The sequence below is a fragment of the Gordonia desulfuricans NBRC 100010 genome (genome assembly GCF_001485495.1).
Classification (GTDB): Bacteria; Actinomycetota; Actinomycetes; order Mycobacteriales; family Mycobacteriaceae; genus Gordonia; species Gordonia desulfuricans.
Genome location: NZ_BCNF01000071.1, coordinates 1 through 49,370, shown reverse-complemented (window position 1 = coordinate 49,370; position 49,370 = coordinate 1). Strand labels below are relative to the sequence as shown.

General features: G+C 69.1%; 29 protein-coding genes. 14 read left to right on the top strand and 15 right to left on the bottom strand.

Annotated features, from left to right (window positions below; genetic code table 11):
- Nucleotides 1–257: 257 nt before the first annotated feature.
- Together GD1_RS12655 and GD1_RS12650 are read right to left on the bottom strand one after the other, a co-directional pair.
- Complete coding sequence (locus tag GD1_RS12655) at nucleotides 258–1,232, bottom strand: hypothetical protein (RefSeq protein ID WP_238403504.1); 975 nt, start codon at nucleotides 1,230–1,232, stop codon at nucleotides 258–260.
- Nucleotides 1,233–1,295: 63 nt separating this feature from the next.
- Nucleotides 1,296–19,739, bottom strand: a complete 18,444-nt coding sequence (locus GD1_RS12650) for a non-ribosomal peptide synthetase (protein WP_307190342.1) — start codon at nucleotides 19,737–19,739, stop codon at nucleotides 1,296–1,298.
- A 702-nt stretch (nucleotides 19,740–20,441) separates the two neighbouring features.
- Here GD1_RS12650 and GD1_RS12645 point away from each other — a divergent pair.
- Nucleotides 20,442–20,945, top strand: a complete 504-nt coding sequence (locus tag GD1_RS12645) for a MarR family transcriptional regulator (RefSeq protein ID WP_059037313.1) — start codon at nucleotides 20,442–20,444, stop codon at nucleotides 20,943–20,945.
- Nucleotides 20,946–21,060: 115 nt separating this feature from the next.
- On the opposite strand, the gene mmsB is transcribed toward GD1_RS12645, so the two are convergent.
- From mmsB to GD1_RS12630, 3 genes are read right to left on the bottom strand one after another with little or no spacing between them, the layout of a single operon-like run.
- Complete coding sequence (gene mmsB / locus GD1_RS12640; protein WP_059037311.1) at nucleotides 21,061–21,930, bottom strand: 3-hydroxyisobutyrate dehydrogenase; 870 nt, start codon at nucleotides 21,928–21,930, stop codon at nucleotides 21,061–21,063.
- Between the two features lie 37 nt (nucleotides 21,931–21,967).
- A complete protein-coding gene (locus GD1_RS12635) occupies nucleotides 21,968–23,146 on the bottom strand; it encodes an acyl-CoA dehydrogenase family protein (protein ID WP_020792016.1) in 1,179 nt (392 codons plus the stop codon).
- 12 nt (nucleotides 23,147–23,158) lie between these two features.
- The gene (locus tag GD1_RS12630; protein WP_059037309.1) at nucleotides 23,159–24,694 is read right to left on the bottom strand and encodes a CoA-acylating methylmalonate-semialdehyde dehydrogenase; all 1,536 of its coding nucleotides are present in this window, start codon (nucleotides 24,692–24,694) and stop codon (nucleotides 23,159–23,161) included.
- 156 nt (nucleotides 24,695–24,850) lie between these two features.
- Here GD1_RS12630 and GD1_RS12625 point away from each other — a divergent pair, with 156 nt between their 5' ends.
- Nucleotides 24,851–25,309, top strand: a complete 459-nt coding sequence (locus tag GD1_RS12625; protein ID WP_020792020.1) for a flavodoxin domain-containing protein — start codon at nucleotides 24,851–24,853, stop codon at nucleotides 25,307–25,309.
- A gap of 15 nt (nucleotides 25,310–25,324) precedes the next feature.
- Here the strand turns inward: GD1_RS12625 and GD1_RS12620 are convergent, their stop codons facing one another.
- Nucleotides 25,325–26,209 (bottom strand): DMT family transporter, encoded by an 885-nt coding sequence (locus tag GD1_RS12620; RefSeq protein WP_020792019.1) that lies wholly within the window; start codon nucleotides 26,207–26,209, stop codon nucleotides 25,325–25,327.
- Between the two features lie 92 nt (nucleotides 26,210–26,301).
- Here GD1_RS12620 and GD1_RS12615 point away from each other — a divergent pair, with 92 nt between their 5' ends.
- From GD1_RS12615 to GD1_RS12600, 4 genes are all read left to right on the top strand, one after another.
- Nucleotides 26,302–26,787 (top strand): SixA phosphatase family protein, encoded by a 486-nt coding sequence (locus GD1_RS12615; protein ID WP_059037307.1) that lies wholly within the window; start codon nucleotides 26,302–26,304, stop codon nucleotides 26,785–26,787.
- A 230-nt stretch (nucleotides 26,788–27,017) separates the two neighbouring features.
- Entirely contained in the window at nucleotides 27,018–27,392 is a 375-nt protein-coding gene (locus GD1_RS12610; RefSeq protein ID WP_059037305.1) for an ArsR/SmtB family transcription factor, read from the top strand.
- Nucleotides 27,393–27,412: 20 nt separating this feature from the next.
- A complete protein-coding gene (locus GD1_RS12605; protein ID WP_059037303.1) occupies nucleotides 27,413–29,074 on the top strand; it encodes a SulP family inorganic anion transporter in 1,662 nt (553 codons plus the stop codon).
- 92 nt (nucleotides 29,075–29,166) lie between these two features.
- A complete protein-coding gene (locus tag GD1_RS12600) occupies nucleotides 29,167–29,781 on the top strand; it encodes a TetR/AcrR family transcriptional regulator (protein ID WP_059037301.1) in 615 nt (204 codons plus the stop codon).
- A gap of 194 nt (nucleotides 29,782–29,975) precedes the next feature.
- Here the strand turns inward: GD1_RS12600 and GD1_RS12595 are convergent, their stop codons facing one another.
- From GD1_RS12595 to GD1_RS12580, 4 genes are all read right to left on the bottom strand, one after another.
- Nucleotides 29,976–30,920 carry an esterase/lipase family protein gene (locus tag GD1_RS12595; protein ID WP_059037298.1) on the bottom strand — a complete coding sequence of 315 codons (945 nt, stop codon included), beginning with the start codon at nucleotides 30,918–30,920 and terminating at the stop codon, nucleotides 29,976–29,978.
- On the bottom strand, nucleotides 30,917–32,113 hold the full coding sequence (locus GD1_RS12590) for a DNA polymerase IV (RefSeq protein WP_059037296.1): 1,197 nt from the start codon (nucleotides 32,111–32,113) through the stop codon (nucleotides 30,917–30,919). The genes GD1_RS12595 and GD1_RS12590 overlap by 4 nt, the downstream gene beginning before the upstream one ends.
- A gap of 393 nt (nucleotides 32,114–32,506) precedes the next feature.
- Nucleotides 32,507–33,358, bottom strand: coding sequence for a carbon-nitrogen hydrolase family protein (locus tag GD1_RS12585; RefSeq protein ID WP_059037295.1), 852 nt, complete (start codon nucleotides 33,356–33,358; stop codon nucleotides 32,507–32,509).
- Between the two features lie 13 nt (nucleotides 33,359–33,371).
- Nucleotides 33,372–35,033 carry a flavin monoamine oxidase family protein gene (locus GD1_RS12580; RefSeq protein WP_059037293.1) on the bottom strand — a complete coding sequence of 554 codons (1,662 nt, stop codon included), beginning with the start codon at nucleotides 35,031–35,033 and terminating at the stop codon, nucleotides 33,372–33,374.
- A 128-nt stretch (nucleotides 35,034–35,161) separates the two neighbouring features.
- On the opposite strand from GD1_RS12580, the gene GD1_RS12575 reads away from it, so the two are divergent.
- Both GD1_RS12575 and GD1_RS12570 read left to right on the top strand, forming a co-directional pair.
- Nucleotides 35,162–36,634 (top strand): PepSY-associated TM helix domain-containing protein, encoded by a 1,473-nt coding sequence (locus GD1_RS12575; protein WP_083534140.1) that lies wholly within the window; start codon nucleotides 35,162–35,164, stop codon nucleotides 36,632–36,634.
- Complete coding sequence (locus GD1_RS12570; protein ID WP_020789429.1) at nucleotides 36,631–37,344, top strand: DUF5134 domain-containing protein; 714 nt, start codon at nucleotides 36,631–36,633, stop codon at nucleotides 37,342–37,344. Before GD1_RS12575 ends, GD1_RS12570 begins: the two co-directional genes overlap by 4 nt.
- A 34-nt stretch (nucleotides 37,345–37,378) precedes the next feature.
- Here the strand turns inward: GD1_RS12570 and GD1_RS12565 are convergent, their stop codons facing one another.
- Complete coding sequence (locus GD1_RS12565) at nucleotides 37,379–38,932, bottom strand: HNH endonuclease signature motif containing protein (RefSeq protein WP_059037289.1); 1,554 nt, start codon at nucleotides 38,930–38,932, stop codon at nucleotides 37,379–37,381.
- A gap of 139 nt (nucleotides 38,933–39,071) precedes the next feature.
- On the opposite strand from GD1_RS12565, the gene GD1_RS12560 reads away from it, so the two are divergent.
- Nucleotides 39,072–39,992 (top strand): RNA-binding domain-containing protein, encoded by a 921-nt coding sequence (locus tag GD1_RS12560; protein ID WP_053778222.1) that lies wholly within the window; start codon nucleotides 39,072–39,074, stop codon nucleotides 39,990–39,992.
- A 16-nt stretch (nucleotides 39,993–40,008) separates the two neighbouring features.
- Here GD1_RS12560 and GD1_RS12555 read toward each other — a convergent pair whose 3' ends face one another.
- Nucleotides 40,009–41,496, bottom strand: coding sequence for an SDR family oxidoreductase (locus GD1_RS12555; protein WP_020793359.1), 1,488 nt, complete (start codon nucleotides 41,494–41,496; stop codon nucleotides 40,009–40,011).
- Nucleotides 41,497–41,886: 390 nt separating this feature from the next.
- On the opposite strand from GD1_RS12555, the gene GD1_RS12550 reads away from it, so the two are divergent.
- Together GD1_RS12550 and GD1_RS12545 are read left to right on the top strand one after the other, a co-directional pair.
- Nucleotides 41,887–42,504, top strand: a complete 618-nt coding sequence (locus GD1_RS12550; protein WP_059037287.1) for a hypothetical protein — start codon at nucleotides 41,887–41,889, stop codon at nucleotides 42,502–42,504.
- An 80-nt stretch (nucleotides 42,505–42,584) separates the two neighbouring features.
- Nucleotides 42,585–42,959, top strand: a complete 375-nt coding sequence (locus GD1_RS12545; RefSeq protein ID WP_020793361.1) for a VOC family protein — start codon at nucleotides 42,585–42,587, stop codon at nucleotides 42,957–42,959.
- A gap of 21 nt (nucleotides 42,960–42,980) precedes the next feature.
- Here GD1_RS12545 and GD1_RS12540 read toward each other — a convergent pair whose 3' ends face one another.
- From GD1_RS12540 to GD1_RS12530, 3 genes are read right to left on the bottom strand one after another with little or no spacing between them, the layout of a single operon-like run.
- Nucleotides 42,981–44,456, bottom strand: coding sequence for an Hsp70 family protein (locus GD1_RS12540; protein ID WP_059037285.1), 1,476 nt, complete (start codon nucleotides 44,454–44,456; stop codon nucleotides 42,981–42,983).
- Nucleotides 44,453–46,261 carry a dynamin family protein gene (locus GD1_RS12535; protein WP_059037315.1) on the bottom strand — a complete coding sequence of 603 codons (1,809 nt, stop codon included), beginning with the start codon at nucleotides 46,259–46,261 and terminating at the stop codon, nucleotides 44,453–44,455. The genes GD1_RS12540 and GD1_RS12535 overlap by 4 nt, the downstream gene beginning before the upstream one ends.
- Entirely contained in the window at nucleotides 46,261–47,670 is a 1,410-nt protein-coding gene (locus GD1_RS12530) for a GTPase (protein WP_059037283.1), read from the bottom strand. Before GD1_RS12530 ends, GD1_RS12535 begins: the two co-directional genes overlap by 1 nt.
- A 95-nt stretch (nucleotides 47,671–47,765) precedes the next feature.
- Between GD1_RS12530 and GD1_RS12525 the strand changes: the two genes are divergently transcribed.
- From GD1_RS12525 to GD1_RS12515, 3 genes are all read left to right on the top strand, one after another.
- The gene (locus GD1_RS12525; RefSeq protein ID WP_059037282.1) at nucleotides 47,766–48,098 is read left to right on the top strand and encodes a hypothetical protein; all 333 of its coding nucleotides are present in this window, start codon (nucleotides 47,766–47,768) and stop codon (nucleotides 48,096–48,098) included.
- A gap of 94 nt (nucleotides 48,099–48,192) precedes the next feature.
- A complete protein-coding gene (locus GD1_RS12520; RefSeq protein WP_059037280.1) occupies nucleotides 48,193–48,729 on the top strand; it encodes an RNA polymerase sigma factor in 537 nt (178 codons plus the stop codon).
- Nucleotides 48,730–48,839: 110 nt separating this feature from the next.
- Nucleotides 48,840–49,190, top strand: coding sequence for a thrombospondin type 3 repeat-containing protein (locus tag GD1_RS12515; protein WP_059037278.1), 351 nt, complete (start codon nucleotides 48,840–48,842; stop codon nucleotides 49,188–49,190).
- The last annotated feature ends 180 nt before the right edge of the window (nucleotides 49,191–49,370 follow it).

The following is a 49,370-nucleotide window of genomic DNA, read 5'->3' as shown; positions in this document are numbered from 1 at the left end:
CGCAGCGGGCGTTGGGAGGTGAGCACTTCGGAGGTGGTTGGGTTGGCGAATTCGGCCGGCGGAGGTTTCGACACGCCTCGTCGCTACGCTCCTCATCGGCTCAACCACCAACGAGCGGTTGCTGATTGAGCCCTGAAACGAGTCAACGAGCTGTCCTCGTCAGATTGATCATCAACGCCAGTGGATGATCGAGCCTGAATCGAGCGCACGAACGCTCGTCGGCTCGACCACCCAGTGGGCGTTGACGATTGATCCGGTCAGCAGCTGCCGATAGCCCCGCCCCGCAATGCGACCTCCGTCATCCGGAGCAGCGAGCACCCGGCGGCCGGGTCACGCCGGTCGGCGGGTGTGGTGGCCGAAACCGGTCGCACTGCCGGAGCGGGCACGGACGCCTCGGTCCTCACCGCGGGTGCGGAGGCGGGTTGCGCCGCCGGGCGTGCAGTGTTCGTGCCACCACGCGCCGTCGGAGCGGGTTCCGATTGCGAACGGGGCGGATCGAGTGGAACGGTCCATCCCTTCTCGTATCCGTGTGCGGCACCGATGACGACTCCTGCCGCCACGGCCGGGAGGGCGACCAGAGTGGCGACCAGGGCCGTACCCACCAGGGGCCCGACGACCAGGCCGGTGGGCAGGAACGGGATACCAAAGATCAGACCGAGCCCGCCGCCGACGACGGCTCCGACAGCGAGGGCGATCGGGGATGCGACCGCACCGCCGATCACGCCACCGACCACTGCGTCACCGACCATCTTCTCGGCGACCTTGTCGGCCCGGGCCTCCGGAACACCGTTGCTGTGCAGAACATCCGAGATCCCCTGCACCAGAACACCGGAAGCCTCACTGACCTGCGTCGCGACCTGCGGCGGCACCGCTCCCGGACGATGCAGACGGAGATTGCCGATCCGGATCTCATCCGGGTTCGCTGCCGGGGCCGCCACCGTCACACGTGAAACGGTCAGATCCGGAGTCGGCCAAATCCTCACGGCAGTGGGATCGGTGGATGCGACGAGCGTCGTCGCGGCGTCGAGGCGAGCGATCCCATAGGTGACACCGGTCTGTGTGCTCACCGCATCAGGCGGCGCGCCCGACGGCCGGGCATCGGCGATGGCGGTCACCGTCATCGTCAGCGACGCGGCCATCACACACCCCACCGCGGCGGTTGTGACACTGCGGACGCGGTGATTGCCGGGACTGATGTGGCGGGCGGTGACCGTGGTGCCGGATCTACTCATGGACGACCTCATTTCTCGATGGTGAAATGGCCATTTCTCCAAACGCTAGCCCCGGAAGGCGTGCTAGCGAGGCTGTTCGGCACCCATTCGCCGCTCGAGGATCTCGGCGATCGTGATGATCGCCTCGTTCTCGGTCATCGACAGGTGATCGCAATCGACGTCGACATTCGAGATGACACCACCAACGAACGGCTGCCAACCCGGATGCCCCAGGGCGTCGGGACGACGGTCACGGACTGCGGTGAAGAACTGGAGGTCGACGTCGACAACCGGGAGTTCCCAGTCACCCGTCGCCCGGAGCAGCAGGTTGTAGGCATCGGTCAGGCGCTGGATCGTCGCGGCGTCCACCCCGAAGCCCTCACCCAGATGCTCGGTGATCTGCGCGGCCGCCTGTTCTGCGGTGGCATCGGAACTGACGAAGTCGATACCCAGGACCGGTCCGAGATTGCTGATCAGCTCACCCGCGGTGATCTCCACGATCTCCGAGGTGTCGATCGCATCGGCCTCCGCGTCGAGCATCGCCAGCATGGCCACCTCTTCACCCGCCGCCCGCATCTCGGCGGCCACGGCGTGTGCGATCACCCCACCCAGCGACCACCCCAACAGGTGGTACGGGCCGTGTGGCTGCACCGTGCGGATCTCGTCGAAGTAGCGCCGGGCGATCGCCGGCACCGATGTCGGGCCGGGGTCCTCCCCGCCGATCTGGGGCGCCTGCAGACCGTAGACCGGCCGGTCGTCGGGGATCTGCCTGCCCAGCGTCTGATAGCACCATGCCAGCCCCGATGCGGGGTGGACGCAGAACAGCGGCGGCTTGTCACCACCGGTCCGGATCGGCAGCAGCACCTCCAGTCCGAGCCCGCTGCCGGCGCCGTCTGCGGCACCACCGTCACCGGTCTCGAACACCGTGCCGCCGTTGCGGATACCGGCCTCGATCCGCCGTGCGAGGTCGGCCGGACTCGAGTCGGAGAGCATCCAGCGGATCGGGATCTCCACGTGCAGTTCGTTCTTCAGCGAGTTGACCACCCGAACCGAGGTCAGCGAGTTGCCGCCCAGCGCGTAGAAGTCGTCGTCGGCGCCCACCCGCGCCACCCCGAGCACATCCTCGAAGGTGCGCGCGATCTCGCCCTCCAACTCCGTTGCCGGTGCCCGGAACTCGTCGGTGCGCCGCGCGGTCTTGGGCAGCCGGGCCCGGTCCAGCTTGCCCGACGCCGTCAGCGGCACCGTGTCGAGGACCATCACGGCCGTCGGCATCATGTAGCCCGGCAGTGCCGTCGACGCGAACGCACTCACCTCGGCGGTGTCGACGGTGGCACCGGCCGCGGGCACGAGATAGACGACGAGGTATTCGACCCGCTCGGTCGCGGTGACCGTCGCGACCGCCCGTGCCACGCTCTCGTGCTCGGCGAACACCGCCTCGATCTCACCGAGCTCGATCCGCAGGCCACGCAACTTCACCTGGAAGTCGCTGCGGCCCAGGTATTCCAGCTCCCCGGTCGACCGACGGCGCACCAGGTCGCCGGTGCGGTACATCCGCTCGCCGGCGACGAACGGATCGGCCACGAAACGCTCGGCGGTCAGGCCGGTCCGACCGAAGTAGCCGCGGGCCACCTGGGTACCCGACAGGTACAGGTCACCGGTCACGCCCGGGGGCACCGGGCAGAGCCGGGAATCGAGGACGTAGGCCCGGGAGTTCCACACCGGGGTGCCCATCGGCACCGCCCCGTGGTCGTCCGCACCCACCTGATGCGACGTCGCGTGCACGGTGAACTCGGTGGGGCCGTAGAGGTTGTGGAGTTCCACCGCGGGCAGTGCACGGTGGGCCGCGGCAACCACGTCGGGGCCGAACGCCTCACCGGCCACCAGCAGGGCCCGCAACGAGTCCAACGATCTCCCCGACGCACCCGGATCGACCGTGGCCGCCTCGGGGGCGAGCGCATCGGCGAAGACCGCGAGCATCGACGGGACGAACGAGGTGAGCGTGACCCGTTCGGTGTCGATCACCTCGGCGAGGTAGTCCGGGTCGGTGTGACCGTCCGGACGGGCGACGACCAGCCGCGCACCCGCCGCGAGGGTCCCGAAGATCTCCCACACCGAGACGTCGAAGGTGGACGGGGTCTTCTGCAGCACCACGTCCGTGCCGGTCAGGGCGTACTCGTCGCTGATCCAGCGCACCTGGTTGACCGCCGAACGATGGGAGATGGCAACGCCCTTCGGCCGTCCGGTCGACCCGGAGGTGAACAGCAGGTAGGCCAGGGCATCCGGATCGGCCGCGGTGACCCGGTCGTCGTCGGTCAGGGGCGAATCGTCGAACCCCGACAACTCGATCCCGTCCAGCGTGGTCAGCACCACCACCGGGTCGGCGCAGCCGAGCATGTGGCCGATCCGGTCGGCCGGATGGTCCGGGTCGATCGGGATGTAGCCGCCACCGGCGGCATGCACCGCATACATCGCGGTGATCTGGTCGAGGGAACGTCGCATCCGGATCGCGACCAGGGCATCGGGACCGACCCCGCGGGAGACCAGCCACCGCGCCAGTCGGTTGACCCGCCCGGCGAACTCGGCGTAGGTTAGGGTGAGGTCGCCGGCGGTGACGGCCGGGCCGTCGGCGAATCGGGCGGCCGCGCCGGCGAACAGCGATGCGAGTGTCTCCGCGGGGTCGACGGCGTGATCGGTCGCATTCCAGCGGACGAGGGCCGCCTCACGCTCGGTGGGGTCGAGCAGGTCGACGTCGTGGATCGACCGGCCGGGATCGGCCGACAGCGCGGTGAGCACCCGCAGCAGCCGTTCGGCGAACGTGGTCACCGTCGCGGCGTCGAACAGGTCGGTGGCGAAGGTGATCTCGCCGGCGATCCCCGCCGGTGCCCCGGTGTCGTCGTAGCTGTCCGACACCGTCACCTGCATGTCGAACATCGACATCCCGGTATCGGATTCGACGGCCTCCACCGACAGTGCGGGCAGTTCGATCGCGGTGGTCGAGACGTTCTGGAACGCCAGCATCACCTGGAACAGCGGGTTGTAGGCGTCCGACCGGACCGGGTTCAGCTCCTGGACGAGCCGCTCGAACGGGACGTCTGCATGTCCGAAGGCCGCCAGATCCGTGTCCCGCGCGTCCTCGATCAGTTCGCCGAACGACATCCCGTCCCGGATCTGTGTCCGCAGCACGAGGGTGTTGACGAACATGCCGATCAGATCGTCGAGTTCACGCTCGCCGCGTCCGGCGTACGGGGTTCCGATCGCCACGTCGTCGGTGACGGCCAGCCGGGCCAGCAGTGCGACCAGCGCCGCGTGGAACACCATGAACAGCGTCGCATTGTGTTCCCGTGCGATCACCTGGAGGGCGGCGTGCAGGTCGGCGCCGACGGCCAGCGGGACACCGGCACCGGCGAACGACTGTGTCGCCGGGCGGGGACGATCGGCCGGCAGCTCGATCAGTGCGGGCACATCGGCCAGTTGTCCTGTCCAGTAGTCGATCTGGGCGCGCAGCGTCGATTCCGGGTCGTCGGCGGACCCGAGGACCGCACGCTGCCAGATCGCATAGTCCGCGTACTGCACCGCCGGTGGTACCCATCCGGGGGTGTTGCCCTCTGCGCGGGCCACATAGGCGGTCATCATGTCCCGGGCGAGCGGGGTCAACGACGAACCGTCACCGCAGATGTGGTGGAGCACCACGGCCAGCACCCACTCGCCACCGCCGAGACCGTAGAGCCGCACCCGCATGGGCACCTCGGCGGTGACGTCGAACGGCATCCGCATGAGTTCCGAGACCTCCCGGAACAGCTCGGATTCCGACACCTTCGACACCGACATCACCACGCGTGCGGTGGCGGCGGGCAGGACGAGCTGGCTGGGCTCCCCGGCCACGTACGGGTACACCGTCCGCAGCACCTCGTGGCGGGTGACGACGTCGTCGATCGCCAGTTGCAGCGCATCGGGGTCGAGTTCGCCGGACAGCCGCATCACGATCGGGATGCTGTAGGCGGAGGAATCGGGTTCGATCTGGTTGAGGAACCACATCCGTTGCTGCGCATAGGACAGCGGGATATGTTCCGGCCGATCCTGTGCGACCAGCGCGATCCGGCCGGTGTCGGTGTGGGATTCGGCCCGTGCGGCCAGCTTCGACACCGTGGACGCCTCGAAGATCATCGAGACCGGCACCGTGGTGTCGAGGGCCGCACCGATCCTGGCGACGACCCGGGTGGCGGCCAGACTGTTGCCGCCGAGTTCGAAGAAGTCGTCGTCGGCGCCGACACCGCCGGTGATGCCGAGGACGTCGGCGAACACACCGGCCACGATCTCCTCGACGGGCGAGGCCGGCGCCCGGAACGCCCGCGTGGTGATCATCGGGGCCGGGAGGGCCTTGCGGTCGAGTTTGCCGCTCGGCGTGAGCGGGACCCGGTCGAGGACCATCACCGCCGACGGCACCATGTAGGACGGCAACGTCTCGGTGAGCAGGGCCCGCAGCTTCTCCCCCACCACCACCGCACCGGGTGCGGGCACCACATAGGACACCAGACGCACCCCGACGGCGTCGTCCCGGCGCGGCACCGTCGTCGCGAAGGACACGTCGGCGTAGGCGCCGAGGGCGGCGTCGATCTCCCCGAGTTCCACCCGGAATCCGTGGATCTTGACCTGGAAGTCGTTGCGGCCGATGAACTCCAGTGCACCCGAGCGGTTGCGGCGGACGACGTCGCCGGTGCGGTAGATCCGCTGTCCGGGCCGGCCGAAGGGGTGTGCCACGAATCGCGACGCGGTGACGCCGGACCGGTTCAGGTAGCCGCGTGCCAGGGCGGGCCCGGCCAGGTAGAGCTCGCCGGCGACACCGACCGGTACCGGCTGCATCCGGGCGTCGAGCACCAGTGCCTGCATCCCGGCCAGCGGCGCACCGATGGTGGAGCGTTCGCCCACCTGCAGCGGTTCGGTGGCGGTGGCGACGACGGTGGTCTCGGTCGGACCGTAGAGCACCCGGAACTGCCGGGCGCGGGCCGAATCTGCCTCCAGCCATCGGGTCACCAGATCGGTCGGCACCTCGTCACCGCCGGACATCACCACACGCAGATGCTCCAGTCCGTCGGGTTCCACCGAGGCCAGCGCGGCTGGGGTGACGAAGGCATGTGTGACCCGTTGTGCGCGAAGCAGATCGGCCAGCTCGTCGCCGCCGCGCATCCCGGTGGGGGCCACCACCAGCGCCGAGGAGGCACTCACCGCGAGCAGGATCTCCAGCAGTGACGCGTCGAACGACGGTGAGGCGAAGTGCAGCACGCGCGAGGTGGCACCGATCTCGGCGTCCACGTGCAGGGTGGACAGGTAGTCGGCGATGCCGGCGTGGCTGACGGCCACCCCCTTCGGCACTCCGGTCGAGCCGGAGGTGAAGACCACCCAGGCCGTGTTGGTGGCACGCACCGGATGTTCGCACTCGTCCTGCCCGATCGGTGTCGCGGGGAGGCCGTCGATCCGGGTGGCCACGTCGGCGTCCGCGGGCATGATCCAGTCGAGGGTGTCGGGGAGGGCGACGCGGGCAGCCGATGTGGTGATCCCCAGCACCGCACCCGAATCCGAGACCATCTGCTCGATCCGTGTGCTCGGGTAGTGCGGATCCACCGGCACGTAGGGCGCACCGGTCTTGACCACGGCCCACCAGGCCACCACCGATTCCGCCGACCGCTCGATCGCGACCGCCACCGGCCGTTCGGGAGCTGCGCCGAGGCCGATCAGGTGGCGTGCCAGACGGTTCGACCGGCGGTCGAGTTCGGTGTAGGAGAGCACCGTCTCACCGGAGATCACCGCGGCACCGTCGGGGTTGCGCTCGACGGCCGCCGCGAACACCTCCGGCAGCAGGGTCGGCGATGTCGCCGTGCGGGCTCCGACCTGCGACAGCAGCATCGTGCGTTCGTCGGTGTCGAGCCAGTCGATGTCGCCGATCGGCGTCGTCGCATCGTCGACGACCGCTTCGAGGACCCGCTGGAGCCGTCGGACGAATCCGGCGACCGTCGCGGCGTCGAAGAGGTCGCGGGCGAACATCATGCTCCCCGAGATACCCTGCGCGACGACGGGTTTCCCGTTGGCGTCGGTTCCGTACTCGTCGGCGATCACCAGCTGCAGGTCGAACTGGCAGATCCCGGTGTCGGCCTGTGCCCGCGAGACGGTCACCTCGGGCAGTTCCACGTGGACCTTCGACAGGTTCTGCAGCGCGAGGGCCACCCCGAACAGCGGATGGTGGGCGGTGGAGCGTTCGGGATTGAGTTCCTCGACGATCCGCTCGAAGGGGACGTCGGCGTGCTCGAAGGCCTGCAGGTCGGCGTCGCGCACCCGGTCGAGCAGTTCGGCGAAGGACTCGTCGCCGGTGACGGCGGTCCGCAGGGCCAGGGTGTTGACGAACATCCCGACCAGGTCGTCGAGCCCCGGCTCACCGCGACCGGCGACCGGTGTGCCGACGACGATGTCGTCGCCGCCGCTCAGCCGTGCCAGCACGGTCGCCAGGGCGGCGTGCAGGACCAGGAACAGCGAGGCTCCACGCGAACGCGCCAGGGTGAGCAGCCGGGAGTGCAGTTCCGGTCCGATCTCCACCGGCACCGACCCCCCGGCGAAGGTCGCCACCGCGGGCCGTGGCCGGTCGGTGGGCAGATCCAGCACATCGGGTGCCCCGGCCAGCGAGCTCCGCCAGAAGTCGAGTTGCGCGCGCATCAGCGACTGGGCGTCCTCGGCGGCACCGAGCACCTCGCGCTGCCACAGGGCGTAGTCGGCGTACTGCACCGACAGCGGTTCCCATCCGGGGGCGCGGCCGTCGCGGCGCGTGGCATAGGCCGTCATCACATCGCGCGACAGCGGCACCATCGACTGTCCGTCGCCGGCGATGTGATGGACCACCAGCACCAGCAGGAACTCGGCGGTCCGGTCCGCCGCCCCCTCCGCGACCCGGCCGGACGCCTCGCCGTCGACGATCTCGAACAGCGCCACCCGCATCGGCACGTGGGCGGTCACGTCGAATCCGCGGCGCACGAACTCGCCCACGGTGTCGGCGACCGCGGCCGCCGCCACCGTCTGCACGTCCACCTCGATCGGGGCCCGATCCAGGATCTGCTGCCGCGGCTCGCCGGCGGTGTCGGGATAGATCGTGCGCAGCACCTCGTGCCGCGCGGTCACATCCGACAATGCGTCCCGCAGCGCGGCGACGTCGAGCCGTCCGGACAGTCGCAGGATCACCGGGATGTTGTAGGCGGCCGATTCCGGTTCCATCCGGTTGAGGAACCACATCCGTTGCTGTGCCGGTGACAGCGGCACCAGTTCCGGTCGGGGTCCGGCGGTCAGCGGGATGCGTCCGCCGCCGTCGAGCGACCCCACCAGGACCGCCAGCGCACCGACGGTGGGTGCATCGAACACCGCGCGTACCGGAACCCGTGTGCCGACCACCTCGCCAAGCCGTGCGACGACCACCGAGGCGCTCAGCGAGTCGCCGCCGAGGGCGAAGAAGTCGTCGTCGGCGCCGACGCGCGGGACGTCGAGCACATGCTCGAACGCGGCGGCGACCGCCGTTTCCATCGGGTTCGCCGGCGCCCGGAACTCGCTTGCGGCGAAGACCGGCTCGGGTAGGCCCGCCCGGTCCAGTTTGCCGGTGCGGGTCATCGGGATCTCGTCGAGGACGACGACCGCCGCCGGCACCATGTAGGCGGGCAGTTTCTCGGCCAGCGCCGCACGCAGCCGGGTACTCGACAGTGTCGTCCCCGGCGCCGCCACCACATAGGAGACCAACATGTGCCCGGCCCCGGCACCGGCGCGGCTGCGTCCGACGGTGACGGCGTAGTCGACGTCGTCGCGCTCGCCCAGCAGTGCGTCGATCTCGCCCACCTCGACGCGTGTGCCACGCACCTTGACCTGGAAGTCGTTGCGGCCCAAGAACTCCAGTTGGTGATCGGCATTCCGTCGGACGATGTCGCCGGTCCGGTACATCCGGTCACCGGGGTCACCGAACGGGCAGGGCACGAACCGGGTCGCGGTGGTCCCGGGCCTGCCGATGTAGCCGTCGGCGAGACCGGGGCCCACCAGGTACAGCTCGCCGGCGATGCCCTGCGGCACCGGCCGCATCCAGGTGTCGAGGACGGTGACGCCGACCGGCCCCACCGCGGTGCCGATCGTGACCGGTCCACCCGGATGGAGGGGTTCGCTCGCAGTCGCCCAGATGGTGGACTCGGTGGGCCCGTACAGGTTGACCATGATGCGGCCCGGTGCCCACCGGTCGATCAGTTGCGGGCCGACCGACTCACCCGCGGTGGCCAGCACCCGCAGGGTGGCCGGTCCCGTGCGGTGGGCGTCGGCCTCGTCGTCCTCGGGGTCGGTCGGCACCGTGGCCAGCGCCGACGGGGTCAGGACGGCGTGGGTGACGGCCTCGCAGCGGATCAGTTCGGCCAGTTCGGGTCCGCCGTAGACGTCGGCCGGCGACACCACGAGGCGTCCGCCGGACCCGTGTGCCATCAGCAGTTCGAACACCGAGGCGTCGAATCCCGGTGAGGCCACCTGCAGTACCCGTGCGGCGGGGCCGACGTCGAGGACCCGGCGTTGTGCGGCGACGAGGTGTGCCAGGCCGCGATGGCTGACACGCACTCCCTTGGGGGTTCCGGTCGAACCGGACGTGTAGATCACATAGGCGGTGTCGGCGAGGCGGATCGGGCCGCCGCGCTCGGCGTCGGTGATCGGCGCGGCCGATTCCGCGGCGAGGCGGTCGACGGCGTGTTGATCGTCGAGGACCAGCCAGTCGACTCCGCCGGGCAGACCGTCGCGCACCTGGGCCAGGGTGAACCCGAGGGTCACCGCACAATCGGTGAGCAGGAAGCCGATGCGTTCGGCGGGCAGGCCCGGGTCGATCGGCAGGAACGGCACACCGGCCTTGGCCGCGGCCCAGATCGCGACGACCGCCTGCGGCGATCGTGGCAGCACGCACGCCACCACGCCCTGTGGTCGTTGCGCGTGCCGCAGGAGGTGGCGGGCCAGTCGGTTCGACTGCTCGTCGAGCTCGCGATACGACATCCCGGTGCCTCCGCTGCGCACCGCGATCTCGTCGGGGGAACGGCGGGCGGACGCGGTGAGGATCTCACCCAGGGTCGTCGAAACCGGCACCGCCGCATCGCATGTGGCAGTCCGCGGCCACTGGACACCCGCCACGTCCTGGGTGAGCATACCCAGCCGGGTCTGGGGCTCGGCGGCGATACAGGTCAGGTATTCGACGAAGCGGTCGATGATCTCGCGGGCCTGTACGGCGTCGAACTCGTCACGCCGGTACCGCAGGGTGATGGTCAGTGCCGCGCCGCCCTGCCTCCCGTCGTCGGCGCCGTCGGATGTCGGTTCCTCGGTCCGGTTCCGGGCATCGAGATTCGGTGCGACGACCACACTCAGCGGATACGGTGTTGCGTCGATACCGCTGATGCCGTCGACCCGCAGTCCCGCCGAGTCGACCAGCTGTTGCAGGGCCGCCGCGTGCAGCGGGAAGGACTGGAATGCCAGCGCGGTGTCGAAGAGATCCGAGACACCGGCGGCGCGGTGGATGGCGGGCAGCCCCACGTAGTGGTGGTCGAGGAGCCGCGCGTTGCCCTCCTGCACCTGGATCAGCAACTCCTGCAACGACAATGCGGGTTCGAGCCGCGCCCGGACCGGCACTGTGTTCAGGAACATGCCCAGCGCCTGCTCCGCACCCGGCAACGCCGCCGGCCGGCCGGCGACCGCAGAACCGAGGATCACGTCGGTCTCGCCGGTCAGCACTCGCAGGACCAGCGACCACGCGGTGGACAGTGCGGTACCGATGGTCACTGCGGAATCTGCTGTGACCGAACGCAATCGACCGAACTCCTCGGATGGGAGCTCCACCACGACCTCACCGACGGCGGCATCGGCCATCGCCGCACCGCCACGGGAGACCCGGGTGGGCGCCTCGACGTCGGCGTAGGCCTGCGCCCAGGCGGTCGTCGAACCCTCGTGGTCCTGCCCGGCCAGCCAGACCAGATGGTCACGGTAGGACGGTGCGGGCCCGGCCACCGCGATGCGCTCCGGATCTCCGTAGTATTCGAGCAGTTCACGCATCAGCAGCGGCATCGACCAGCCGTCGAGGATCACATGGTGGTTGGTGATGTGCAGCACGAACGACCCCACATCACGGCGGACCAGGGTGAACCGGATCAGTGATGGGACACTCAGATCGAAAGCGGCGGCGGCACTCTCGGCGACGACGCGCTCAGCGCTCTCGGTGGGGACGTCACCGACCAGGTCGATCTCACGGAAGGCCACCTCGGCGTCGGCGACCACGATCTGGCGCGGGCCCCGCGATGTCTCGGCGAATCCGGCGCGCAGGATGTCGTGGCGGTCGACGAGGGCCTGCGCGGCCCGGCGCAGCCGGGCACCGTCGACGTCGCCGGACAAGGCGATGGTCGACTGCACGGTGTAGTTGTCACGGGCATCGGGGTCCAGTGACGAGTGGAAGTGGATTCCCGCCTGCGTCGGCGACAACGGCCACACCTCCGACAGTGTCGGATAGCGATGCCGGAGCGCCTCGAGATCGGTGTGGTCGATGTCGGCGAACCGCGGGTCCGAGGCCGAGACCGGCGCATCGGGCACCGGGGCGTCGTCGGCGCTGCGCAGGGCCGCGAGCTCGGCGATGGCGGCCACCGTCTTGGCCTCGAAGACATCGCGTGGCGTGATGGCGAATCCGGCAGCCTTGGCGAGCGCGACCAGCTGCATCGAGACGATGCTGTCGCCGCCGAGGGTGAAGAAGTTGCTGTCGGCGGTCACCTGGTCGAGGCGCAGGACCTCGGCGAACAGGTGCGCGAACACCACCTCGGCCGGGGTCGAGGGCGTCCGGCCGCCCTCCTCCTCGGAACGGAAGTCCCACGGGGGAAGCGCCTTCCGGTCGATCTTGCCGGTCCGGGTCAACGGCATCGACTCCAACTCGACGATCGCGGCCGGCGACATGTACTGCGGCAGGGTGTCGGCGAGTCCGTCGTGCAGCGCCCCGACGTCCAGAGTCTGTCCCGGTGCGCCGACCACATAGGACACCAGCACCGGCTGACCCGCCGGTCCCGGCTGGACCACGGTGGCGACCTGGGCCACCTCCCGGTGGCGTCCGAGATGGGCGTCGATGTCGCCGGTCTCGATCCGCAGTCCGCGGATCTTGACCTGCTGATCGTTGCGTCCGAGATAGTCCAGCTCGAGGCCGTCCCGGCCGCGCACCCACCGCACCGAGTCGCCGGTGCGGTAGATCCGTTCGCCGGTCGCCGACCTCGGGTCCGCGACGAAACGTGCTGCGGTGATCCCCGGTCGGGCATGGTATCCGCGGGCGAGTCCGGGACCGCCGAGGTAGAGCTCGCCGGCCACCCCCACCGGGACCGGCCGCAGCCAGGCGTCGAGAACCGACACCGACACACCCTGGATCGGCCGGCCGATGGTCACCGGCCGTCCCGGGGCCAGGTCGTCGGCCCCGGTGGCCCAGATGGTGGCCTCGGTCGGTCCGTAGTGGTTCATCAGTCGACGGCCCGGCGACCACCGGTTGACGATGTCGGCACCGGTCGCCTCACCGACCACGGCGATGGTCGCCGTCGACGCCAGACGCGTCGGGTCCATCGTGTTGAGTGCCGACGGGGTGATGATCGCATGCGAGATGTGTTCTGCCCGAGCGAGTTCCTCGAGATCGGTACCGCCGTACACCTCGGGCGGTGCCACCACGAGACCGCCGCCGTTGCCCAGGGCGAGCAGCACCTCGGAGACGCAGGCGTCGAACCCCGGCGACGCCACCTGCAGCACCGTCGAGCCGGGGCGCACCCCGAAGGAGTGGGCTTGTGCGGCAACACGATCGGCCAGTCCTCGGTGGCTGATCAGAACGGCCTTGGGCTTGCCGGTGGAACCGGAGGTGAAGATCAGGTAGGCGGCATTGTCGGGCCGGAGTCCGTCGGCGGCGATCGCGGCGGTGACGGCATCGTCCGGGCCCGTCCCGGCCGACCCCGTCCCGGCCCGGCCGGCCGGTGCGTCGAGCACCAGCCAGTCGACTCCGGCCGGCAGGTTCGGGGTGACGGCGGCCCGGGTCACCCCGAGGGTGCAGCCCGCGTCGGAGATCAGCTCGGCGAGACGGTGTGCGGGGTTGCCCGGATCGAGGGCGACGAAGGCGGCACCGGTTCGTGCCACCGCCCAGATCGCCACGACGAGGTCCGCCGAACGCGGAACGGCCAGTGCGACAAAGGATTCCGGACCCGCACCGCGCCGGATGAGTTCGGCGGCGACCCGATCGGCACGGTGGGCGAGTTCGCGGTAGGTGAGCGTGGTGCCGTCGGCACGCACCGCCACCGCATCCGGGTGCCGGCGGGCGGAGTCGGCGAGGATGTCACGCAGCAGCCGGACCGGCTGCTGCGACGCACCGGATTCGCCGGTCGTCCCGGCCGCCGACAGCTCGGCGTGCTCGCCGTGCCCGCACGAGGTCACCGCACCGACCTTGCGGCCCGGATCGGTGGCGATCTGACGCAGCAGCCCGACGAAGCGGTCGAGCAGGGCACCGGCGGCCTCGGCGTCGATGCGGTCGACGGCGTACCGCACGGTGAGCACGTACCCGCCGGGTGTCTCGTCGGCGGAGCCACCACGGCTCCCGGCGCCCGCGGTGCCCGGGCGCGGCGGGGTGACCTGGAGGCTGACCGGGTACGGGGTGGCGTCGTGGGCGACCAGGTCGACCCAGCGCAGCCCGGCATCGGCCAGCGTCTGCCCCACCGCATCGGTGTCCACCGGATAGGACTCGAGGACCGTCACGGTGTCGAACATGTCGGCCACGCCGGTGGTCCGCTGCAGTTCGGCCAGCCCGACGTGCCGGTGATCGAGCAACGCGGCCTGTTCGGTCTGCGTGCGGGCGAGCAGTTCGACGATGCTCTCGGCGGGATCGAGGCGGACCCGCACCGGGAGGGTGTTGATGAACAGTCCCACCATCCGCTCGATGCCGGGGATGTGGGCCGGACGATCGGACACCGTGTTGCCGAACACCACGTCGGTCCGCCCGGTCATCGCCGACAGCACCAGGGCCCAGGCCACCTGGATCGAGGTGTTGGCGGTGACCTCGTGTGTGCGTCCGAGGCCGAGGATCGCGTCGGTGGTGGCCGGATCGAGGACGATCTCGGTCTCGCCGATGTCGCCGCCGGCCGTCGTGCCGGCGGCACCGGTCAGGCGTGTCGGGCTCTCGATCTCGGCGAGCATCTCCTGCCACGCCGTACGCGCCGCGTCGTGGTCTCGGGAGTGCAGCCACAGCAGGTAGTCGCGGAAGGACCGCGGCTGCGGCAGTTCGGCCGGCTCGCCGTCGGCGATGTAGTGCAGCAACAGTTCGTGGATCAGCAGCGGCGCCGACCAGCCGTCGAGCACGATGTGGTGATTGGTGAGCACCAGCAGGTACCGGTCGGCGTCGCGGTCGGCCCCCCGCGCGACGCGGATGAGGTGGAAGCGCAGCAGCGGCGGATGCGCGAGGTCGAACGGGGCCGCCGATTCCGCGACGAGCCGGCGCAGTTGCCGTTCCCGTTCCCCGGGGTCGTCGATGCCGGTGACATCGGAGTCGGTCCAGTCGACCTCGACGTCGCGCAGGACGAGCTGTCGCGGCCCGGTCCCGGTCTCGACGAAGGCCACCCGGAGGCTGTCGTGCCGGTCGACGAGCCGCTGGGCGGCCCGCCGCATCCGGTCGGGGTGCAGCGATCCGCCGAGGGTCAGTTCGGCCTGCACGGTGTAGCCGTCCTCGCGGGCGATGTGATCCGACGCCTCGAGCGCATCGTCGTAGAGCGCGTGGAACAGCAGCCCCGATTGCAGTGCGGTCAGCGGCCACACGTCGGTCAGCGACGGATACTCCCGGGTCCAGCCGTCGATCTCGGTCTGCGATGTGGCGACCAGACCGAAGTCCGACGGGGTGTGCCCGCCGGCGTCGTCGGCCCGCACATGCCGGGCCAGTGCCTCGAGGGCCTGCGCCCACAGACCGGCGAGTTCCTCGACGTCGTCGTGGTGCAGGACCAGCGAGGCGAACTCCCACGTCGCATCGAGTTCCAGACCGTCCGGCCCCGGCGCGGCGATCGCGTTGATGTCCAGGACCGCCGGCAGCGCCATCTGCGGCGCACCGGTGCCGACCAGCGAGTCGAACTCGCCGGACGGCGCCCAGGGACCGGCGTGGTCACCGGTGCCGGCCCGGCCCAGGTAGTTGAAGCTGATCTGTGGTTCGGCCCGGCCGCCGAGTTCGGCGCGACCCACCGGGTCGAGGTACCGGACCATGCCGAAACCGATCCCGTTGTCGGGCACCGCCCGCAGCTGTTCCTTCACCTGCCGGATCGCCTGTCCGGCGGCGGCCCCGCCGGCGAAGGCATCGTCGACGTCGACGCCGTCGAGGTCGAGCCGGACCGGGAAACGGGAGGTGAACCATCCGACCGTCCCGGTCAGGTCGGCCCCGGGCACGGCGGCCTCTTCGCGGCCGTGGCCCTCGAGTGCGATCAGCTCGTCTATCCCGGTGCCGGTGACACCGTGGCGCCGGCGCCACCGCGCCAGCGCGAGCACCAGGGCGGCGAGCAGCGCGTCGTTGGCGCCGCCGTGGAACCGGGCGGGGACGGTGGTGAGGACCGCTTCGGTGACCTCGGCCGGCATGCGCATCCGCACGCATCCGGCGGTGGCGAGCACGTCGCGATCGGGGTCGAGCCCACGATCGCCGAGCAGCCGCTCCCCCGGTTCGAGTACCGCGGTCCACCGATCGAGCTCGGCGGCGGTGCGCTCGGACGAGTGCTCGAGCAGGCCGTGGACCCACCGGCGCACCGACGTCGTCGGGTCACCGAGTGCCGGGTCGGCGCCGCCGGCGATCTGCTGCCAGGCCTGGGCGAGGCCGGTGAGCAGGATGCGCCACGACACCCCGTCGACGGCGAGGTGATGGATGACCAGCCACATCAGATCCGGTTGCGTGTCGTCGGCCTCGGACATCCACACGAATCGGATCATCGCACCGGCGCGCGGATCGAGCGTATCGGCCGCGACCTGCAGGTGATGGTCGATCTCGTCGGCGTCACGCCGGTCGAGCCACACCAGGTCCAGCACCTGCGCGGCGTCGACCGTCCCCGGGGCACCGACCTCGATGTGGGTCTCGCCCGGCTGCCCGTCGACGAGCCGCGCGCGCAGGATGTCGTGGTGGTCCACCAGTGCCTGCAGCGCACGCACCAGGTCGGGACGGGTGAGACCGTCGGGCAGTTCCACCAGGGCGGCCTGGGTGAAACGGTCGACGGGTCCGCGGTCGAGCATCGCATGCATGATCGGCGACAGCGGGATCGATCCGACGCCACCGCCGGGCAGTTCGGGCAGCCCCGCGTCGTCGGTGAGATCGGTGGCCACGGCGGCGAGGGCGGCGACGGTCTTGTGCTCGAACACATCCTGGGTCGAGAAGGCCAGTCCGCTCGCCTTGGCCCGGGCCACCAGCTGGATCGACAGGATGCTGTCGCCGCCGAGGGTGAAGAAGCTGTCGTCGGCGCCCACCCGCGGCACTCCGAGCACCTCGGAGAACAGCTGTGCCAGTTCGGTTTCCCGGGGAGTCGAGGGCATCCGTCCACTCGCCGCGGAGGCGAAGACCGGGTCGGGCAGCGCCCTGCGGTCGACCTTGCCGAAGGCGTTGACCGGCAGGTCGTCCATCATCGTGATCACGGCCGGGACCATGTGCGGCGGAAGGCATTCTCGCGCAAAACGTTCCAGCTCGGCGGGTTCGACCCGGGCATCGCCGACCGGCACCACATAGGACGCCAGGACGGTCGCGCCGATGTTGTTGCGAACCGGCACCGTGATGGACGCCTCCACCCCGGCGTGTCCGGTGAGTGCGGTGTCGATCTCGCCCGGTTCGATCCGGTATCCGCGGATCTTCAACTGGAAGTCGGTGCGCCCCAACAGCTCCAGCGACACCTGCGATGCATCGCCGACCCAGCGTGCGAGGTCGCCGGTCCGGTACATCCGCTCGCCGGGGGCACCGTGGGGATGGGCCACGAATCGGGCCGCGGTCGAGGCCGACATGTGCGCATAGCCGCGTGCGAGTCCCGGTCCGGCCAGATACACCTCGCCGACCGTGCCCACCGGAACCGGCGCCAGCATGGGGTCGAGGACCATCACCGACGCACCGCGGACCGGGCTGCCGGCGGTGAGGTCGGCCGACGGGTCGATCACCGAACTCGACGCGGTGATCGTCGCCTCCGTCGGCCCGTACTCGTTGATCATCGTCGCGCACCGGGTCCAGCGTCCGACGATGTGCTGGGCACATCGGTCGCCGCCCACCACGACGGTCCGCAGATCGGTCAGCGCCTCGGGTTCGACGGTGGCCAGCATGGTGGGCGTCAGGGTCAGGTGGGTGATGTGCTCGTCGGCGAGCAGGCGGGTCAGCTGCTCACCACCGATCACCTCCGGCGGCACGATCACCAGGGCCGCACCGTTGGCGAAGCAGGTGAGCAGCTGTTCGATCGAGGCGTCGAAACTCGGTGACAGCGCATAGGACACCCGTGCGGTGTGGTCGAGGCGGTAGGCGTCGGTCCGGTCGGCGATCAGGTCGGCGAGCCCACCGTGGGTGACCTGCACGCCCTTGGGCACACCGGTCGACCCAGAGGTGTAGGTCATGTACGCGACGTTGCCCGGCCGCACCGGCCGGATGCGGTCGGCGTCACCGATCGGCGTCCCTTCACCTGTCACCGTCCCGTCGCTGCCGACCGTGTCATCGTCGACGATCACCGGGCGCGTCGATCCCGGCAACCGGTCGGTGTACTCGTCGACGGTGACCGCCACGTCGGCGCCGCTGTCGGCGAGGATGTGCTCGATGCGTTGCAGCGGCTGGGCCGGATCGACGTGCACGATGGTGGCGCCGGACCTGGCGACCGCCCAGGCCGCGGTGACCGACAGCGCGGAGCGGCGGAGCACGATCGCGACGGCCGTCTCCGGACCGCAGCCCTCGGCGATCAGCCTGCGGGCCAGCCGGGCGGAGGCGGCGTCGAGTTCGCGATAGGTCAGGGTCCCGATCTCCGACGAGATCGCGATCGCATCGGCGTGCCGGCGCACGGTGTCGGCGAGGATGTCGGGGAGCAGCCGCGGTGCCGTTGCCGCCCCGCCGCGCACGGGGAGCAGCGCCGAGCGTTCCTGCTCGTCGAGCAGTGCCAGCCGGCCCACGTGACGGTCGCTCGGACCGCTCAGGAACTCGTGCAGGAACATCAGGAAACGCCGGTGGTGACCGGCGAGCTCGGCCGGGGTGTAGATGTTCGGATTGCCCTGGAAGTCGATGTGCGTGCTGTCCTTGCCCGCACCCGGGTAGATGTTGACGAAGAGGTCGGAGGTGGGCCCGGAGGTCAGCACGTGCAGCCGGCCGGTGACGTCACCGAGCACGACCTCGCTGTCGACCATCATGAGGTTGACCGCCGGCCCGAAGGATGCGGTCTCGTCACGGGCGATGCCCATGTCGGCGAAGATGTCCTCCTGGCGGTACCGCTGGCGGCGCAGCGCGCTCATCAGCTCGCCCTTCACCCGGGCGATCACCTCGTCGAGGGTGCATCCGGCCACCGGGACGCGCAGCGGCACCACGTTCGCGATCATTCCCCCCGACCGGCGCAGCACCGCCGAATGCCTGCCCGAGACCGGAAGGCTCAGCAGGACCTCGGCGCTACCGGTCATCCGGGCCAGGTAGGCGGCGAAGGCCGCGACGATCACCGGCGTCACCCCGCCGCCCTCGTGCGCCGCGTCGTCGAGCAGGCGGGCGGTGTCGGCGGGGATGGGGGTGCTCACCAGTGCGGGGTGCAGTGTGGGTTTGCCGAGCCGGCCGGCCAGGCTGACCACCGGTGGCGCGTCGGCGAGATGGTCGCTCCAGTACTGCCGGTCGTTCTCGTAGCGGGCCGATCCGGGATACGACGAGTCCTGCGCGATGATCTCGGCGAGTTCGTCGGCCTTCGACGGCGGTGCCACCTCACCACGGATCCCGGCGTTGTAGAGCTCGGTGATCCGCCGCACCATCGTGATGGCGGCGAATCCGTCGAGGGCGATGTGATGGGCACGCAGGTACCAGAGGTGATGGTCGACGCCGACCTGGTAGATGATGCTCACCATGAGGTCGTCGACCAGCAGGTCCAGGGGCCGGCTGTAGTCCTCGAGCATCAGCCGGTGCGCGGTCGCCATGGGGTCGTCCATGCCGCGCAGGTCCACGATGTACACGGGTGCACCGCGCTCGTCGTCCACATACTGGCGCGGTTCACCGTCGATCTCCACCAGGTGCAGGTTCCCGGAACCGAACTCCCGGCCGGTGGTTCGGCAGGCCACTTCGAGGAGTGCGGTGTCGAGTGCGCCCTCGATCTCCACGTACTGGGCCACCGAGATCGGCAGGTCGCCGGCGACGTGCTGGGCGAACCAGATCCCGCGCTGGGCGCTGGACAGGGGCAGGGAGTCCACGCCCGCCGGCAAACCGGGCGCAGTGCGCTCGTTCGGAATGAAATTCAGCGGCGTGGTGGCGAATCCCTTGTCGGAAATGGTCACGTGACCTCCATACGTCGTCATTGAAACGAAGTGGGTCCATGGAGAGCTGTCGACCCTTCGATAACACGAGACCCTACTCGTGCCAATATTCGCCAACAACAATTTTCGACGTCGCCGACTACGAACGGACTACAAACGATCTCACCTGGACAATTCGGCCCGATCCGACAACACGGCGCACCGGATATCGTCCATAACACATCGCCAAATACCTTGGGATCATGTGTCTTTCAACCGAACGACACAACGGTGGACCAGACAGGACCGACCGCTCGAATACTCGGCCCCCCGACCGAAACGGTGATGACAATTCTTGCACCACCGCACCAGAAATAAACTGAACCGCACCGATGGACACCATCCGGATACCACCGAAAACCGACACATCTCCCACCGTTACCGCACACCCACTCTTACCGAGTCCCACTATACTTTCGGGTAAACCCCCAGATCGCCCGATTTTCGATATGGACGACATTGTTTTACTAGCGGTGCTAAATAGTTTTTGGACGCACCCCACAACGAATGCCCGGTTTTTCCGATCAAACCCACGAATCCTCGTCGGGTTCCCACACCGAGCGGGGACAAGACCCACGTCCGCCATTCATAGGACATCGACAGCAGACCCGAAGGTTGCCGACACGGGCAAACGCGACGGCACGCCTTCGACCGGCGGTGACGTCAGCCGATTAGGGTGTTGTCATGGCAGGGCGCAGCATGGATTTCGATCCCATCGCCGAGGCGCGGGACAACTGGACCTCGGCCGGCTGGGGTGAGGTCGCCGACGGCATGGTGGCGGTGACGTCGGTGATGCGTGCACACCAGATCCTGCTCGCCCGCGTCGAGACCGCACTCCGGCCCTTCGACCTGAGTTTCTCCCGCTTCGAGCTCCTGCGGCTGCTGGCGTTCTCACGGCAGGGCGCACTGCCCATCACCAAGGCCAGCGACCGCCTCCAGGTGCACGTCACGAGCGTCACCCACGCGATCCGGCGGCTCGAGGAGGGCGGGCTGGTCGCACGTCTGCCCCATCCCACCGACGGCCGGACCACCCTCGTCGAGATCACCGACCTCGGACGCAAGACCGTCGAGGACGCCACCCGCACGCTCAACGACGAGGTCTTCGCCGACGTCGGGATGTCCGACGACGAGATGACCGGACTGGTCGGTGCCATCCAGTCGCTGCGCAAGCACAACGGCGACTTCTGAGCGGGGACTGCTCCGCACACGCGAGAGCGCCCGCCCCGATGATTCGGGACGGGCGCTCTTGCGGTCTGACGGGGCCGCTGCCGGATCGCAGCGGTGTTTCTTCAGCGGCGTGACTTCAGTGCAGTGCGGTGATGATCGCGCTGAAGTCCAGATCGGCGTGCTGCTCGGCGAACGCCTTGTACAGCTGTGCGGCGTGGGTGCCGAGCGGGGCACGGGAACCGGTGTCGGCGATGGCATCCATCGCCAGCCCCAGATCCTTGTTCATCAGTGCGGTGGCGAAGCCCGGCTTGTACTCGTTGTTGGCCGGCGACGTCGGCTGCGGGCCCGGGACCGGACAGTTGGTCTCGATGGCCCAGCAGTTGCCGGTGGCACCGGTGACGACGTCGTAGAGCGCCTGATCGGACAGCCCCAGCTTCTCCGCCAGGACGAAGGCCTCGCCCACGGCGATCTGCTGGACGGCCAGCAGCATGTTGTTACACACCTTGGCGGCCTGACCGGCGCCGGTGGCACCGCAGTGGATGATCTTGCCGGCCATCGGATCGAGGGCACCGCGGGCAGCCGCGAACGCCTCGTCGGTACCGCCCACCATGAACGCCAGGGTGCCCGCCGCCGCCCCCTTGACGCCGCCGGAGACCGGGGCGTCGATCTGGGCGTAGCCGGATTCGGCCGCCTTGGCGTTGATGTCCCGGGCGTCGGCCACCGAGATGGTCGAGCTGTCGATGAACAGCGCGCCGGTGGGTGCGGCCTGCAGGATGTCGTCGTAGACCTTCTTGACGAGTGCCCCGTTCGGCAGCATCGTGATCACGACCTCCGCGGCGGCCACGGCCTCCACCGCCGTCGGGAAGGTCTCGATCCCGTTGGCCTGCGCGGTCTTCACCGCCTCCGGAACCGGGTCGAACCCGTGCACCGTGTGTCCTGCCCCGACCAGGTTGGCGGCCATCGGCCCGCCCATGTTGCCCAGACCCAGAAAGGCGATCGTCGTCATTGCCGAAACTCCCCTAGTGTGTGTCGAATCCGTGCGATCACTTGCCCGCGAACCTCGAGGCGATGGAACGTCCGAGGACCACGCGCATGATCTCGTTGGTTCCCTCCAGGATGCGATGCACGCGCAGATCCCGGACGATTTTCTCGATTCCGTACTCGTTGAGGTACCCGTATCCGCCGTGCAGCTGCAGCGCCTGGTCGGCGACGGTGAAACAGGCGTCGGTGACGTAGCGTTTCGCCATCGCGCACTGCTCCACCTTGTCGGCGGTTCCGGCATCGAGGGCCGACGCCGCATGCCACAGCATGAGCCGGGAGGTCTGCAGCGAGGTGGCCATGTCGGCGAGCGTGAACCGGATGGTCGACTCGTCGATCAGGTTCTGCCCGAAGGCCTTTCGCGATGCCACATAGGAGGCCGCCTTGTCGAAGGCCGCCTGCGCGCCACCGAGCGACGACGCCGCGATGTTGAGCCGGCCGCCGTTGAGGCCGTTCATCGCGATGCCGAACCCGATCCCCTCGGTGGCCCCGAGCAGGGCCGACGCCGGCACACGAACCTCGTCGAGGATCACCTGTGCGGTGGGCTGGGCATGCCATCCCATCTTGTGTTCCTGTGCCCCGAAACTCAGTCCGGGTGAACCGTTCTCGACCAGGAACGTGGAGATCCCCTTGGGGCCGGCGTCACCGGTGCGGGCCATGATCACATACAGATCGGAGGTGCCGGCACCGGAGATGAACTGCTTGACGCCGGTGAGGACGTACTCGTCACCCACCCGCTCGGCGCGGGTGGCCAGCGCGGCCGCATCCGAACCGGCACCCGGTTCGGTGAGGCAGTAGCTGGCGATGGTCTCCATGCTCGCGAGCCTGGGCACCCACTGCGCCCGCTGTTCCTCGGTGCCGTACCGGTCGACCATCCAGGTGCACATGTTGTGGATGGACAGGAAGGCCGCGACGGCCGGATCGGCGTAGGCGAGCTGCTCGAAGATCCGCACCCCGTCGAGGCGGCGCAGACCCGATCCACCGACATCCTCGGAGCAGTAGATCGCCCCCATGCCGAGCTGCGCGGCCTCGCGCAGCTCGGCCACCGGGAAGTGGTCCTCGGCATCCCATGTCAGCGCGAACGGCGCCAGTCGTTTGGCCGCGAAGTCGGCGGCGGTCTCGACGATCACCCGTTCGTCGGCGTCGAGTCCGCCGGCCATGCCGCGGTCGGCGAAGGTCGTCATGGTCGGGATGCCTCAGTCCATCGTCGGGATGACGAACTCGGCGCCGTCCTTGATACCCGACGGCCAGCGAGAGGTGATGGTCTTGGTCTTGGTGTAGAACTGGATCGACGCCGGACCGTGCTGGTTCAGATCGCCGAAGCCCGAACGCTTCCAGCCACCGAAGGTGTAGTACGCCACCGGGACCGGGATCGGCACGTTCACGCCCACCATGCCCACCTCGACCCGTGCGGTGAAGTCGCGGGCGGCGTCGCCGTCACGGGTGAAGATCGCGACACCGTTGCCGTACTGGTGATCCGACGCCAGGGCGAGGGCCTCCTCGTAGTCGGCGGCACGCACGATCGACAGCACCGGGCCGAAGATCTCGTCGGTGTAGATCACCATGTCCTTGGTGACGTGGTCGAACAGGGTCGGGCCGATGAAGTAGCCGTTCGACAGATCGTTGTCGTCGAAGGTCTGCTCGGTGGCGGCGCGCTCGCGGCCGTCGATGACCAGTTCGGCACCCTCTTCGACACCCTTGCCGATGTAGCCCTTCACACGCTCGAGGGCGGCGGCGGTGACCAGCGGGCCGTAGTCGGCCTTGGGGTCCAGGCTGTGCCCGACGCGCAGGGCGTTGACCTTGTCGATCAGCTTGGCGCGCAGCCGTTCTGCGGTCTGCTCACCGACCGGGACGGCAACGCTGATCGCCATGCAGCGCTCACCGGCGCTGCCGTAACCGGCGCCGATGAGGGCATCGACGGCCTGATCCAGGTCGGCGTCGGGGAGGATGATCATGTGGTTCTTGGCGCCACCGAAGCACTGCGAACGCTTGCCGTTGGCGGCGGCCGTCTCGTAGATGTACTGGGCGATGTCGGAGCTGCCGACGAAGCCGAGGGCCTTGACGTCGGGATGGGTCAGCAGCGCGTCGACGGCCTCCTTGTCGCCGTGGACGACCTGGAAGACACCGTTGGGCAGGCCCGCCTCGGTGAACAGCTCGGCCAGGCGCACCGGCACCGAGGGATCACGCTCGGACGGCTTGAGGATGAAGGCGTTACCGCAGGCCAGGGCCGGTCCGGCCTTCCACAGCGGGATCATGGCCGGGAAGTTGAACGGGGTGATCCCGGCGACGACGCCGAGCGGCTGACGCACCGAGTGCACGTCGATCCCGCTGCCGGCACCCTCGGTGAACTCACCCTTGATCAGATGCGGGATGCCGATCGAGAACTCGATCACCTCGATGCCGCGCTGGATGTCGCCGAGCGCATCCGGATGGGTCTTGCCGTGCTCGAGGGAGAGCAGGGTCGCCAGCTCGTCGGCGTGCTTGTTGACGAGGTCGACGAAACGCATCATCACGCGGGCACGACGCTGCGGATTCCAAGCGGCCCATTCCTTTTGGGCTTCCTTGGCAGTGGCGACCGCGGCGGCGACCTCATCGGTCGTGGCCAGCGGGACGCGCGAGGCGACCGCACCGGTGCTCGGATTGAAGACGTCTGCGTGCCGTCCCCCGTCGACGGTCACCTTGGCGCCGTCGAGGTAGTGCGGGATGGTCGGAAGGGAAGAAGTTGCGCTCACCGCGAGATCACCTGGACTTCTGTCGGAGATTTCCTGACTGACAGAGCTAATACTAGGACATCCAAGTATTTCTGTGAAGGGGCGAATCCCGGCGAGCGGACGCTTAGGGTACCCTCAGTACTGTTTGCCACGACTTTTCCCTCGAAGGAGCACCACATGGCCGTCGTCATCCTCTACGGCACCGAGACCGGTAACTGCGAACTCGCCGCAGACGCCATCTCCGACGTTCTCGCCGCCGACCACGATCCGTCGATCTACGACATGAGCGAGTTCGCGGTGGAGGATCTCGACCCGGCAGACTTCCTGGTGGTGGTCTGCTCCACCTACGGCGAGGGCGAGCTGCCCACCGGCGCCGAGCCGTTCGCCGACGAGCTCGAGGCCGTCGCCCCCGATCTGACCGGCCTGCGATTCGCCGTCTTCGGACTCGGCGACACCGTCTACGGCGAGACCTTCAACCGCGGTGGCGAGATCATCGCCGAGAAGCTCACCGCACGCGGCGCCACCCAGGTCGGCGAGCACGCCCGCCACGACAACTCGTCGCCGGTCAAGCCCAGCGTCCAGGCCACCGAGTGGACCCGTGGACTGCTCGCGGTGATCGAGACCGCGAACGTCTGATCCCGACCTTTCAGGTCAGGGCCTGATCGACATGTCCTCTCCGGCCACCCCGGCCGGTCCCGCGCTGACCGCCGGGGCCGGCAGGTGGCCGCAGCGGACCGCCGACTCCTTGGCGAGTTCGACCACCGAGCGGATCATCACCGCGAGGACGAACCCCAGGAACAGTGCCGTCGGCACCGACACCTTGAGGTTCTCGCCGAGCAGGATCACGCCGAGCATCATCGCCACGGCCGGTTCCATCACGTTCATCGCGGGGAACGACGTCTGCAGATCACCGGCGCCGAACCCCTTCTGCTGGGCCACCACGGCCGCCGTCGCGACCACCACGAACAGATAGATCTCGGGGTGCAGCAGCATATGCGCCGGATGGTGGATCAGCTGGTAGACGATCGTCTTGACCAGCAGCGCACTGACCCCGAACAGGGTGCCGGCCGCCAGCCCGTAGAACAGCGCCCGATAGTGCGGGCTGGATCGTCGTGCACACAACACGCACAGCACCACCAGCGCGATCACGCACGCCACGCTGATCCAGATGATCAGGTCGTCGGGCCGTCGCATCGACGGCTCGGGTCTCGCGATCACCAGGAAGGTGCCCACGCAGATCACCAGCACCCCTCCCCACACCCACTCCCGCGCGGCCGGGTGACGGTGATCGGCCCACGCCTCCAGCGGCAGGGCGAACAGCACGGCCAGCACCACCAGGGGCTGGACCAGCAGGATCGAGCCCAGTCCGAGGGCCGCGGCCTGCAGGGCGAACCCGCAGATCGCGATCCCCGCGCCCAGCCACCACGCGCAGGTGATCGCCCCGGATTCGCGGGACGATCGTTGCCGCAGGACGGTTCCCGACGCGATCAGCAGCGCCGCCAGAACGGCGAGCAGCGCGGGAACCCAGGAATGCACGCACACCAGGCTAGAGCAGAAATCGGTCCGGCAACTGCCCCAGGACACCCTGATCTGTGCCGGATTCTTTGTGACCTGGAGATAATCCAGCCATGACCCGCACCCTCGTCCTCCTGCGCCACGGCAAGTCCGCCTACCCGGCCGGCGTCACCGATCACCGGCGTCCCCTCGCCGACCGCGGTATCCGGGAGGCCGCCCTGGCCGGGCAGTGGATGGCCGAGGAGGGCCTCGGCGTCGACGCGGTGCTGTGCTCGACGGCCACCCGCACCCGCCAAACCCTCGAGCGCACCGGCATCACCGCACCGACCACCTTCGTCGACGACATCTACGGCGGTACGCCTGGCGACATCTTCGAATCACTGCGCATCCATGTCCCGGCCGATGCGTCGACGGTCCTCGTCGTCGGACACGAACCGGGAATGCCGGCGACCGCACTGACCCTCGATCCCGACGGCGAGATCCCGCGGTTCCCGACGTCGGCGTATGCGGTGGTCACCATCGGTACCGAGTGGTCCGAGATCGGTCTGGCCCCCGATCCCGAGGCCCATCTGCTCGGGGTCCGTGTGCCCCGGGCCTGATCGCCCGGGGGCGCCGGCCCTGTCACCGGGCCGTTCTGTCCCCGATCCTGGTGTCCCCCGTTCGGTGTCCCCCGTTGCCGTGTCCCCCGTTCGGGTGTCCGCTACACGGGGGACCACCCGCCCACCTGTGGTATTCTGGTTTTCGCTATTTCGTAATCCGATATTCCGCCATCTACGGTCTTCGGTATCGACTCGTCGATATCTCGCGATCCCGACTCCTGGAGTACCCCGTGCCGCTCACCGGTCAGCCGAGCCCCGACCAGCCGCTCTACGAGATCAAGGCCAATCTGTTCAAGGCACTCGCCCACCCCGCACGGATCCGTGTGCTCGAGGTGCTCAGTGCCGCCGGCGCCCCCACCCCGGTCAGCGAGCTGCTGTCGATCATCGACATCGGGCCGACCACGATGTCGCAGCATCTCGCCGTGCTCAAACGCCACCACGTGGTGCGCGGCGAACGTACCGGCAACGCCGTCTTCTACGAGCTGGAGCACCCGAAGGTGTCCGAGCTGCTGGTCATCGCCCGCACCTTCCTCGCCGACACCCTGCAGGCCCAGCGCGAGCAACTCGACGCCATCTCGTCGCTGCCGCCGGTCACGCGGCCGTGACCCCGGCAGCCACTGCCGGGATGGGCACCGCCGCGCGGCGGCTGCGCCGGCTGCTGCCCGGCCCCGGCGACTACGCGGGTCTGCGGTCGTCGTGGAAGATCGACATCGTCTCCGGCATCACCGTCGGGGTGGTGGCCCTCCCGCTCGCCCTGGCCTTCGGCATCTCGTCGGGGGTGGGTGCGGCGGCGGGACTGATCACCGCGGTGGTCGCCGGGCTCGTGGCCGCGATCTTCGGTGGTTCTCATGTGCAGGTGTCGGGTCCGACCGGTGCGATGGCCGTCATCCTGGCCCCGATCGTCGCCGATCACGGTCTGGGCAGTATCGCCCTGGTCTCGGTGCTCGCCGGGCTGATCGTGCTGATCGCCGGGGCCGTCGGGCTCGGCCGCGCGGTGACCTTCATCCCGTGGCCGGTGATCGAGGGTTTCACCCTGGGGATCGCGGTCATCATCTTCTTGCAGCAGGTCCCGGCGGCCTTCGCCGCGGCCACCCCCACCGGCGAGCGCACCCTGCCCGCGGCGTGGACGGTGATCGTGCACGCCGACTGGGCCGCAGCCGGGACCACCCTCGGTGTGGTCGCCGCGATCGCCGTGCTCATGGCCGTCCTCCCCCGTATCCACCGCGCCATCCCCGAATCGCTCACCGCGATCGTGGTGGTCACCCTGGTGGTGCACTTCACCCACATCGACGTGGCCAGCATCGGCGAGCTGCCGTCGTCGCTGCCCGCCCCGGTGCTGCCGCACGTCGACCCGGCCGCCCTGCAGTCGCTGACGGGGGCCGCGCTCGCGATCGCCGCACTCGCCGCGATCGAGTCGCTGCTGTCGGCGCGGGTGGCCGCGACGATGTCCCCGACCGGGCCGTACGACCCCGACCGTGAACTCACCGGTCAGGGGTTGGCGTCGATGGCGTCAGGACTGTTCGGCGGGATGCCGGCCACCGGTGCGATCGCCCGCACCGCGGTCAACGTGCGGTCCGGCGCCCGCACCCGGGTCGCGGCGATCGTGCACGCCGTGTTCCTGCTCGGCGTGGTCTACCTGGCCACCGGGCCCGTCTCGACGATCCCGCTCGCCGCCCTCGCCGGGGTGCTGATGGTGACCAGCTTCCGCATGATCTCGGCGTCGACGATCCGCAAGATCCTGCGGTCCACCCGCTCCGACGCGGCGATCTTCGTGCTGACCGCGGTCATCACCGTGTGTTTCGACCTGATCGAGGCGGTGCAGATCGGCATCGTCGTCGCCGCATTCTTCGCCTTGCGGCAGGTGGCCCGGCGCTCCAGCGTGACCCGCGAACCGCTGCCGGGCCCGGCACGGCCAGGCGACGAGCACATCGCGCTATTGCGACTCGACGGGGCGATGTTCTTCGGCGCGGCCGAGCGGATCTCCACCACGATCAGCGAGGGCGCCGACGCCGTACCGGTGTCGGTGGTGATCATCCGGATGTCGCATCTGGGCATGCTCGACGCCACCGGTGCGCACACCCTGGCCGAGATCGTCACCGACCTGGAGTCCCGCGGGATCACGGTGATCATCAAGGGGGTGCAGCCCGACCACCTCACGCTGCTCACCGGAGTGGGCGTGATCGACTCCCTCCGCCACGAGAATCATCTGATGGATTCACTCGACGACGCCGTCGCACATGCGCGCAAGCATGTGGCCCTCGCCTCCCGACCGGACTCGTCAGGCTAGGATTTGTCCATCCTGCCCGGCGATCCGGGCGCGGCCATCGGGAGCATTCCGACCTGAACGGCCGGGTGTCACCGACCGAAAGGAACAAAAGCATGCGGTTGTCCGTCGCGGAGCGACGCCGACTGACCATCGAGGCCACGCTGCGGGTGATCGCGACCGAGGGCGTCGAGCATGCGACCACCCGGCGGATCGCCGAAGAGGCCGGTGTCCCCCAGTCCGGCCTGTTCTACGCCTTCGACAATCGCGACGAGCTGCTCGCGGCCGTCGTCGAGCACGGGATCAACGAGGAGCTGGCCGCGCTCACCGCACGTGTCGAGGCCCTCGAGTCGCAGGGGGCGATCGCCGATCTCCCGCCGGAGGATGTGGCCCGCGCTGGGATCGAGGCCTTCGCCAACGACGTCGTCGAGAACCCCACCCGCGAGTACGCACTGCTGTCGCTGGGTCTGTTCGCCCGCCGCACGCCCGGTCTGGAGCCGCTGGCCGCACATCTCTACAAGGGCTACAACGAGCTGGTCATCCGGATGCTGCGCGAGTTCGCCCGGATCGGCGGCTTCCGCTGGTCGGCACCGGCCGAGGAGATCGCGCCGACCGTCATCGCCGTGACCGACGGCCTCACCATGGGTTATGTGATGACCGCCGACAAGGCCTCGATGGACCGGACCGTCGACGCCTTCGTGCGGATGATGAGCACCTACGTCGCACGCTGATCGAGCGGGCGGCCGCATCCACCACCGATGATCGAGCGTCGGCCGCATCCCCACACGATGATTGAGCCGGGACCGAGCGGAGCGAGGACCCGAGTCGAAATCCCGGCAACCCACGCAGAGTGGTGACACCCCCGACGCGGCCACGTACCCGACATCGGCCGACAGGGGATTCGACACGTCTCGGATCGTGCCGCTCACCCGCCCAGTACCGGTGCCACGGGTACGCAGGGCACAGGTCGTGGGTGCGCCGGATCGAGTGCGTTGAGCACCAGGGCCGACGACCGCCGGTTGGCCACGATCGACATGTGGTCGGAGTGGTCAATCGGGCAGCCGTCCTGGACGGTGATGTTGCGGACCGTCGTTCCGGGCGGGCCGGCCAGGATGCCGACGTCATAGGGCGTGACGATCTCGTCGTCGCGGGTCACGATGTTGGTGTACTGCACACCCGGCAGGTAGGGCGTCGGTTCGCGGACCGCACGGTTGAAATCCAGATCTTGCGGCGGTGCAACACAATCCGGACATGCGGGCCGAGCGGGTTGCCGAACGCCCAGCAGCGTGCGGAATCCCGCGATCGCCTCGCCGCGGCTGTCATCGTCGTCGGGGCCCTGCCGCCAGTACGGTGCGAGCGACACATAGTGGGCGACGTGCCCGCGGCCGCCGAGATACTTCATCCAGTACGTGGGGATCTCAGTGCCCTGCGAGTGTCCGACGATGTCGACCTGGTCGCTGCCGGTGGCGGCACGGACGTGGTCGATGAATTCCTTGAGCTGCCAGGCACTGTCGGGTTTGGGGCCGAGGCCGCCGAGCACCGACACCGGCCACACGTCGCCGAGTGCCCCGTAGGTGGGGGCATAGACGCAGTAGCCGGCGTTGGCGAGTACGGGGGCGAGGGTGCCCCAGTTGGTCTGGCGCCCACCGCCACTGCCGTGGACGAGGATCACCGGCCGCGGATGGTCGCGGCCGGGACGGCAGTCGAAGTCGTTGGTCCCGGGCAGTGAGCCGCCCGGGTCGGCCAGTTCCGCCTGGATTCCGGAGAGGAACGAATACGTGACCGGCAGCGGGGCGGCGTTCGCGCGCGCCGGGGTGGCGACCAGCGCGGCCACCACGGCGATCAGCGCGATACCGAACCATCGGGTCATGACGTGACCTCCCTGTTCTGCTCGTCTGCCCTGTTCTGCTCGTCTCCCGGGACCAGGTCGAGGCGGACGCCGAGGAGCCGGATCGGGCGTCCCTCGTCGAATCTCGTCAGCAGACCGGCGACATTCGGGACGATGGCGTCGCGGTCGGTGGTCGGGGCGGGCAGTTTCATCGACTTGGTTCGGGTGTAGAACGTCGAGGTTCGCACGGTGACGGCCACCCGGAATGCCACGCGCCCTTCGGCACGAACCTGGTCGAGGAGTTCGTCGGTGAGTTCGGTTGCGGCGGTGGCGATCTGATCGGGGTCGGTGAGGTCGGCCGGGAACGTGCGGGATTTCGAGTGCGACTTGGCCTCCCACTGCTCGACGGTGATGGTGGAGTCACCGCCGCCACGGCACAGCACGTACAGCCAGTTGCCCTGGTGCGGCCCGAACCGCTCGATCAGGACCTCGCGCGGGGTGGCGACGAGTGCGTCGACGGTGGTGATGCCCATGTCGGTGAGTTTGTCGGCGGTGCGGGGTCCCACACTCCACAGGTCGATGGGTGGTGACCCGCCCATCAGCGGATTCCAGTTGCGGGCGTCGAGCAGGAACACCTTGGGCGGCAGGTCGAGGGACAGGCCCGACGCCACACCGGTGACATCGCGTTTGGCGAAACCGGTGGCCATCTTGGCGCGTTGCTTGTTGTCGGAGATCCCGACGCGGCTCGCCAGGCCGCACCGGTCCGCGACGGCCGCCCGGATGTCGGTGGCGATCTGCAGGATCTGGGCGTCCCCGATCTGCTCGTGCTGCTCGTGCGCCGATCCGGCGGCATGGTCGGGCTCGTCGAGATCACCGACCCCGATGTACGCCTCGTCCCAGCCCCACACCTCCACCGGATGGCCGAAGCCGCGCAGGGTGTCCATGACCTGCGCCGACGCCGCGTCGTAGGCGGGCATGTCGAGCGGGAGATACACCGCGTCGGGCAGTTTGCGGTAGGCACTGCGCAGCGGCATCCCCGCGCGCACCCCCTGTGCGCGGGCCTCATACGACGCACACGTGACCACCTTGCGCGCCTCGGTGGGGTCTCCGTTGCCGCCGACGATCACCGGCTCGCCGACCAGATCCGGACTGCGCAGACGTTCCACCGCAACCTGGAACTGGTCGAGGTCGATGTGCAGCAGCCACCGGTATCGGTGTGGGCTGGGCGCGCTCACATCGGCAAGGATACGTCCACCGTCGGACAGACGTGCCGAACCAGTGCACCCACCACAGGCCACACGGGGCGGTGTCGCCCTGCCTCCCGCCCCACGCTCCGCGAACCGCCGGTACACTCCCGACGACACCCACGACCTTGGGTGCGCGCAGGTCGCAGTCATTGCCGGCTTCGGCGGCAGCTTTGAGGACGTGTTCGGCGGGGTTGTCGGTTCCACGGTGGGTGACTCGTTCCTCGGCGGCTCTCGCCGTACTCGCGATCCGCAACCGCACCAAACGCTGGTCGAACCAAACGCCGAGAGCGCGGCCCTGGCCCCAGAGTAGAGATGTGCCGTCCCGGCCACGGGGTTGGCCGACGCAACCCCACTTCGGATCTCGCGGGGCATGCGCAGGATCTAGTACAGGTCCGGCCGGCGGTCGGCGAGATAGGTGTGCCCGGCCCGCGAGCGGTCCAGTTCGGCGCGATCGCAGCTGCCGTACAGCACTTCCTCGTCGCGGTCGCCCTGCACCATCACGGTGCCGTCGGGTCCGAGGAGTTCGCTGAGCCCACCGTAGGCGAGATCGGCTTCGGCACCGACGTGGTTGGCATAGGCGAGGAACACCTGATTCTCGAGTGCCCGGGCGGGCAACAGGATTCGCTGCACCTCGTCGTAGGCCGGCATGTTGGCGGTCGGTACGCAGACCACATCGGCGCCGCGCACCGCGAGGCATCGCACCATCTCCGGGAACTCCACCTCGTAGCAGGTGAGCAGCCCGAGGTTCCAGCCGTCGAACTCGACGACGGGCGGCGGTTGCGACCCGGCGGAGACCGCACGGGCGTCGATGTCGCCGAACAGGTGCGTCTTGTGGTGGGTGGCCAGGAGACGTCCGCCGGCATCGACCAGTCGGATCGCGTTGTACACCGGTGCATCCGATACTTCTGCATCCGGTCGGTCGGAGGGCCGGCTGAGTTCGGCACACCCGTACAGCACGGCGACGCCGTACCAGGTGCACAGTTGGGCCACCCGCGTCGCGATCGGTCCGGTGACGGCATCGGCGCGGGCCCGCGCCTGCGCGGCGTCGAGGCGGTAGCCGCAGACGAACATCTCCGGGGTGATCAGCACATCCGCACGCCCGGCGACCTCGACGAGCACCGACTCGAGCCGGGAGAGATTGCGCTCCACCACATCTGCGTCGTCGATCGTCGGATCGTCGATCGGTGCGCACTGCCACAGGGCCAGTCGCAGCGGGTCGGTGTGTGCACTCATCTGGCGGGTGTCCTCACTTACCGATGTCGATGGGACCGAGGGCGTCGTAGACGTCGCCGGGTCCGGGATTGTCGGGATGGGAACGCCCACCGAGGTGTGTCATCACTCCCCAGACGGCGTTGAGTCCGGTCTGCACGGCGCCCTCGACCCAGGCGGGCATGAACGAGACGTCGTCGCCGGCGATGAAGATCCCCTGTTCGTCGGCCGGGAGGGTGTGCTGATCGTGGAAGTGTCCGTACATGCGCGTGTTGTAGCGGTAGTGCCCGGGCAGGGCGCCCTTGAAGGCCCCCAGAAAGTGGGGGTCGTCCTCCCAGGACACGGTGATCGGGCGGCCGACGATGTGTTCGGCGATGTCGAGGTCGGGGTAGATCTTGCGCAGCGCCGCCAACGCCAGTTCCACACGGCGTTCCACCGCATGCGGCAACACCTTGAGCGAGTCGCTCATCCACGTGTACGACAGGCAGATGACGCCGGGCCGGTCCGGACCGTTGTCGAAGAGATAGGTGCCGCGGGTGAGACGGTCGGTCAGGGTCATGCTGAGCACATCGCGGCCGGTCACCGGGTCCCGATCGGTCCAGAAGGGCCGGTCGACCATGACGAAGGTCTTGGACGACTGCATGTAGCGGGTGCGGTCGAGCGCCATCCACAGATCCTGACTGAACAGCGCTTCGTCACAGTCGATCTCGGTGGACAGCAGCCACGCCTGGCAGGTCGCGATCACCGCGGGGAACTCGCGGGTGTCGCCCCAGCGGTCGGTGACCTCGATCCGGTTGGGGCCGAGCCGGCGCAGCGACCGGACCCCGGCGCGCGGCGCACCGTGATGCAGCGACGACAGACTGGTCCCGGCAGGCCAGTGCGTGATCTGTTGCGGCGCATGGGTCCACAGCCGGTGCGGTACCTGTTCGGCACCGCCGACGACGAGGTACTGATCGGTGTCGCAGTTGGTGAGCACCACCCGCAGGATCTCCAGCATCGAGTTGCCGAAATCGGAATCCCAACCGCCGGTGCCGAATCCGACCTGGCCGAACAGTTCCCGATGCCGGAAGGTGAGGGAGCCGAATTCGGTTGATGTGGACAAGAAGTCGTAGAAGCTGCGGTCGTCCCACTGTGACACCAGCGCATTCCAGCGACGTTTGAGTTCGGTGACGTCGCGGGCGGCGATGGCCGCCTGCAGACCGGAGAACCCGGCGATGCGTTCGAGGGCGGAGTCCCAGGCCTCGGAGATCTCACGGTAGATCGGCGGCAGGTCGTCGAGGGTGCGGGCATACAGCGTCTGTCCGCCGATGTCGATCACGGTGCTCCCCGCGGCCTCGGTGAGCGGATTGGGGAACGGCGAGTACCGCAGCCCGAAGGTGTCGACGTAGTGGAAGAACGAGCGTGACGAGATCGGGAACCGCATGCCGCCGAGCTCGGCGATCTCCGGCTCGCCCTCGACGAACGGCTCCGAACGCAGCCGTCCACCGATCCGGTCGGCCTCGTACACCACCGGTTTGAGGCCCATCCGCATCAACTCGTAGGCCGCCGTCATCCCGGCCATCCCGGCGCCGATGATCGCGACCTCGGTGCCGAGCGCCTCGTCGGGCACCGTGCCCAGACCCGCCGGATGGGTCAGCCAGTCGTCGTAGGCGAACGGGAAGTCGGGGCCGAAGATCGTGATCGGCGCGTCGGGCTCCATCTCCCGAGCCTAGGACCTTCCCGCCGTCGACGCCGTGGTGACGCGGATCACGTGACCGCCGGGAACCATTCGCATACGGGAAGCGACCACTGTCCCGACAGCCTTTCGATGAAAGCAGGATCGACGACGTGGTCACAGCCCCTCCCACCGCCGACACCCCCGATGCGGACACCGCAGATGCGGACACCCCGGGTGCCGGTACCCCGGCATCCGGCCGCCGCCCGCACGGTGCCGCCGACCGCTGGCGTCCGCTGCTGCTGCGCTGGCATTTCTACGCCGGCATCCTGATCGGCCCGTTCCTGCTGGTCGCGACCATCACCGGGCTGCTGTACGTGCTGGTCCCGCAGATCGACCGGGCGGTCTACAGCCATGAGCTCACCGTGGACCACGTCGGGTCGTCGACGTTGCCGCTCGGCGACCAGGTGGCCGCCGCGCGTGCCGCCCATCCCGAGGGCACGATCGCCTCGGTGACCCCCGCCCCGCGGGCCGGGGACACCACACGGGTGGTGCTGACCGTCGACGACGTACCGCAGGACCGTTCCCGGACGGTGTTCGTCGACCCGTACACCGGCGAGGTGCGCGGTGCGCTGACCACCTACGGCGACTGGCTGCCGGTGCGGGCCTGGTTCGACGACCTGCACCGCAACCTCCATCTCGGCGACGTCGGCCGCAACTACAGCGAGATCGCGGCGAGCTGGCTGTGGGTGGTGGCGCTCGGCGGTCTGGTGCTGTGGATCGGCTACCGGCGGCGGACGCACAAGGCCAATCGTCTGCTCGTCCCCGACCGTGATGCCCCGAAGCGTCGTCGCACGCTGAGTTGGCATGGCGCGGTGGGGGTGTGGATCATCCTCGGCCTGCTCGTGCTGTCGGCGTCGGGCCTGAGCTGGTCGCGCTATGCCGGTGAGAGCATCTCGCAGTTGCGTACGGCGATGTCGTGGACGTCGCCGTCGGTGTCGACGTCGGCCGGTGCCGGTGCGGGTGGCGGTGAGCACGCCGGCATGGCGGGGATGGACGGGATGTCGGCCCCGGCGGCAGCGCACACCGTGACCGATGCAGACTACACGCGGGTACTGCAGACCGCCGATGATGCCGGCCTGGTCGGTCCGCTGGTGATCACCCCGCCCGCGACCGGCGGTGCGGCGTGGTCGGTGGCGGAGAATGCGCGCGGATATCCGAGCCACTTCGATGCGATCGCGGTGGATGCGCACACCTTCGCGGTGACCGACCGCGTGGACTTCGCGCAGTGGCCGCTCGCCGCGAAACTCACCAAGTGGGCGATCAGCGCCCATATGGGTCTGTTCGGGGTGATCAACCAGATCGTGCTGATCCTGCTGGCAATCGGCCTGCTGACGGTGATCGTCCGCGGCTATCTGATGTGGTGGCGCCGCCGGCCCGCCGGGGGTGGTCTGCCCAAGACCCCGGGGCGTGGCGCGCTCGGTTCGCTGCGTCCGGTCGAGGCGGTCGTGGTGGTCGCCGCGGTCGCGGTGATCGGCTGGTACGTGCCGTGGTTCGGTCTCCCGCTGGCCCTGTTCGTCATGGTCGACACCGTGCGGGGCATCGCTGCCTCTCGTCGGGTCGAGGCCGGGAGCGTCGCACGGTGATCGACGGTCTCCTGCTCCGCTGGGTCGTCACGATCCTGTTCGGGCTCGCCGCAGCCCAGTGCCTCTATCTCATCGTGGTGCGGTCGATGCCGTGGCGCTCGTATGTCGGTCATGCGCTGCACCTGATCATGTCGGTGGCGATGCTGGTGATGGCGTGGCCGTTCAGCATGGACTGGCCGACGACCGGGCCGATGGTGTTCTTCATCCTGGCCGCGGCGTGGTTCCTGGTGAGTCTGGTGTTCCCCGGGTCGGTGCGGAACTCCGACGAGTGCGGGTGCGTGCCACCGGCGACCTCGGTGTTCGGGCGGGCCGCGGCGGTCTATCACGCGGCCATGATGGGCGCGATGGCGTGGATGTATGCGGTGATGAACGGTGGGCTGCTGCCCGGCCACGATTCGGCAACCATGCACATGGCGGGCCCGACGGTGGCACCGGGAATCGTTCTGGTGCACGACCATTCGGATCATGGTGGCGGGGACATGCCCGGCATGTCCGACATGCACATGGCCGGCCAGCCCGGCTACGTCGCCCCGGTGAACTGGGTGCTCGCCATCGGCTTCGCGATCGCCACCGCGGTGTGGCTCTACCTGTACTTCGATCGTCGGCGCAAGCCCGGCGCCCCCGACGACGTGCTGTCCTTTGCCGGTGACCTGTGTCAGGTGTTCATGGCGGCGGGGATGTCGATCATGTTCTTCGTGATGGTGGTGTAGCGACGGGGCGGTACGCGGCGACGGCCGGCACCATTCACGGTACGGTCACCAACACCTCACCGGTCACCACATTGCGCCACACCACAATCCGCCCCGGATACAGTGTCGGCACCCAGATCCCCACATGCTTGAACTGATGACACGGAACACACAACGGAATCAGATTCTCGGCAATCGTCCACCCACCCGAACGAGGATCGACATGATCGAACGGCACCACATGATCGAGCTGACACCCCTCGGCCACCCGATCACAATACGGCGCACGACAACGCCGATCGGTCAACACAACCTCACGCCGTAACGGCTCACCCGGCTGATAAACCAACGCCCCCGGCGGCGGAACCACCAACCCACCATGCCCGCACGGATCGATCGGCGAAAGATGCTCGATCTCCGCCACATTCGGCGGCCGAGACCGCACCACCAACCGCCCCGCAGCCACCAGATGCCCCGGCGCCACCGTCCCCGCCCGACGCGTCCGACCCTTCCGAACCCCCTGAGCGACAACCACACCAGAAGCACGATCCAACCGCGCCTCCCGATACAAACCCTGCCACGTGCCATCCGCAGCGATCATGCGCGCCAGATCCGGATCGATCACCCCATACCCCGGGATGAACGGCACCATCTCCCCCACCACACCCGCCAACGTCGGCGCATCCACCACAACCTCGACCACCGCCCGCACCGGAACCACCACGAGTTCGGTCGACGCCACGACCGAACCGGCATCGGTGACGGCATCAGCGTCTGTGTCGGTGTCGGCGTCCGGGCCGGTGTCCGGATCTCCGTCCCGATCCGTACCGACATCCGGGCGCACCGTCGTCGGACACCCCGGATCACCACACCCACAGACCAACCGGCCTTCACCACGCACCAACGCCGTCAACGCCGCAACCCGACGCTGACCCGGCAACCGCGGATCCCCCGGACACAACCCCGACACCAACCCCGCAATCCGATCCTCGAGCACCACCGCATCGCGCACCGGAACCATCGCATCGATCGTCGACTGACCATGACATTCCTTGCGGATACGCACATCCTGCTGCTTCTCGAACTCCCGACGCCGCTCGGCCGCACCCGCCGGATCCAGCGAGATCAGCAGCTTCTCCAGCTCCTCCCGCAACCCCGACCCGGTGATCGCCGTCGCCGCCAACCCGAGCGCGACCTCCACGGCCTCGGCCAGATCGGCCTCGTCATCGAGTGAGACGAGGGCCTCGGCAACGATCCGGGCCTTGTGCTCGGAGAGCACACCCTCGACAAACGCCGACCGCACCCGCGGCAGACCATCGAGCATGCCGCCCAACGAGATCCACCGACCCGCGGTGGTGACCGGCACCTCGAACCGCAACGCGACCTCCCGCAACGCCGCCTTCTGCGGCAGCTCGGCCACATTCAGGCCGTCACACAGCTCCATCACCTGCGCATAGGTCTGCCGCGCCAACGCCGTCGCCGCCAGGATCTTGCGGGCCCCGGCCTGCCGTTCCAACCGCATCGCGGACTGCCCCGCCAGCACCAACCCGGAAGCATCGGCCTGCGCGATACGCGTCAGGTCGCCCTCCGGGTCGGCGTAGTCGAACATGTTTTCACACTAGCGGCGGGTACCGACAAAACCGTCAGACCGCACACCCGGCCCCGGTGGAGGTGCGGAGTGCAAGGGATACTTGTCGCTCGGAGACCCCGCTCGAGGCGACCGGGGACGAGGAGCAGGAGGCAGGACGATGGAGCACGTGCCCGACTCGGTGACACCCTTGTGGGCGACGGCCGGTGCGCTGATCGTGGTCTTGATCCTGGCGTGGATCTTCAGCGCCATCGCCCGCTGGCTGCTGCGCCGACGCGCCACCCTCGACGGCACCACCGCGATCGTGCTGTCCATCGCCGGCAGCGCGCTGGGCCTGTTCATCGCCGGCGCCATCGACCCGCGGCTGCGGATCTGGAGTCCGCTGCCGGTGATCGTCGCGCTGGTCGGCTCGATCCTGGTGATCGCCGTGTACGCGGCGATCGCCACCCACCTGCAGCGCGACCTGCGGATGAGCATCCCCGAGCTGATCGCGGCGGGCGAGTCGGCACAGGTGGAGTTCAAGTCGTCGGCCCGCATCAACATGCGGACCGGGGCCAAGGACCCCAAGATGGAGCAGGTGATCGTCAAGACGGTGTCGGCATTCCTCAACGCCGACGGGGGCACGCTGCTGATCGGGGTCGACGACGCCGGCACGCCGCTGGGACTCGACCCCGACTACGCCACCCTCAAGACCCCCGACGCCGACCGCTTCGAGCTGTGGTTGCGTGACCTGCTGACCACGGCGCTGGGGCAGACCGCCGCAGCGGCCGTGGAGGTGTCGGTGGAGGATGTCGAGGCGATCCCGACCGCCGAAACCCCCGACAACCCCGGAAGCCCCGACTCCCCGACAACGCGGCCGGTGTGCCGTGTGATCGCCGGACCGTCGCCGCGACCGGTGTACCTCCGGCCCGGCAAGAACACCCCGCCCGAGTTCTGGCTGCGTACCGGCAACTCGTCGCGACAGCTCGGAGTGGACCAGGCGAGCGAGTACATCGCCCACCGGTGGCCGATCGGTGCGGGCGCGGCCCTGGCCGCACAGGCCCGGGCCGCGGTGCGGCTCTCGGCCGGTGGCCAGATGTGAGCCGACGGACCGGCGTTCACCCGCCCGACCTCGCGGCACCGGCGATATTGCTGATCATCCCGGTGAAGATGATCCCGTGGAACGGCAGTAACGAGTACCAGTAGGCTTGCCCGGCAAGGCCTTTCGGAAAAAAGACGGCTCGCTGACGCAGCCTGGTGTGCTGTTCGTCGGCGGCCTCGAGATGCCATTCGAGCCAAGCACCGCCGGGCGTGCGCATCTCCGCACGCAGTCGCAGCAGGTGCGGACGTTCGATGCGTTCGACTCGCCAGAAATCGAGGGCGTCGCCGGTGTTCAGACGCTGCGGGTGTCGCCGACCGCGCGTCAGTCCGACGCCCCCGGTCAACCGATCGAGCCAGCCCCGTATGGTCCACGCCAGCGGAAACGAGTACCAGCCGTTCTCCCCGCCGATCCCCTCGACGACCTTCCACACCAGGTCGATCGGAGCATCGCAGACGATGCTGCGGGTGTCGGTGTGCACGATGTTGCCCGCCCAGTCCGGATCCGACGGCAGCGGATCGGCCGGCGCGCCCACGGGAGAGGCGTTCGCCCAGGTGGTCTCGACGTCGCCGTTCTCGATCCGGGCCAGGGCCAGGGCCACGGCGTCGCGGTATCCGGTCGTCCCGCCCGGCGGTGGCGGGATGACGGCGTCGATGTCGTGTTCGGTGGTCACGGCATCGGTGCTGAGGGACTCGATCAGGGCCCGCCCCAGGGCGGGCGGAATCGGGGTGACCAACCCGATCCACAGACCCGCGAGTTTCGGTGTGAGAACCGGGAGGACGAGTATCCGGCGTGGGTGCAGGCCTGCCACATCGGCGTAGATCTGCATCATCTCGCCGTAGCGCAGGACGTCCGGGCCACCGATGTCGTAGGTGCGATTGCACTCCAGCGGCGCGGTGGCGGCGGCGAGCAGGTAGTGGAGCACGTCGCGCACCGCGATCGGCTGGATGTGGTTGTCGACCCACCGCGGTGTGGTCATCAGCGGCAGTCGGTTCGTCAGGTGCCGGATCATCTCGAACGATGCCGACCCCGATCCGATGACCACCCCGGCCTGCAACGCCACCGTCGGCACCCCGGAGCCGATCAGGATCTCGCCGACCTGGCGTCGGGAGCGCAGGTGCATCGACAACCGGTCGGACTGCTCGTGGAGGCCGCCGAGGTAGACGATGCGTCCGACCCCGGCCTTGCGCGCGGCTTCGGCGAGGTTCTCGGCTGCCCGGCGTTCCGCGTCGATGAACGCCCCGCGCCCCATCGAGTGCACGAGATAGTAGACGACGTCGACGTCACGGCAGGCCGCGTCGAGTGACTCCGGGTCGGTGAGGTCTCCGCGGACGACGTCGACGTCGGCCGTCCACGGCACGTCACTGATCTTGTCGGGGTTGCGGGCGAGGGCCCGCACCCGGTGCCCGGCGGCGACGAGACGCGGGGTCAGCCGGCCACCGATGTAGCCGGTGGCGCCGGTGACGAGGATCCGCAGCGGGTTGTCGGTGGGAGTGGTGTCGGTCACGGTACCTCCTGGCCGTGGAGACGTGCCGATGCCAGGGCCCTGGGGAGATCTCGCCCGTGGGGGTCGACAGGCCGACCGGATGGCACGCGCCGCGTGGACGATTCGTCTCTTCGGTGCACACCTGGGTGTTCGGCGCCGACGAGGGCTCGGATGGGCGTGCCGGTCTTCCACGGCGTGCCGGACGACCGCCGGGACTCCCACGACGCCGCGGGGTCGGGCTGCGCCGACGGTGGGCGGCCGATCCGGTTACATTGGTCGGGCACACCACGACGCTTTCTCGACCGGCTTCGCCGGAGGACTGCCGTCCCCGACCGGTACAGGAGAGCGAGACGTGGCACCCATCGATGGCGTCGACGAGCCGGCGACGATCCCGCCTCACTCCCCGGCCAGATGATCAGCCCCCATTTCGTCTGGCTCGGTGCGGCGATCTCGCTGATCGGCAGCCTCCGCTATGCGGTGCTCACCCTGCGCGGCAAGGTCATGCCCAACTGCGTGACGTGGTTCCTGTGGGCATTCGCCCCGCTGATCGGATTCGCCGCCCAGATCGCCGACGGCGTCGGGCTGCCCGCGGTGTTCCTGCTCGCCGTCGGACTGGGACCGGCGCTGATCCTGATCGCCTCGTTCGCGGCGCGGTCCGGATTCTGGCAGATCGGGCCGTTCGACCTGGTCTGCGGCGGCGCCTCGGTGATCGCGCTGATCCTGTGGATGACCTTCGACAACCCGTTGCTCGCGGTGATCGCGGCGTCGGCCGCAGACCTGCTGGCCGGTCTGCCGACCATGCGCAAGGCGTGGACCAGCCCTGAGACCGAACGGCCCGTCGTCTTTCTCGCAGGCATCGCCAACGGCCTGATCACGCTGCTGAGTCTGCAGCACTGGGAACCCATCGAATACATCTTCCCGATCCAGATCACCCTGATGGGCATCACCTGCGCCACCATCATCCTGGTCCGCGGACGCCGCACCCGGCCCTCCTCGTACTCGACGTCGGACCATCGACAATCCCTCTGATCGAGGACCGCATCTGTCCGCAATCGGCGTCACCCTGGATTCACGGCATCACCGCACCGCCAACCAGGGAAGGAACCATCATGGACTGGACGCTCGAGGTCGCGCTGCTCCCCGTCACCGATGTGGATCGCGCCAAGGACTTCTACACCCGGATCGGCTTCAACCCCGATCACGACCACACCGTCTCCGACGAGGTTCGCTTCGTCCAGATGACCCCGCCGGGATCGGGCTGTTCGATTGCCTTCGGCAAGGGCATCGTCGACGGCCCGGCACCCACCACCGGCGTGCACATGCTGTGCGTCTCCGACATCGACGCCGCCCGCAGGCAACTCGTCGACGCCGGCGTGGACGTCAGCGACGTCGACATCCAGTCCTGGGGGCATTTCGTGTACTTCAGCGACCCCGACGGCAACCGCTGGAACGTCCAGTATCTCCCGTATCGGTATGCGCAATAGGTGATCTCGACGGCGATCGGTTCAGCGTGCGCTGCGGCGCCCGCCGCGTGCACGCGGGCGGTCACCGGCCGTGAGCACCGCCGGTACCCGGTGCAGACCCGGCCACGTCTCGCGGGACAGACCGGGTGTGCCGATCGCGGCGAACACCACTCCCGGCCGCAGCGGTACACCCGGCCGCAGGTCGATCGCGGCGAGCACCCCGTCGACCGGGGATTCGAGGGCGAGAACGCCCTGTGCCACCCGGATCCGTGCCAACGGCTGCCCGGTGCGCACGGATTGACCTGGGGCGCAGAGCAGTTCCTCGACGACGGCACCCGCCTCGACGACCGGCGCCGTGATCCGGTGACCGATCGGAGCAGGTGCCTGGGTTCCACCCGCCTGTATTCCACGCGCCTGGGTTCCGCGCGCCGGGGTTCGGCGCACCGTCACCGGCGGGAGCAGACCGCCCTGCGCGACAACGGTTCTCGGATCATCGTGCTGCACCACCCGCCCGATCGCGGCGAGCGCCGAGGCCACCGCCGGGATCGCACTCGTCCCGCCGATCGGATACAGCACGGGCTCACCGTCCACGTCGGCGAGCGCATCGGTCACCACGCCCACGATCCGGGCGACGACGGGTGCGATCATCTCCTCGAACTCGCGTCGGGTCAGCAACAGCGACCGGTCGACGCCGGGGAGGACCACCGATGTCTGCGCCGCCTCCGACAGCGCCTCCTTGGCGGCGCGGACGGCGTCGGCGAGGGCGATCTCCTCCCCCGACGTCCGGATCAGTTCGGGCAGAGCCGGATCGAGATGTGCGGCCTCCTCGAGTACCCACTCCGTCAGCCGGCCGTCGATGTCCCGGCCGGCAACCGCGGCGCTGTGAGCGTCGGTGACGGTGAAACCCCCTGTGCCGTCGGCGTGCAGCACGCTCACATCGCAGGTGTCGGCACCGATGTCGACCACACAGACCGGCCGGCCCTCCCCCACCTCGGTTCCCCGATATGCCTGATACCAGGCAGCTGCGAGGGATTGGGGTACGAGCCTGATCTGCTCGCGCCGGATCCCGGCCCGCTCGGCCGCGGCCTGCAGCACACCCGTGCGGCGGCCGGCCCACATGTCGGGATGGGTCAGGATCACCGTGTCGAATGCCCCGGACCCGGACGCCCCCGCGGCATCCGCCGCAGCCCGCCGGACGTGGGCGAGCACCGTGGCGAGCACGTCGACGACAGGCCAGGGCCGGTCACCGAGTTCGATATCGGCCTCGGCGATCCGTGATCGGGGCGACTCCTCCACCGCGTCCGGCCGGCGGTCCCGCTGACGCAACGCCTCCTCGCCGACCACCAGCGTCGACCCGTCGGCGAACACCGCCGTCGGCATCGTCGGTCCGGATCGGCCCAGCGGCACGGGGACCGGCGCATCACGGCCGACCCGACGGGCCGCGGCAACACCGGTGGCGCCGAGGTCGATGCACAGCACGGGCCTGCGCTCGGAGTCCATCGCCTCACTCTGCGTCATCCCACGGGGCGTCGCAACACCGTGATGATGTTCTTGCGCACCGTGTCGACGGTGCCGATCCGGGCGCGCACGTCGGCGGCGGTCTGCTTCCGTTCCTCGGCGGACTTCTTGGACTCCGCCGCGGCCTCGTTGATGATCCGTGCCGACTCGGCGAGCGACTTCTCCAGCACCGCGTCGTAGGCGATCCGCAGATCACCGGCGGCCTGCGCGTTGAGCGCCTTGAGCTGCGAGCGGACATCACCTTTCATGTCGGCGACCGCCTTGGTGAGCCACTTCCGGTGGTTCTCCTTGCCCGCGCGGGCCGCGCGGAAACCGAGGACCACCCCCGCCCACACCGGAAAGGCCACCATCCCGATCCCGGGGATCAGCGCGAGCGGACCACCGGAGGCCATCACGCTGAACAGCACCGGGTCGAGCAGGTTCTTCCACGGCGAGACCTTCTTCTCGCCACGGAGTTCCAGGTCGTCGGTGGCCTCGGCCAGGCCGTCGAGCACCGACGAACGCAGTTCGGTGTCGGCGAAGAGGTCGTCGGCGATGTCGGCGATCCCGTCGACGTAGGCCTGCCCGACCCGCCGGGCCACCGCCTCCAGATCCACCACCATCTGCCCCACCAGCTGCTGCGAGGCCCGCGGCACGGCATAGAAGTGCAGCCGGTCGATCTGTGCGGTCCACCGATCCTGGAGAACGTCGAACTCCTCGCGCAGCATGTCGTCGGCGCGCACCGACAGCGCGGCCAGATCCTGCTGCAGCCTCGTCGCCCACTCGCGTTTGTGGTCCTTCAGCGCGGTGAGGCGAGCACGTTCGGTCTCGACGTCGGCGACCACCTCCGGTGCGGCGCGCGCGGTCTTCAGGTCGACGAGCAGCCGGGCGCGTACGGTGTCGAGTCCGGTGAACGCGACCTGCAGCGCATTGCGTTCCGGTGCCGTGGAGGTGCTGCGTACCAGGGGTTTCAGCGCGGCGACGAGATCCGGGATGCCCGACGCCGCGAGTGCTCGGGCCGCACGGTCGGGGTCGGTGATCCCGGCCGCCTGCCCAGCGATCCGGGTGGACACCCCGATGATCGGTGCGTGTGCGAATCGTGGTGCGTGCCGGGCGATCAGATCACGGTTCTCGGTCACGATCGCCCGCCACTGGCGCATCACGAGGTCGGTCTTGGTGACCACGATGACCACCGCCGACAGTTCCGCGCCCAGCCGGGACAGGAAGTCCAGTTCGGGGGCGCTCAACGGTGCGGTCGCATCGCAGACCATCACCAGCACCCCCGCGCCGCGCACCGCGGCGACCGCGGACTCGGCGTGTTCGGGGATCATCGACCCGGCCCCCGGGGTGTCGACGATGATCGTGTCCGGCAACAGTGCGGAGTCGATCCCCACCCGCGCCGACACCACGGGCAGCGCCGTCTCGTCGAGTTCACCGGCACCCGGGCCGTCGACGGTCACCCAGTCGGCGAGGTCGGCGGCGTCGATCCGTGTGGTGGTGCCGGGGAACTCGATGTCGGCGGCGCCGACCGGCAGTTCGTCGGTGGCCGGGACGAACCGCACGTGCACGCTGGTGGCCAGTTCGACGTCGACCGGCGCCAGCCCCGGTTGTCCGACGAGTGCGTTGACCAGCGAGCTCTTGCCGCGGCTGACCTCGCCGACCACCACCACTCCCCCGTCCGGGGCGGGCTGGGCGCGCACGCGTTCAGCGCGGTCGGCGACCTCGATCTCACCGTGTTTGCGCAGCAGCGCGAGTGCGGACCGCAGGACGGCATCGGCGCTGTCGGCCGCCGGCTTCTTCTCGACGTCGATCTCCGGTGCCGCCATCAGGATCCCCACATTCCGCGTCGCACCAACTGATAGGTCTGTTCCAGCACCAGCATCGCCTCCCGTTCGGCCGAGGTCCGCGCCCGCCCGCGACCGGTTCGATGGGCTATCGCGCGGGTGCGGGCGGCGGTGTCGACGTCGGCGGGGCCCGCGGTGGGCGGCAGACCCAGCAGGATACGTGGATCACGCACCGCCACAGCATGTCCCAGCTCCGCAGACACCTCACTGTCCGGATGCCACCGCGACAGCGCCTCCAGCGCCGACACCTCACGCAGCCGGTGGAGTTCCGGTGCGAGCTCGGCACGTTCGAGGGCGGTGCGGATCGATGCCCCGGAACCGTTGCGCACCATCGGCTCCTGGCGGGCGAGGGTCTGCAGGTCGGCCAGCAGGGTACGGGCCTTGAGGACGTCACCGACGGCGACGAAGCGTCGTCCGATCGCCTGCCGGAGGTCGGCGATCCCCGAGACCCGTTGCAGCCACGAGCAGTACGCCTGCGCCCCGGATGCGGCCGCCGCACCGCCGGCTTCCATCGCGTAGGTCCCGACGAGCTGTTCGAGGCGGCCCAGCATCTCGACGTCGAGACCCGGCGGCGCCGGTTCGGATCCGTCCAGGACGGCGAACAGCTCCCAGTCCTCGAGGTCGCCGCGGCGGGCGATCTGCGCGGTCTCGCGTTCGGTGACGCCGCAGATCCCGGCCTCGGCCATCAGCCCCGACACCGGCACCACCGCGCCGGCGGTCGCCGGGAATCGCCGCTGGATGCGCCGGGCGATCTCGAGTGCCTTGAGCATCGGGTTGTCGGCGGCGATGAGGTCGGCCTGCGAGATCACCAGGATGGTGTTCTGCGCCGATGCCCCCGAGCGGCGGAGGATCTCCACCTCGTCGGCCTTGGGACCGCCGACGTCGTCGAGCAGGAACAGCACCACATCCGGTCGCGGCAGGCTGCCGGTTCCGGCGAAGACGCGGCGGGTCGCCGTCTCGGCGGTGTCGGTGAACCCCGACAGCCCGGGGGTGTCGATCACCTGGAAGTGGTCGCGGAGCAGCCGGGACGGGGTGTAGGCGACGGCATGGTCGATCTCCGACGACGGCCGGCCGAGGTCGCCGCGCATCTGACCCGGGAACTCGGTAACGGTCCCGTCGAGGCCCACCACCTCGACCCGCGACGGTGAGCCGGCCCGGTACAGGGTGGCGACCTTGGTGCATTCGGTGCGGTCGGTGGGGGCCACGCGATCCCCGACCAGCGCGTTGAGCAGCGTCGACTTGCCGGAGCTGACCCGGCCGGTGAGGGCCACCGTGAGCGGGGCATCGAGTCCGGCGCGCAATGCCGCGACGTCGGTGTCGTCGCCGGTGATGGTGGCGACCTCGTCGAGCAGCGCATCCAGCCTGCCGCGCAGAGTCGTACGCTCGCCCACCGACCCGCCTTCCGTGTCGAGAGATCACCCGCCGGGAACTATTCCGGCCCGGCCGGACTCCAACAGAGTATGACCGCAGACGTGGGAGGGAAACGATGAGCGAAGACACCGACATCGACACCTGGATCGGCGAGCACGACCCGGTGACCGGCCTCGACGTGCCCGCCGACACGTGGGACACGGCGTTGTCGGCGGCCTTCGATCCCGACCGTGAGGCCGACGACTCGCTCACCGAGCCGGCCGGCGAACAGGCTTCCGACGACTCGGAAGTGTCTGTCGCCGAGACCGTTTCGGTCGACGATGATGACGACGACACCTCGTCGGACCTCGGCTGGCCGGCCGATGCGGACACGCTGTGGGACGAGGCCGCCGACGATCCCACCGGTGCCGCCGACGACCCCGACACCGGCGATGACCTGGACTTCTGAGTCCACCCACCCCCAGATTCCCGGGTATACAGTTTGCCGACATTTCGGGCGCGAAGCCTGGGTACGCGGCCGTCGACGTCCCTACGATGAGCGCGTGCGTCCGATCCCCGGCGACCTCACCGAGGCCGAACTCCTCGCCCGTGCCCAGACCGGCGACGAGGCCGCTTTCACCGAACTGGTCGGTGCCCATCGCGACCGGATGTGGGCGATCTGCCTGCGCACCACGGGCAATCGCACCGACGCCGAGGACGCGCTGCAGGAGGCACTCGTGGCCGCCTGGCGCGCCCTGCCCCGATTTCGCGGCGACGCGCGACTGTCCACGTGGCTGTTCCGGATCGCCTCCAATGCCGCACTGGCACAGATCCGCAAGCGATCCGACGCCGACAACATCGACGACGTGGACTTCTCCGCGGATGTCGACGTCGCCGGCCAGATCGTCGTCGCCGACCGGATCGCCGACGCCCTCGCCCAGGTGCCCGACGCCTACCGCGCCACATTCGTGCTGCGCGTCTACGGCGACCTCTCGTATGCCGACATCGCCGAGGTGCAGGGCATCGGCCTGCAGACGGTACGCAGCCGCATCTCGCGGGCACGCGCCCTCCTCGCCGACCTGCTCGCAGATCTCCGCTGAGCCAGGGGGTCGGTTCTCCAGATGACTTGGCCGACACCGGGAACATTCCCCGCCCCGCAGCCCTCCAACCAGACAGAAGCACAAACACCCCAACCCCGAAGGAAACGACAATGAGCAGCCAGCATGTGGACACCGACGGCGACGGCATCAACGACGCGATCGCCTACGACACCGACGGAGACGGAATCATCGACGTCGTCGAGGCCGATCTCGACGGTGACGGCATCACCGAGACCCTGATCAGCGACACCGACGGAGACGGCGTTGCCGACCTGGTCGAGACCGACACCGACGGCGACGGTCTCACCGATCTCGCCGAGCTCGACACCGATGGTGACGGCGAGACCGACGCCATCGCCCTGGACATCGACGGTGACGGCTTCTACGACACCGCCGTCGACGACGAGGGCAATGTGACCTCACTCGACGACGACCTCCCGTCGTCGGACACCGACCTCTGACGAGCAACACCGATCAACCATCAACTGGCCATTGGTGGTTGCGCCGACAACAAGCAAGCGACGAACTCGTCAACCCAACCACCGCTATCCAATCTCAATGGGCAACGCCCTGTGGGTGGTTGAGCCAGGACCGAGCATCGCGAGGACCTGAGTCGAAACCTCAGACAGCCGAACTCGGTT

Bases quoted from the DNA above. Each gene is read 5' to 3' on its own strand.
- GD1_RS12560 (WP_053778222.1), top strand. From the start codon at position 39,072: ATGGAGCACGTGCCCGACTCGGTGACACCCTTGTGGGCGACGGCCGGT.
- GD1_RS12580 (WP_059037293.1), bottom strand. From the start codon at position 35,033: ATGGAGCCCGACGCGCCGATCACGATCTTCGGCCCCGACTTCCCGTTC.
- GD1_RS12615 (WP_059037307.1), top strand. From the start codon at position 26,302: ATGACCCGCACCCTCGTCCTCCTGCGCCACGGCAAGTCCGCCTACCCG.
- GD1_RS12585 (WP_059037295.1), bottom strand. From the start codon at position 33,358: ATGAGTGCACACACCGACCCGCTGCGACTGGCCCTGTGGCAGTGCGCA.
- GD1_RS12545 (WP_020793361.1), top strand. From the start codon at position 42,585: ATGGACTGGACGCTCGAGGTCGCGCTGCTCCCCGTCACCGATGTGGAT.
- GD1_RS12595 (WP_059037298.1), bottom strand. From the start codon at position 30,920: ATGACCCGATGGTTCGGTATCGCGCTGATCGCCGTGGTGGCCGCGCTG.
- GD1_RS12645 (WP_059037313.1), top strand. From the start codon at position 20,442: ATGGCAGGGCGCAGCATGGATTTCGATCCCATCGCCGAGGCGCGGGAC.
- mmsB (WP_059037311.1), bottom strand. From the start codon at position 21,930: ATGACGACGATCGCCTTTCTGGGTCTGGGCAACATGGGCGGGCCGATG.
- GD1_RS12625 (WP_020792020.1), top strand. From the start codon at position 24,851: ATGGCCGTCGTCATCCTCTACGGCACCGAGACCGGTAACTGCGAACTC.
- GD1_RS12515 (WP_059037278.1), top strand. From the start codon at position 48,840: ATGAGCAGCCAGCATGTGGACACCGACGGCGACGGCATCAACGACGCG.
- GD1_RS12655 (WP_238403504.1), bottom strand. From the start codon at position 1,232: ATGAGTAGATCCGGCACCACGGTCACCGCCCGCCACATCAGTCCCGGC.
- GD1_RS12535 (WP_059037315.1), bottom strand. From the start codon at position 46,261: ATGGCGGCACCGGAGATCGACGTCGAGAAGAAGCCGGCGGCCGACAGC.
- GD1_RS12600 (WP_059037301.1), top strand. From the start codon at position 29,167: ATGCGGTTGTCCGTCGCGGAGCGACGCCGACTGACCATCGAGGCCACG.
- GD1_RS12565 (WP_059037289.1), bottom strand. From the start codon at position 38,932: ATGTTCGACTACGCCGACCCGGAGGGCGACCTGACGCGTATCGCGCAG.
- GD1_RS12525 (WP_059037282.1), top strand. From the start codon at position 47,766: ATGAGCGAAGACACCGACATCGACACCTGGATCGGCGAGCACGACCCG.
- GD1_RS12605 (WP_059037303.1), top strand. From the start codon at position 27,413: ATGGGCACCGCCGCGCGGCGGCTGCGCCGGCTGCTGCCCGGCCCCGGC.
- GD1_RS12540 (WP_059037285.1), bottom strand. From the start codon at position 44,456: ATGACGCAGAGTGAGGCGATGGACTCCGAGCGCAGGCCCGTGCTGTGC.
- GD1_RS12635 (WP_020792016.1), bottom strand. From the start codon at position 23,146: ATGACGACCTTCGCCGACCGCGGCATGGCCGGCGGACTCGACGCCGAC.
- GD1_RS12550 (WP_059037287.1), top strand. From the start codon at position 41,887: ATGATCAGCCCCCATTTCGTCTGGCTCGGTGCGGCGATCTCGCTGATC.